The sequence below is a fragment of the Radiobacillus sp. PE A8.2 genome, from assembly GCF_045635475.1.
In the GTDB taxonomy this organism is placed as follows: Bacteria; Bacillota; Bacilli; order Bacillales; family Amphibacillaceae; genus JBJGXI01.
In genome coordinates this window covers 1-57,671 of record NZ_JBJGXI010000034.1, presented here as the reverse complement: position 1 = coordinate 57,671, position 57,671 = coordinate 1, and the positions used below count along the sequence as shown (strand labels likewise).

Annotated in this window: 54 protein-coding genes and 1 pseudogene (1 of these 55 running past the window's edge); 52 read left to right on the top strand and 3 right to left on the bottom strand. The window is 37.0% G+C overall.

Going from position 1 to position 57,671, the window contains the following annotated elements:
* The 39 genes and pseudogenes from dpaA to glnA form a co-directional block, all read left to right on the top strand.
* Positions 1 to 645 carry the 3' portion of a dipicolinic acid synthetase subunit A gene (gene dpaA, locus ACI6MV_RS17040; protein ID WP_407271528.1) on the top strand. The gene continues 237 nt to the left of window position 1, outside the view, so only the last 645 of its 882 coding nucleotides appear in the window; the start codon falls outside the window, past its left edge; it ends in the stop codon at positions 643 to 645.
* A gap of 25 nt (positions 646 to 670) precedes the next feature.
* Positions 671 to 1,258 carry a dipicolinate synthase subunit B gene (locus tag ACI6MV_RS17035; protein WP_407271527.1) on the top strand — a complete coding sequence of 196 codons (588 nt, stop codon included), beginning with the start codon at positions 671 to 673 and terminating at the stop codon, positions 1,256 to 1,258.
* Positions 1,259 to 1,362: 104 nt separating this feature from the next.
* Entirely contained in the window at positions 1,363 to 2,409 is a 1,047-nt protein-coding gene (asd, locus tag ACI6MV_RS17030; protein ID WP_407271526.1) for an aspartate-semialdehyde dehydrogenase, read from the top strand.
* 15 nt (positions 2,410 to 2,424) lie between these two features.
* On the top strand, positions 2,425 to 3,642 hold the full coding sequence (gene dapG / locus ACI6MV_RS17025; RefSeq protein WP_407271525.1) for an aspartate kinase: 1,218 nt from the start codon (positions 2,425 to 2,427) through the stop codon (positions 3,640 to 3,642).
* 99 nt (positions 3,643 to 3,741) lie between these two features.
* Positions 3,742 to 4,611, top strand: a complete 870-nt coding sequence (gene dapA / locus ACI6MV_RS17020; RefSeq protein WP_407271524.1) for a 4-hydroxy-tetrahydrodipicolinate synthase — start codon at positions 3,742 to 3,744, stop codon at positions 4,609 to 4,611.
* A 144-nt stretch (positions 4,612 to 4,755) separates the two neighbouring features.
* On the top strand, positions 4,756 to 5,481 hold the full coding sequence (locus ACI6MV_RS17015; RefSeq protein ID WP_407271523.1) for a ClpP family protease: 726 nt from the start codon (positions 4,756 to 4,758) through the stop codon (positions 5,479 to 5,481).
* Positions 5,478 to 5,687 carry a YlzJ-like family protein gene (locus tag ACI6MV_RS17010; RefSeq protein WP_407271522.1) on the top strand — a complete coding sequence of 70 codons (210 nt, stop codon included), beginning with the start codon at positions 5,478 to 5,480 and terminating at the stop codon, positions 5,685 to 5,687. The genes ACI6MV_RS17015 and ACI6MV_RS17010 overlap by 4 nt, the downstream gene beginning before the upstream one ends.
* Positions 5,688 to 5,945: 258 nt before the next feature.
* Positions 5,946 to 8,246 (top strand): FtsK/SpoIIIE family DNA translocase, encoded by a 2,301-nt coding sequence (locus ACI6MV_RS17005; RefSeq protein ID WP_407271521.1) that lies wholly within the window; start codon positions 5,946 to 5,948, stop codon positions 8,244 to 8,246.
* A 214-nt stretch (positions 8,247 to 8,460) separates the two neighbouring features.
* Positions 8,461 to 9,186 carry a GntR family transcriptional regulator gene (locus tag ACI6MV_RS17000; protein ID WP_407271520.1) on the top strand — a complete coding sequence of 242 codons (726 nt, stop codon included), beginning with the start codon at positions 8,461 to 8,463 and terminating at the stop codon, positions 9,184 to 9,186.
* Positions 9,187 to 9,291: 105 nt separating this feature from the next.
* A complete protein-coding gene (locus tag ACI6MV_RS16995; protein ID WP_407271519.1) occupies positions 9,292 to 10,416 on the top strand; it encodes a BMP family lipoprotein in 1,125 nt (374 codons plus the stop codon).
* Positions 10,417 to 10,610: 194 nt separating this feature from the next.
* The gene (locus tag ACI6MV_RS16990) at positions 10,611 to 12,143 is read left to right on the top strand and encodes an ABC transporter ATP-binding protein (RefSeq protein WP_407271518.1); all 1,533 of its coding nucleotides are present in this window, start codon (positions 10,611 to 10,613) and stop codon (positions 12,141 to 12,143) included.
* Positions 12,143 to 13,186, top strand: a complete 1,044-nt coding sequence (locus ACI6MV_RS16985) for an ABC transporter permease (RefSeq protein WP_407271517.1) — start codon at positions 12,143 to 12,145, stop codon at positions 13,184 to 13,186. Before ACI6MV_RS16990 ends, ACI6MV_RS16985 begins: the two co-directional genes overlap by 1 nt.
* Complete coding sequence (locus ACI6MV_RS16980; protein ID WP_407271516.1) at positions 13,187 to 14,149, top strand: ABC transporter permease; 963 nt, start codon at positions 13,187 to 13,189, stop codon at positions 14,147 to 14,149.
* A 780-nt stretch (positions 14,150 to 14,929) separates the two neighbouring features.
* Complete coding sequence (gene yfmF, locus ACI6MV_RS16975) at positions 14,930 to 16,219, top strand: EF-P 5-aminopentanol modification-associated protein YfmF (protein ID WP_407271515.1); 1,290 nt, start codon at positions 14,930 to 14,932, stop codon at positions 16,217 to 16,219.
* Positions 16,212 to 17,495, top strand: coding sequence for an EF-P 5-aminopentanol modification-associated protein YfmH (yfmH, locus tag ACI6MV_RS16970; RefSeq protein WP_407271514.1), 1,284 nt, complete (start codon positions 16,212 to 16,214; stop codon positions 17,493 to 17,495). Before yfmF ends, yfmH begins: the two co-directional genes overlap by 8 nt.
* A gap of 9 nt (positions 17,496 to 17,504) precedes the next feature.
* Positions 17,505 to 18,221 carry an elongation factor P 5-aminopentanone reductase gene (gene ymfI / locus ACI6MV_RS16965; RefSeq protein ID WP_407271513.1) on the top strand — a complete coding sequence of 239 codons (717 nt, stop codon included), beginning with the start codon at positions 17,505 to 17,507 and terminating at the stop codon, positions 18,219 to 18,221.
* Between the two features lie 112 nt (positions 18,222 to 18,333).
* Positions 18,334 to 18,594, top strand: a complete 261-nt coding sequence (locus ACI6MV_RS16960; protein WP_407271512.1) for a DUF3243 domain-containing protein — start codon at positions 18,334 to 18,336, stop codon at positions 18,592 to 18,594.
* Between the two features lie 201 nt (positions 18,595 to 18,795).
* Positions 18,796 to 19,581: a DUF3388 domain-containing protein gene (locus ACI6MV_RS16955; protein ID WP_407271511.1), complete on the top strand. Its 786-nt coding sequence runs from the start codon at positions 18,796 to 18,798 to the stop codon at positions 19,579 to 19,581.
* A gap of 12 nt (positions 19,582 to 19,593) precedes the next feature.
* Positions 19,594 to 20,529 carry a helix-turn-helix domain-containing protein gene (locus tag ACI6MV_RS16950; RefSeq protein WP_407271510.1) on the top strand — a complete coding sequence of 312 codons (936 nt, stop codon included), beginning with the start codon at positions 19,594 to 19,596 and terminating at the stop codon, positions 20,527 to 20,529.
* 74 nt (positions 20,530 to 20,603) lie between these two features.
* Positions 20,604 to 21,182, top strand: a complete 579-nt coding sequence (pgsA, locus tag ACI6MV_RS16945) for a CDP-diacylglycerol--glycerol-3-phosphate 3-phosphatidyltransferase (RefSeq protein ID WP_407271509.1) — start codon at positions 20,604 to 20,606, stop codon at positions 21,180 to 21,182.
* The gene (locus tag ACI6MV_RS16940; RefSeq protein ID WP_407271508.1) at positions 21,182 to 22,429 is read left to right on the top strand and encodes a competence/damage-inducible protein A; all 1,248 of its coding nucleotides are present in this window, start codon (positions 21,182 to 21,184) and stop codon (positions 22,427 to 22,429) included. Before pgsA ends, ACI6MV_RS16940 begins: the two co-directional genes overlap by 1 nt.
* Positions 22,430 to 22,630: 201 nt before the next feature.
* Positions 22,631 to 23,722: a recombinase RecA gene (gene recA / locus ACI6MV_RS16935; protein ID WP_407271507.1), complete on the top strand. Its 1,092-nt coding sequence runs from the start codon at positions 22,631 to 22,633 to the stop codon at positions 23,720 to 23,722.
* 270 nt (positions 23,723 to 23,992) lie between these two features.
* Complete coding sequence (gene rny, locus ACI6MV_RS16930; RefSeq protein ID WP_407271506.1) at positions 23,993 to 25,555, top strand: ribonuclease Y; 1,563 nt, start codon at positions 23,993 to 23,995, stop codon at positions 25,553 to 25,555.
* A gap of 567 nt (positions 25,556 to 26,122) precedes the next feature.
* Positions 26,123 to 26,920, top strand: coding sequence for a TIGR00282 family metallophosphoesterase (locus ACI6MV_RS16925; RefSeq protein WP_407271505.1), 798 nt, complete (start codon positions 26,123 to 26,125; stop codon positions 26,918 to 26,920).
* 107 nt (positions 26,921 to 27,027) lie between these two features.
* Positions 27,028 to 27,288, top strand: coding sequence for a stage V sporulation protein S (locus ACI6MV_RS16920; protein ID WP_404452695.1), 261 nt, complete (start codon positions 27,028 to 27,030; stop codon positions 27,286 to 27,288).
* A 307-nt stretch (positions 27,289 to 27,595) separates the two neighbouring features.
* Positions 27,596 to 29,155, top strand: a complete 1,560-nt coding sequence (gene miaB / locus ACI6MV_RS16915) for a tRNA (N6-isopentenyl adenosine(37)-C2)-methylthiotransferase MiaB (RefSeq protein ID WP_407271504.1) — start codon at positions 27,596 to 27,598, stop codon at positions 29,153 to 29,155.
* A gap of 1 nt (position 29,156) precedes the next feature.
* On the top strand, positions 29,157 to 29,582 hold the full coding sequence (locus ACI6MV_RS16910; RefSeq protein ID WP_407271503.1) for a YlbF/YmcA family competence regulator: 426 nt from the start codon (positions 29,157 to 29,159) through the stop codon (positions 29,580 to 29,582).
* Positions 29,583 to 30,053: 471 nt separating this feature from the next.
* Entirely contained in the window at positions 30,054 to 30,617 is a 564-nt protein-coding gene (gene cotE / locus ACI6MV_RS16905) for an outer spore coat protein CotE (RefSeq protein WP_407271502.1), read from the top strand.
* Positions 30,618 to 31,135: 518 nt separating this feature from the next.
* Positions 31,136 to 33,730: a DNA mismatch repair protein MutS gene (gene mutS / locus ACI6MV_RS16900; RefSeq protein WP_407271501.1), complete on the top strand. Its 2,595-nt coding sequence runs from the start codon at positions 31,136 to 31,138 to the stop codon at positions 33,728 to 33,730.
* Positions 33,727 to 35,586, top strand: a complete 1,860-nt coding sequence (mutL, locus tag ACI6MV_RS16895; RefSeq protein WP_407271500.1) for a DNA mismatch repair endonuclease MutL — start codon at positions 33,727 to 33,729, stop codon at positions 35,584 to 35,586. Before mutS ends, mutL begins: the two co-directional genes overlap by 4 nt.
* Before the next feature lie 228 nt (positions 35,587 to 35,814).
* Positions 35,815 to 36,267: a Dps family protein gene (locus ACI6MV_RS16890; protein WP_407271499.1), complete on the top strand. Its 453-nt coding sequence runs from the start codon at positions 35,815 to 35,817 to the stop codon at positions 36,265 to 36,267.
* Between the two features lie 158 nt (positions 36,268 to 36,425).
* Positions 36,426 to 37,361, top strand: coding sequence for a tRNA (adenosine(37)-N6)-dimethylallyltransferase MiaA (gene miaA, locus ACI6MV_RS16885; protein WP_407271498.1), 936 nt, complete (start codon positions 36,426 to 36,428; stop codon positions 37,359 to 37,361).
* 37 nt (positions 37,362 to 37,398) lie between these two features.
* Complete coding sequence (gene hfq, locus ACI6MV_RS16880; protein ID WP_407271497.1) at positions 37,399 to 37,623, top strand: RNA chaperone Hfq; 225 nt, start codon at positions 37,399 to 37,401, stop codon at positions 37,621 to 37,623.
* A 171-nt stretch (positions 37,624 to 37,794) separates the two neighbouring features.
* Positions 37,795 to 37,950, top strand: a pseudogene (locus ACI6MV_RS16875) (HNH endonuclease); the annotation flags it as partial.
* A gap of 106 nt (positions 37,951 to 38,056) precedes the next feature.
* Positions 38,057 to 38,971, top strand: a complete 915-nt coding sequence (gene spoVK / locus ACI6MV_RS16870; protein ID WP_407271496.1) for a stage V sporulation protein K — start codon at positions 38,057 to 38,059, stop codon at positions 38,969 to 38,971.
* 160 nt (positions 38,972 to 39,131) lie between these two features.
* Entirely contained in the window at positions 39,132 to 40,364 is a 1,233-nt protein-coding gene (gene hflX, locus ACI6MV_RS16865) for a GTPase HflX (protein ID WP_407271495.1), read from the top strand.
* A 15-nt stretch (positions 40,365 to 40,379) separates the two neighbouring features.
* Entirely contained in the window at positions 40,380 to 41,621 is a 1,242-nt protein-coding gene (locus ACI6MV_RS16860; protein WP_407271529.1) for a methionine gamma-lyase family protein, read from the top strand.
* A gap of 145 nt (positions 41,622 to 41,766) precedes the next feature.
* Positions 41,767 to 42,162 carry a MerR family transcriptional regulator gene (locus tag ACI6MV_RS16855; protein WP_407271494.1) on the top strand — a complete coding sequence of 132 codons (396 nt, stop codon included), beginning with the start codon at positions 41,767 to 41,769 and terminating at the stop codon, positions 42,160 to 42,162.
* A gap of 25 nt (positions 42,163 to 42,187) precedes the next feature.
* Complete coding sequence (glnA, locus tag ACI6MV_RS16850; protein WP_407271493.1) at positions 42,188 to 43,519, top strand: type I glutamate--ammonia ligase; 1,332 nt, start codon at positions 42,188 to 42,190, stop codon at positions 43,517 to 43,519.
* A 166-nt stretch (positions 43,520 to 43,685) separates the two neighbouring features.
* Here glnA and lexA read toward each other — a convergent pair whose 3' ends face one another.
* Positions 43,686 to 44,309 carry a transcriptional repressor LexA gene (lexA, locus tag ACI6MV_RS16845; protein WP_407271492.1) on the bottom strand — a complete coding sequence of 208 codons (624 nt, stop codon included), beginning with the start codon at positions 44,307 to 44,309 and terminating at the stop codon, positions 43,686 to 43,688.
* A gap of 284 nt (positions 44,310 to 44,593) precedes the next feature.
* On the opposite strand from lexA, the gene ACI6MV_RS16840 reads away from it, so the two are divergent.
* From ACI6MV_RS16840 to ACI6MV_RS16805, 8 genes are all read left to right on the top strand, one after another.
* Positions 44,594 to 45,259: a YneB family resolvase-like protein gene (locus ACI6MV_RS16840; protein WP_407271491.1), complete on the top strand. Its 666-nt coding sequence runs from the start codon at positions 44,594 to 44,596 to the stop codon at positions 45,257 to 45,259.
* Between the two features lie 796 nt (positions 45,260 to 46,055).
* Positions 46,056 to 46,292: a DUF896 domain-containing protein gene (locus tag ACI6MV_RS16835; RefSeq protein ID WP_407271490.1), complete on the top strand. Its 237-nt coding sequence runs from the start codon at positions 46,056 to 46,058 to the stop codon at positions 46,290 to 46,292.
* A gap of 134 nt (positions 46,293 to 46,426) precedes the next feature.
* Positions 46,427 to 48,427: a transketolase gene (gene tkt, locus ACI6MV_RS16830; RefSeq protein WP_407271489.1), complete on the top strand. Its 2,001-nt coding sequence runs from the start codon at positions 46,427 to 46,429 to the stop codon at positions 48,425 to 48,427.
* Positions 48,428 to 48,598: 171 nt separating this feature from the next.
* A complete protein-coding gene (gene sirA, locus ACI6MV_RS16825) occupies positions 48,599 to 49,021 on the top strand; it encodes a sporulation inhibitor of replication protein SirA (RefSeq protein WP_407271488.1) in 423 nt (140 codons plus the stop codon).
* Positions 49,022 to 49,096: 75 nt separating this feature from the next.
* Positions 49,097 to 49,315, top strand: coding sequence for a YneF family protein (locus ACI6MV_RS16820; RefSeq protein WP_407271487.1), 219 nt, complete (start codon positions 49,097 to 49,099; stop codon positions 49,313 to 49,315).
* Between the two features lie 87 nt (positions 49,316 to 49,402).
* The gene (locus tag ACI6MV_RS16815) at positions 49,403 to 50,107 is read left to right on the top strand and encodes a cytochrome c biogenesis CcdA family protein (RefSeq protein ID WP_407271486.1); all 705 of its coding nucleotides are present in this window, start codon (positions 49,403 to 49,405) and stop codon (positions 50,105 to 50,107) included.
* Positions 50,108 to 50,125: 18 nt separating this feature from the next.
* Complete coding sequence (locus ACI6MV_RS16810; protein ID WP_407271485.1) at positions 50,126 to 50,551, top strand: Na(+)/H(+) antiporter subunit B; 426 nt, start codon at positions 50,126 to 50,128, stop codon at positions 50,549 to 50,551.
* Between the two features lie 38 nt (positions 50,552 to 50,589).
* Complete coding sequence (locus ACI6MV_RS16805; protein ID WP_407271484.1) at positions 50,590 to 51,069, top strand: CcdC family protein; 480 nt, start codon at positions 50,590 to 50,592, stop codon at positions 51,067 to 51,069.
* A gap of 141 nt (positions 51,070 to 51,210) precedes the next feature.
* Here ACI6MV_RS16805 and ACI6MV_RS16800 read toward each other — a convergent pair whose 3' ends face one another.
* Positions 51,211 to 51,639 carry a DUF2621 family protein gene (locus tag ACI6MV_RS16800; RefSeq protein ID WP_407271483.1) on the bottom strand — a complete coding sequence of 143 codons (429 nt, stop codon included), beginning with the start codon at positions 51,637 to 51,639 and terminating at the stop codon, positions 51,211 to 51,213.
* Positions 51,640 to 51,942: 303 nt separating this feature from the next.
* Between ACI6MV_RS16800 and ACI6MV_RS16795 the strand changes: the two genes are divergently transcribed.
* The gene (locus tag ACI6MV_RS16795) at positions 51,943 to 53,040 is read left to right on the top strand and encodes an ATP-binding protein (protein ID WP_407271482.1); all 1,098 of its coding nucleotides are present in this window, start codon (positions 51,943 to 51,945) and stop codon (positions 53,038 to 53,040) included.
* Between the two features lie 39 nt (positions 53,041 to 53,079).
* Here ACI6MV_RS16795 and ACI6MV_RS16790 read toward each other — a convergent pair whose 3' ends face one another.
* Positions 53,080 to 53,217, bottom strand: coding sequence for a small acid-soluble spore protein P (locus tag ACI6MV_RS16790; RefSeq protein WP_407271481.1), 138 nt, complete (start codon positions 53,215 to 53,217; stop codon positions 53,080 to 53,082).
* A gap of 103 nt (positions 53,218 to 53,320) precedes the next feature.
* Here ACI6MV_RS16790 and ACI6MV_RS16785 point away from each other — a divergent pair, with 103 nt between their 5' ends.
* From ACI6MV_RS16785 to ACI6MV_RS16770, 4 genes are all read left to right on the top strand, one after another.
* The gene (locus tag ACI6MV_RS16785) at positions 53,321 to 53,563 is read left to right on the top strand and encodes a hypothetical protein (RefSeq protein WP_407271480.1); all 243 of its coding nucleotides are present in this window, start codon (positions 53,321 to 53,323) and stop codon (positions 53,561 to 53,563) included.
* Positions 53,564 to 53,964: 401 nt separating this feature from the next.
* Complete coding sequence (gene acnA / locus ACI6MV_RS16780) at positions 53,965 to 56,667, top strand: aconitate hydratase AcnA (protein ID WP_407271479.1); 2,703 nt, start codon at positions 53,965 to 53,967, stop codon at positions 56,665 to 56,667.
* Positions 56,668 to 56,785: 118 nt separating this feature from the next.
* A complete protein-coding gene (locus ACI6MV_RS16775) occupies positions 56,786 to 57,373 on the top strand; it encodes a TlpA family protein disulfide reductase (protein WP_407271478.1) in 588 nt (195 codons plus the stop codon).
* A 61-nt stretch (positions 57,374 to 57,434) separates the two neighbouring features.
* Positions 57,435 to 57,581 (top strand): FbpB family small basic protein, encoded by a 147-nt coding sequence (locus ACI6MV_RS16770; protein ID WP_407271477.1) that lies wholly within the window; start codon positions 57,435 to 57,437, stop codon positions 57,579 to 57,581.
* Positions 57,582 to 57,671: the final 90 nt, after the last annotated feature.

Sequence of the window (57,671 nt, the reverse complement as noted above, 5' to 3'; positions counted from 1 at the left end):
TCAGACACAAATATTCAAATAACCGTAGAATGGCTCAAGCAACTTCCGAAACATTGTTTAATATTTAGTGGCATTACCAATGATTTTCTTACAAACAGTGTGAAAGAAGCAGGGTTAAGGTTATTTCCATTAATGGATCGAAATGATGTGGCCATTTACAATTCTATTCCAACGGTTGAAGGAACAATTATGATTGCTATTGAGCACACTGATTTTACCATTCATTCTTCTAATATTATCGTATTAGGATTAGGTCGTGTAGGAATGAGCACAGCTAGTAAATTCGCTGGATTAGGTGCGAAGGTGTTTGTAGGCTCAAGAAGCAATGAAGATCTTGCAAGAGCCAAGGAAATGGGGTTAACACCGTTCCACATTAGTGAATTACCATCCTATACACCGAACTGTGACATTTTAATTAATACGGTACCGGCTTTAGTAGTAACAGATGAGACGATTAAGCCTATGAAATCGCATGCTCTAATTATTGATTTAGCATCAAAGCCTGGTGGTACTGATTTTGACTATGCAAAAAAAAGAGGCATAACCGCGTTACATTCACTAGGGTTACCAGGAATTGTTGCGCCAAAAACCGCTGGAGAAATTTTAGGAAATGTGATTGCGCAAATTCTAAAAGAACAACAATAAAGATTTATAGGGGAGTGTTTTTAGTATGACTTTAAAAGGAAAAAGAATAGGGTTTGGAATTACTGGCTCACACTGTACGTACGAAGCGGTTTTCCCCGAGATTGAAAAGTTAGTGGAAATGGGTGCAGATGTCGTTCCAGTAGTTTCTTATACCGTCCAAAATACGGATACTAAATTCGGGGATGCAAAGGATCATTTAGAACGAATCAAACAAATAACTGGAAGAGAATTAATAACCACGATTCCAGAAGCAGAACCAATGGGGCCGCAAATACCTGTAGATTGTATGGTTATTGCGCCGTTAACCGGTAACAGCATGAGCCGGTTAGCAAATGCAATCTCGGATACTCCTGTACTAATGGCTACAAAAGCTACAATTAGAAATGGATGTCCGGTTGTATTAGCCATTTCAACAAATGATGCTTTAGGTTTAAATGGGGTAAATTTAATGCGCCTAATGTCAACTAAATTAATGTATTTTGTTCCGTATGGCCAAGATGATCCAATTAAAAAGCCTAATTCTTTAGTAGCTGATATGACGTTAATACCAGAAACAATTGAGCATGCTTTACAATTCAAGCAAATTCAGCCTGTTTTAATTGAAAGAAAATAGCTAATAGTCGCTTTCCTAACCTTACTTCCTTAAAATATGTTAAAATAATATTCGACTAACTATTTTTCAATTAACTAGTAAGGATAGGAGAGGGGATTTACGATATGGTAAATGAACAAGGATATAATGTGGCAGTAGTCGGTGCAACTGGTGCTGTCGGACAAAAAATGTTAGAAACATTAGACAAGAAAAATTTTCCAATAAAAGAATTGACGTTATTGTCATCCAGCCGATCTGCTGGAAAAAAAATAAATTTTAAAGGTGAAGAATATACCGTTAAAGAAGCGACTCCAGAAAGCTTTACTGGAATTCAAATCGCATTATTTTCTGCTGGAGGATCTGTCTCTAAAAAACTAGCTCATGAAGCAGTATCAAGAGGTGCAGTTGTTGTTGATAATACGAGTGCATTCCGCATGGATCAAGATGTGCCTTTAGTTGTACCAGAAGTAAATGAAGAAGATATTAAAAATCACAAAGGCATTATTGCAAACCCTAACTGTTCTACAATTCAGATGGTAGCTGCATTAAAGCCGCTACAGGATACTTTTGGTATTACTCGTGTACTTGTATCTACCTATCAAGCGGTTTCTGGAGCTGGAAATGAAGCAGTGGAAGAATTAAAGCAACAGTCCCAAGCAATCTTAAATGGCGATGAACCTAATACAGAGCTTTTACCTGTAAAAGGGGATAAAAAGCATTATCCAATCGCATTTAATGCATTACCACAAATCGATGTATTCCAAGAAAATGGTTATACTTTCGAAGAAATGAAAATGATTAATGAAACAAAGAAAATTATGCATGCGCCACAACTTCCTGTTGCTGCAACGTGTGTACGTTTACCTTTCTTTACTGCTCATGCAGAGAGTGTTTACGTTGAAGTAGATAAAGAAGGAGTAGAAGTAACAGATTTACACCGAATCTTAATGGATGCACCTGGTATTGAATTACAGGATGATCCTGCTACACAAACGTATCCTACACCCCTATCAGCTTCAGGTAAAAGTGAAGTGTTTGTTGGAAGAATAAGAAAAGACCTTGATAATCCCAAAGGGTTCCACCTATGGGTTGTATCAGATAACTTGCTAAAAGGTGCAGCATGGAATTCCGTTCAAATAGCAGAAAGTCTTGTAAAAAATAATTGGCTGTAAACTAGAGGTGTCATGATGAAAATTTTGGTTCAAAAGTTTGGTGGTACTTCTGTCCGTGATTCTGAATCCAGACAGTTTGCCATCAGCCATGTCAAAGAAGCAATTTCTGAAGGGTATAAGGTTGTTGTAGTCGTGTCTGCCATGGGGCGGAATCCTGATCCTTATGCAACAGACTCGTTACTTGAACTAGTAAACCACCCAAATAGCTCTATAAGTAAACGCGAGTATGATTTGCTATTATCTTGTGGCGAAACAATTTCATCTGTTGTTTTCACGAATGAACTTAAACAGCAAAATATTTCAGCTATGTCTTTAACTGGCGCTCAAGCAGGCTTTATTACGAGTAGCGATTTCACAGAAGCAAAAATCAAATCGATGAAAGTAGATCGTGTGCTAGAGGAATTAGAGTCGTGTGACGCTATTGTTGTAGCTGGGTTTCAAGGGCAGACGGAAACAGGTGACATAACGACGCTAGGTAGAGGTGGCAGTGATACTTCTGCGTCTGCACTTGGAGCAGCACTTCAAGCAGAATATATTGATATATTTACAGACGTGGAAGGTATCATGACTGCTGACCCAAGATTAGTCAAAGATGCAAGAACCATGCAAGTCGTTACTTACACAGAAATTTGTAATTTAGCCTATCAAGGTGCAAAAGTAATTCATCCAAGAGCAGTAGAAATAGCGATGCAAGCAAAAGTGCCAATTCGGGTAAGGTCAACAAATTCAAAAGAGATTGGGACATTAGTAACTTCTTTAAATAATGATTCGATTGAAACGGCAATTTCAGATCGACTTATTACTGGAATAGCCCATATGGCTGGTGTAACACAAATTAAGGTCTTGGCACATGAAAAACCATATCAGTTACATTCAGCAGTTTTTAAAGTGATGGCTGAAGCTGGAATTTCGGTAGATTTTATAAATATATCTCCAACAGGAGTTGTCTACACAATTCCAGAACCTTTTACGGATAAAGCAGTCCGTTTACTCCAAGAGCTCGGATATGAACCAGAAATTACGAAAGATTGTGCAAAAGTGTCCTTAGTTGGTGCAGGAATGACAGGAGTCCCGGGAGTAACTGCTAAAATTGTGCAGACACTAACCGATGCTGGTATTTTTATTTTGCAATCTGCTGATAGTCATACTACGATTTGGGTATTAATTCATCATCGCGACCTTATCCCTGCCGTTAATGCATTACACAAAGCTTTTGAACTTGATCGCGTGTAAGCCCCCCTGTGTTATGGGTAAATCTCACCCATAAACTTACAGGGTTTACGAGCTTGAGTGGCGGATAAAGTAGGATAGAGATGAAAGGAGACCTGAAAAATGAATTTCGGCAGCGTGCTTACTGCAATGGTTACTCCGTTTAACGAAGAGGGAAAAATAGATTTTCCTAAAACAACTGCATTGATTGAGCATCTAATTGCAAACGGTTCAGATGGTTTAGTTGTTGCTGGTACAACCGGTGAATCCCCGACATTGAGTTCTCAAGAGAAGTTGGCGTTATTTGATCATGTTGTCCGAATTGTGGACCATCGGGTACCTGTGATCGCTGGTACTGGTAACAATAACACAGCAGCTTCGATCAGCCTGACAAAAGAGGCGGAGAGCTTAGGTGTAGATGGCATTTTACTTGTAACGCCATATTACAATAAACCAAATCAAAGTGGATTGTACGAACACTTTGCAACTATCGCAAAATCAACCATGCTTCCTATAATGTTATATAATATTCCAGGAAGATCGGTTATTTCATTACATGTTGATACGATTATAAAATTATCACAAATACCGAATGTTGTTTCAATTAAAGATTCAAGTGGAAATCTTGACTTGATTACGACTATTATTGATAAAACAAGTGAAGAGTTTACAGTATATAGTGGCGATGATAGTTTAGGTTTACCAATAATGGCTGTAGGTGGAACTGGCATTGTATCTGTAGCTTCTCATATAGTTGGCAATGAAATAAAAATGATGTTGACCTCCTATCAACAAGGCAATGTAGAAGAATCCGGGCGAATACATCGTAATTTGCTACCTCTTATGAAAGGTTTATTCATTGCACCTTCCCCCGCACCTGTAAAGGCCGTTTTAAACTTTAAGGGAATCGAAGTAGGAAGTGTAAGATTGCCTCTCGTTCCGTTAAATGATTTAGAATTGGAACAATTAAAGCAATTATGTGAGAAAATATAATTATGTTTTTGTCTGAAACGATAATCCTTTCTTTGAAAAGGGTTATCGTTATTTTTTATTTGATAATATGTTCCATTAAATTAGGTATGTATCAAAACTACCTGTTCATACTAATAATAAGCTAAGAAAGGAGCGTTTATTAATATGAATAAAGAACCAGAAAAACAAGATGACAATCAGGACCAGTCAAATCAGTCCTCATTAGTACAGAAAATACAGGCTCTAGGACAATCTTCTGTTGCACAAGCACCTGATTCGAATATACACGTCTTGCCTATTATCGGACAGATTGAGGGACACATACAATTACCGCCACAAAATAAGACAACCAAGTACGAACATCTCATTCCACAAATCGTGGCAATTGAGCAAAACCCTAAAATTGAGGGTCTAGTTATATTATTAAACACCGTTGGAGGAGATGTAGAAGCTGGTTTAGCTTTATCTGAAATGCTCGCATCATTATCAAAACCAACTGTATCCATTGTATTAGGAGGCGGACATTCCATAGGTGTACCAATTGCTGTATCAGCAGATTATTCATTTATCGTACCGACCGCAACGATGACAATTCATCCGATCCGTCTGACTGGATTAGTTATTGGCGTTCCGCAAACATTCGAATACTTAGATAAGATGCAGGAGCGTGTCATTCAATTTGTTACAAATCATTCGAATATAGAAGAAGAAAAATTCAAAGATTTAATGTTTGCAAAAGGTAACTTAACAAGAGATATCGGAACAAACGTGATTGGCAAAGATGCAGTTGAATCTGGACTGATCGATGCTGTCGGCGGTGTCAAAGATGCGATGGTAAAGCTAAATGAATTAATTGAAAGTTCTCGTCAAGAAGGGAATATGATCCAATGATCCTATATACACCTTTAAGTGAACACGATATATTTCCAACAGAGTCTACGCATTATGATAAATGTGAAACCATTGCTCATAATGGCAAAATGCTGCAAGTGGAACGCTTGGAAAATGGTACGTATAAGGTAATGAAGTTATTATCAACAGATCCACAAGACTTTTTAGATAATCGTTATTGCCCTGGAGAAATAATTTCAGGTTAAATTCCATTTTTATATTCTCGTCCACCTATCGTTTTCAAATAGATCAATCCAACTATATGCGGACAGTTATGAAACATAATTAGAAAATTGACTCTATTCAAATAATAAAAGATAGCATCAATAACAGAAGTCTATGTGATATAATAGAGGTAATGTGGCAAACAATGCCACTACTACCAAGAACTTAAACCCTTGTCAGGTAGCTGACAGGGGTTTGTCTAATACTAGAACCTTAGACGTTCTTTAGAGGTGAAAAACATGGCAAAAAAGAGAAATACTAGAAAAAGTCAACCTAAGTTAAAACAACAAATAAAATATGAGCTAATAGGAATCTTGTTTCTATTTCTAGCGGTTTTTGGAAGTGGAGCGAGCTCCATTAGTGAAGGGGCAATTCCAGGTATAATAGAGAATCTGTTCCGATTCTTTTTTGGAATCTGGTTTCCAGTAGGCTCTGTATTTTTGTCATGGATTGGTATTTATTTAATTATTAAGCGTCAAATACCTTACTTATTTAACAAACGAATCGTTGGCTTTTATATTATCTTCTTAGCAATTCTATTAATCACACATATTCAGACATATGAAGTTTTATTAGCAGACTCGTTTCAAACATCTATATTAAGGGAAACTGCAAGTCACATTATGGCATATGTCCAGAATACAGAGTCTTCTGCAAATTTAGGTGGAGGGATTATCGGTGCCTTATTATTAACATTCAGTTATTTTTTGTTTTCCGTTAAAGGTGCACAAATCCTCGCATTTTTCTCTTTGCTTATCGGTGCGATTTTTATTACGGAAATCTCGATTGGAGATTTGCTTGTCAAACTATGGGGTAGTTCTCAAAATCATTGGAAAGCACAGAAAAAGCGATGGAAGAAATATCGTTCTGATAAAAAAAAGAGAACTGTCTCTTCTAACATCAAAACAGATCCTCTCGATGTTACCGATGAACATACGATCGATATCGGAGAAGAGGTGCAAGAAAATAAAGATTTCCCTGATATCGCATATTCTATCGACAACGTACCGAAACAAGAACCGAAAGAGAAAGAAGATACTAAAGAAGAACAAACTAGTAACGATGAAGTGGATCATGATATTGCGGCATCACTTCCGATGGCAGAAACGGAAAACTATGAATATCAACTACCTCCGATAGAGCTCTTAGCAGAACCTAAGCACAATGCACAGCATCAAGAACGTGGCCAAATCCAAGCTGTTGTGCGTAAACTAGAGAGAACGTTTCATAGTTTTGGTGTGAAAGCTAAAGTAACAAAAGTGCATGTTGGTCCTGCAGTTACAAAATATGAGGTTTATCCTGACATTGGCGTGAAAGTGAGTAAAATCGTTAACTTACATGACGATCTTGCTCTCGCTCTTGCCGCCAAAGATATTAGGATTGAAGCACCTATTCCAGGCAAATCTGCAATCGGTATTGAAGTTCCGAACCAAGAAGTCGCTATGGTATCGCTAAGAGAGGTGCTGGAGACAAAGAAATTGATTCAGGGTTCAAAGTTATCATTTGCACTAGGCAGAGATATATCGGGGGAATCGGTAACTGCAGAACTAAACAAAATGCCGCACTTGTTAGTAGCAGGTGCGACGGGTAGTGGTAAAAGTGTATGTATTAATGGCATAATTACTAGTATTCTTATGCGTGCCAAACCGCATGAAGTTAAAATGATGATGATCGACCCTAAAAAAGTAGAATTAAACGTCTACAATGGCATCCCACATCTTTTAGCTCCAGTTGTGACAGATCCTAAAAAAGCATCTAGAGCATTAAAGAAAGTAGTATCAGAGATGGAACGACGCTATGATTTGTTTTCTGATACGGGTACAAGAAATATTGAAGCGTACAATGAATATATTAAAAAATCTAATTTGGCGGAAAATGATAATCAACCACAGCTACCATATATTGTCGTGCTTGTAGATGAGCTTGCTGATTTAATGATGGTTGCTTCTAACGATGTGGAAGATGCAATTACTAGGCTTGCACAGATGGCTCGTGCCGCTGGAATCCACTTGATTATTGCTACGCAACGACCATCAGTAGATGTTATTACTGGTGTTATAAAAGCGAACATTCCATCAAGAATAGCTTTCAGTGTCTCTTCACAGACCGATTCACGCACCATTCTGGATTCAGGCGGTGCTGAAAAGCTATTAGGGCAAGGGGATATGTTATTCATTCCAGTCGGTTCTTCCAAACCTACTAGAATTCAAGGTGCATTTCTATCCGATGAAGAGGTCGAACGTATAGTAGATTTTTGTATTGATCAACAAAAGGCCCAATATCAAGAGGAAATGATTCCTGATGAAGAAACAGAGGTAACGAATGACGTCGATGATGATTTGTTTGATGATGCAGTTCAACTAATTACTGAGATCCAAAGTGCAAGCGTGTCAATGCTTCAGCGAAGGTTTAGAATCGGCTATACAAGAGCAGCTCGTTTAATAGATGCTATGGAGGCAAGGGGTATAGTAGGTCCTTATGAGGGTAGCAAACCACGTACAGTATTAATAAGTGAAACAACTGAAGAAAAATCTTCATAAAGTATAAAGTTGATGGAATACTACAAGAAAGGACCCCTTGTTTGTGAAGCAAACAGGGTTTTTATACGGTATCAATATCTAACAGATCAAAATTTGTAATGATTTTTGACAAAATTCGTCATATTTCTGTTTATTTTTAAAATCATTAATGATATATTCTTAATAATGTTATTTGGTAAGGTCTCTAAAGTGAGGATAACATTAGGGGGTACATATGTCTTTGAAAACAGATTCTCGTCCTTTATATTTACAAGTTATTGATCGTATAAAACGAGACATAGATGAGGGGATGTATAAAGAAAAACAACAGCTTCCATCTGAGTTTGAGTTATCTAAAAGCCTAGGCGTTTCAAGGGCAACGTTACGTGAAGCTCTTCGACAATTAGAAGAGGAGAGTGTCGTCTCAAGAAGGCATGGTGTTGGGACATTTGTAAATTCAAAACCGATTGTTTCTTCGGGAATTGAACAACTAAGCAGTATTACAGATATGATCATCCGTTCTGGTAGAACACCTGGGTCCCAATACTTGTCGACAGAATTAATTGAGCCGACCGAAGAAGATAGAAAGAGATTTGCACCTAAACCAATAGAGACTTTAGCAAAGATTGAGAGACTACGAACAGCAGATGGACAACCAGCTGTTTTTTGTGTGGACAAGATTGATCATCGATTAATTCCACTCGAACAGGTGCATGAACAGGATTCCATCTTCAAATTATTAGAAGAGCATGGTAAGAAGCGTGTAGGATACGCTGTTACTTACATAGAACCTATAGGTTATCATGAGGTGGTTTCCCCGTTGTTGCACTGTGAACCTGACCAAGCATTATTGTTGCTAAAGCAAATGCACTTTACGGAAGATGACGAGCCTGTATTATATTCAGCCAATTATTTTCGGGCAGATGTTTTCAGTTTTTATGTATTGAGAACAAGGTCTTAATTCTAATTTTAAACCTTTTGGGAGGTGGTGCCACACTAATTGTTAGAAGTTAATTAGTTGGTTCATCTAGAATTACAAATATAATTATTTAATGGGGGTACTATTTTGAAGAAAAATCGTTTGTTTTTATTGTTAGCATTACTACTGTCTGTTGGATTAATTTTGGCAGCTTGTGGTACTAATGGAGAAGATGAAGAAGAAGAGACAGATACTACAAATGACGGTGCTGCTAATGAAGGTACAAATGAAGAAGCTGACACTGATTTTACAGTTGGTATGGTAACAGATGTCGGTGGTGTTGATGATAAATCATTCAACCAATCTGCTTGGGAAGGTATTAAACAATTTGGTGAAGAAAATGGACTAGTTGAAGGTGAAAGCTATGCATATGCACAATCTTCTGGTGATGCCGATTATTTACCTAACTTGAACCGTCTAACAAAAGATGGATATGATTTAATTTTCTCAATTGGGTTCATGTTAGCGGAATCAACAGGAAAGATTGCAGAGCAAAACCCAGATACAAACTATTCTATCGTTGACGAAGTAGTAGAAGCTGATAACGTTGCGAGTATTAAATTTAAAGAACAACAAGGTTCATTCCTAGTAGGTGTTGCTGCTGCCTTGAAATCCGAGTCAGGAAAAGTTGGTTTCATAGGTGGAGCACAAAGTGAGTTAATTAAGCGTTTTGAAGCAGGATTCCGTGCTGGTGTAGCTTCTGTAGATTCAGCGATCGAAGTACAAGTTCAATATGCTGATTCATTCCAAGATGCTACAAAAGGGAAAGCAATTGCAGCAAACATGTACAATAGTGGTGTTGATGTTATTTATCACGCTTCTGGTGCTACAGGTAATGGTGTGTTTGCACAAGCGAAAGATATTAAAAACAGTGATCCAGATGCATATGTTTGGGTTATCGGTGTTGACCGTGATCAACACGATGAAGGTCAAATTGAGGATATGAACGTTACATTAACTTCTATGTTGAAACGTGTTGACGTTGCGGTTCAAGATATTGCAAAACGTGCGATGAATGGTGAATTCCCTGGCGGGGAAACCATTGAGTATGGTTTAGAAGATAATGGTATCGATGTAGCAAAAACAAACGAAGAAGCTTACACGGATGAAATAAATACTGCTGTAGAAGATTGGAAACAAAAGATATTAGATGGCGAAGTAGAAGTTCCAACTACAGATGATGAGTTACAAACATTCTTAGATTCACTTTAAAAATTATCAGAGAAAAGGCTAGAAATATCTAGCCTTTTCTCCATGATAGGAAAGTCATTAAAGGAAAGGTTCTTCAGGATCTTTTCCTTTGGTGATTTTTGTAAGAACAATTTATATGAGGGAATAATAAGTGTTTTAATAAGAATTTGCTTATACTAAGAAGAAGTAGCAATGTAAGTAGAAGGAGTTGAAATATGTTGGATAATTATGTAGTAGAAATGCTCGATATACGCAAAGAGTTTCCAGGTATCGTTGCTAACGATAATATTACTCTACAAGTAAAACAAGGAGAAATTCATGCACTTCTTGGAGAAAATGGCGCGGGGAAATCAACCCTTATGAATGTATTATTTGGCCTATATCAGCCTGAACGAGGAGAAATTCGTGTGAAAGGTGAAAAGGTACATATAACTGATCCTAACGTAGCGAACGATCTGGGGATTGGTATGGTACACCAACACTTCATGTTAATCGATACTTTTACTGTTACACAAAATATCATATTGGGTAGTGAACCCGGCCGATATGGAAAGATCGATATGAAGCAAGCAGAACAAAAAGTACTTGAGCTTTCTGAGCAGTACGGGTTGAAAGTAGATCCAAGAGCTAAGATTCGAGATATTTCAGTCGGTATGCAACAACGAGTTGAGATTTTAAAAACATTATATCGAGGTGCCGAGGTTCTTATTTTAGATGAACCAACAGCTGTGCTAACTCCACAAGAAATTAAGGAACTAATTGTAATTTTAAAAGCATTAGTTAAAGAAGGTATTTCAATAATTTTAATTACACATAAATTAAAAGAAATTATGGAAGTATGTGACCGATGCACAATTATTAGGAAAGGTGTTGGTATTGAAACAGTTAATGTTAAGGATACTAACGTCGATCAATTAGCAGAACTAATGGTTGGGAGAGAAATCAGCTTTACGACTGAGAAAACACCTGCAAATCCAAAACAAATCGTTCTATCCATAAAAGGACTAAGGGTCAAGGATGCTCGAGGTGTAAACATGGTGAAAGATCTCAATCTTAATGTCCAAGCAGGAGAAATCGTGGGCATAGCTGGTGTAGATGGAAATGGCCAAACTGAATTTATTGAAGCCATTACTGGCTTAAGAAAAACAGAGGCAGGTCAAGTAAGCTTGAATGAGAAAGATATTACAGGCTTGACTCCGAGAAAAGTAACCGAGTCAGGGGTGTCTCACATCCCACAAGATAGACATAAATTCGGATTAGTACTCGATTTCCCAATCGGTGAAAATATGGTCTTACAAACCTACTACCAAAAACCGTATGCTAAAAAAGGTGTGTTATCTTTCAAAAATATATACGCGCATGCAAAGAAATTAATAGACGAATATGACGTGCGTACTCCTAGTGAATTCACATTAGCTCGAGCATTATCAGGAGGAAATCAACAGAAGGCGATTATTGCTCGCGAAGTAGATCGTTCACCTGATTTGATCATTGCCGTGCAACCAACTCGTGGTCTTGATGTAGGTGCGATTGAATTCATTCATAAAAAATTAATTGAAGAACGAGATAAAGGACGAGCTGTATTACTTGTTTCTTTTGAATTAGATGAGGTTATGAATGTGAGTGACCGAATCGCGGTAATGTTCGATGGAAGCATTGTTGCAAATGTGAAGCCTGAAGAGACCGATGAACAAGAACTCGGGTTACTCATGGCAGGTAGTAGTAGAGAGAAAGCGGGTGAACATTAATGTTTTCTAATCGTTATTTTAATATTATGGTTCCGATCATTTCCGTATTTCTCGGACTACTAGCAGGTGCAATTATTATGCTAGCCTTCCAGTATAATCCTATAAAAGGGTATATAGCATTATGGAATGGATCATTTGGTGATATTTATTATTTCGGGGAAACAATTAGACAGGTTACTCCTTACATTTTGACAGGGCTATCGGTTGCCTTTGCTTTTCGAACGGGACTATTTAATATTGGTGCAGAGGGGCAAGTTATTGTTGGCTGGCTCGCATCGGTATGGATTGGTACTGCTTTTGATATGCCTATGATTATTCATTTGCCATTATCACTTCTTGTAGCTGCACTTGCCGGTGCGTTCTGGGGTTTTATTCCAGGATTATTAAAGGCAAAATTAGGAGTGCATGAAGTAATCATTACGATTATGATGAATTACATCGCCTTGCACTCCTCAAATGCAATCATTAGAAATGTATTAACAGACTCGAAAGACCGTACCGAAAATATTGCTGGGTCCGCATCACTTGCGTCCGATTCATTGTCAGAAGCTTTCGGGTTTTCACGTTTGCATTTTGGTATTTTTGTTGCACTTCTCATAGCGATCTTCATGTGGTTTTTATTAGAGAAAACAACGACTGGTTATGAATTGCGTGCGGTTGGATTTAACAAATATGCATCCGAATATGCAGGGATGAATGTTGGAAAAAATATCATATCTGCTATGGTAATATCTGGTGGATTCGCTGGTTTAGCTGGAGCAATGGAAGGACTCGGTACTTTCGGGTATATGCCTACACATGCGGCGTTTACAAATTTAGGCTTTGATGGGATCGCGGTTGCACTACTCGGCGCAAATAATGCGTTTGGAGTTGTAATTTCGGCTTTATTATTTGGTGCTCTAAAAACGGGGTCATTAAATATGCCAAGAGCTGGTGTACCTTCTGAATTGGTTGAAATTGTGATCGCTCTTATTATCTTCTTCGTAGCTGCTAGCTATATGATTCGTTGGATTTTATTACGTTTTAAAAAGGAGGGGAAATAGATGTCAGCACTTGTTGATGTTTTACAGTCTATTATTCCAATCGCACTGTTCTATTCAGCCCCTTTAATCTTCACAGCTCTTGGTGGTGTGTTTAGTGAACGTTCTGGTGTTGTTAACATCGGATTAGAAGGTTTAATGGTAATGGGAGCTTTCGTAGGTATTGTTTTTAATTTAACGTTTGCAGACGTATTTGGAGATGCAACACCGTGGATTTCAATTATTGTAGCAATGCTTGTGTCCAGTCTCTTTTCGCTGATTCACGCTGTTGCTTCTGTATCCTTACGAGCAGATCAAGTCGTTAGTGGTGTAGCAATTAACTTTTTAGCTGTTGGACTAGGCGTATTCTTAACAAAGCAATGGTATGGTAAAGGACAAACAGATATGGTGTCTGAGCCAATTTTCTCTACAAATATTCCTTTGCTTTCTGATATACCTGTGCTTGGACCTATTTTCTTTCAAGGTGTTCACTATACATCTTATATTGCGATTTTAACGGCATTTATTGCTTGGTTTGTCTTATATAAAACGTCCTTTGGGTTAAGGCTGAGGGCAGTTGGGGAACATCCTATGGCTGCTGATACTAACGGTATAAATGTGTATAGAATGCGTTATATTGCAGTATTACTTTCTGGTGCTTTAGGTGGGATCGGTGGATCTGTTTTTGCGCTTACGATCGCCTTTAACTTTTCTGCATCGACAATTGTAGGTCAAGGGTTTATGTCATTGGCGGCCGTCATTTTTGGTAAGTGGCATCCGTTAGGTGCAATGGGTGCTGCATTATTTTTTGGATTTGCACAAAGCTTAAGTGTAATAAGCGGCAATATTCCTTTATTAGAAAATGTACCTTCCATTTATTTGACAATTGCGCCATATGTTCTAACAATCCTTGCACTAGCTGGATTTATCGGCCGTGCTGAAGCGCCGAAGGCAAATGGTCAGCCTTATATTAAAGGAAGTCGTTAAGAGTTTTTCTTAAAGTTTGTTGAATTCATGATTGAATCAAAATGCGTCGTAGTAGTGATTGCTAATCGGACGCTGCGGAAAAATACGCCCTTTCCGCGGGGAACGCTCTACTCCTCCTCGATCGCAAAGAGCGCTCTCTGCGGGGTCTTCAGACTGTTCCTTTCCCGCTGGAGTGGCGTATTTTTCCACAGCTAAGGGTGGTTTTCTGTTAAACACCTTTAATGAAGCGTAGTCCCTACACCTTGACTCCTGCGGGACTAGCGGCGTAAGTGAGACCCCGGAGCGCGAAGGGAGGCCACTGAAAAAGTCTTTGTCTGTTAAAAATGAAGTTTTTTCAAAAACACTATCCCAAAATCTTGCTACTTTTCTATAGAAAAGTGGAGAAACCAGTTCGATTTACTTCTGATTTTTAGGCGGAAAGTGGGGATGGATTTTTTTTGGTATTCACTCTTTTCAAAATTTATCGGACTTTTTCAGTGGCCTAGCGCGAAGGCGCGAGGAGGCTCACTAGCCCCCCCGCGGAAAGCAAAGTGTAGGGACGGAGCGGTGCACATGTAGGATCAGTGAGCACCTTTACACTACGACGCATACTAGCTATTTTGCGAAATATCAACTACTTTAAGAAAACAGCTTTTCTTAAAAATACATGAAAAAGAAACTCGGGATTTGTTTCCGGGTTTCTTTTTCGTTAAAATAAAGAGAAGCATTATTTTCCAATTGGATAGATATAGTTAGGTAATGAAATGCTATACATATATTAATATTAGGGAGGAAAGACACATGCAAATGGTAAAAGAACAAAAAATTACGTCAAAAGGCTTTCAGTTGCACGTTGTTCCGACGAAAAAGTTTAAAACAATTCATGTTGTTGCTCGTTTCAAATCATCCTTATCACGAGACACGATAACAAAGAGAGCGTTAATTCCATACATTCTTCAACAAGGCACAAAGAACTATCCTACTGCCCGCGAGCTGCAAACTGCTCTTGATCAATTATATGGAGCAATTTTTAATATAGATGCAGCTAAAAAAGGGGATAATCACATTTTAACCTTTCGAATGGAAATCGCCAACCAGGCATTCCTAACGTCACACGAACCGATTTTAGATAAAGCTCTTGATTTATTGCATGAAATTATTTTTAATCCAAAAACGTCCAATGGGGCTTTTGATGAGTCAATCTTAAAAAGAGAGAAACAAACATTAAAGCATAAGATGGATTCCATTATTGATGATAAAATGAGCTTTGCAAATATGAGATTAATCGATGAGATGTGTACAGATGAGGCGTATAGCCTACATGTTCACGGCTATCCAGATGATTTAGAAGCAATTACATCTCAACAGTTGTATAGCTATTATCAGGAATTGTTACATCAAGACCAGATGGATGTTTATATCGTTGGTGATTTAGATGGATTAGATGTCGAGAACATGATGGAATCATGTTTTTCAAGAGAAGTTTCAGACAACGAGCAAACAGTTGAAGTATCGATTAAACCTGCGATTAAGAATGTAAATGAGGTAGTTGAGCGACAACAGTTGCAACAAGCAAAACTACACATCGGCTATCGAACTAATATTACTTACACTGATGAAGCATATCCAGGGTTACAGGTGTTTAATGGCATATTTGGTGGTTTCCCAAGCTCAAAGTTATTCATGAATGTTCGTGAAAAACATAGCTTAGCGTACTATGCCGCTTCTAGAATTGAGAGTCACAAAGGTTTGCTATTTGTGTTTAGTGGAATCGCTCCGGATAAGTTCAATGATGCCAAGGAAATCATTCTAGAACAAATGGACCGAATGAAACAAGGGGATTTCTCTGAAGAACAGGTGGAAGAAGCGAAACAAATAATTGTTAATCAGCTAAAGGAAACGTTAGATCATCCATTTGGAATAGTTGAGTTATTGTATCATCAAGTCTTAGCTGGAAGTAATAGCAGCCCAGATGATTTAATTGAGAAGGTTAAACAAGTGACGAAAGACGATTTGCTTCAAATTGGTAAGAAAATTGAATTAGATACGATTTATTTCCTAACCAGTCAAGGAGGTACCGAAAATGAATAATACCTACTATGAGCAATTAAAAGAAACAATTCACTCAGAAAAACTAGCGAATGGGTTGCATGTTTTTCTGCTTCCAAAACCAGAAATGGCTAAAACCTTTGGCATTTTTTCAACAAATTATGGATCGATTGATCAAACTTTTGTACCAATCGGTGAATCTGAACCAGTAACTGTTCCGGATGGTATTGCCCACTTTCTTGAGCACAAATTGTTTGAAAAGGAAGACAGAGATGTGTTTCAAGATTTCACAAAACGTGGCGCTTCTGCCAATGCATTTACTTCATTCACGAAGACTGCATATTTGTTCTCAGCAACAAGTAACATAGATGAAAATGTTTCAACATTGATCGATTTTGTTCAAGATCCTTATTTTTCAGATCAATCGGTTGAAAAAGAAAAGGGCATCATTGCCCAAGAAATTCGTATGTACGATGATCAACCAGATTGGCGCTCTTTCTTTGGGACGATTCAAAGTTTATACCATCATCATCCTGTTCAAATTGATATAGCTGGTTCTGTAGAATCGATAGAAAAGATCACGAAGGAAGACCTGTACACGTGTTATCATACTTTCTATCACCCATCTAATATGACATTATTCGTTGCAGGGAATTTTGAACCAGAAAACATGATGAAGCTAATTAAAGAAAATCAAGCTGAAAAGAGTTTTGCTGAATTAAATGAAATAGACCGTTCTTTTCCTGAAGAGCCAAATGATGTGGCAAAGAAAAAGCATGTTATTCATATGCCTGTTTCCGTGCCTAAATGCATGGTTGGTCTAAAAGAAAGTGCTACTTATGTTGATAATGTTTCCTTTTTAAAAGCAGAATTACTTTCAAGCATGTTACTTGATTATTACTTTTCAAAAAGCGGCGAATATTATCAGGAATTGTATGAAAAAGACCTTATAGACAATAGCTTCAGCTTCGAAGCGAATTTGGAAAAGAATTTTGGTTTTTCAATTATCGGCGGAAATACAACTGAACCAGATGCCTTAGCAAAAAAATTGACTAGTATGTTAAATAATTTCAAAGAGGTAACGTTGAATCATGACGATTTTGAGCGCATGAAGCGAAAAAAAATTGGCCAGTTTCTACGCGCGTTAAATTCTCTTGAATTTGTATCAAATCAATTTATTCATTATAATTTGCTTGGTATTGACTTGTTCGAAGTACTTCCAGTAATCGAAGCATTAACTGTTGAGGAAGCTAATCAATTCTTGAAAAACTGGGTTGAAGATGACCGTATTGCAGTATGCCAAATCTTACCGGAGTAGAAATTATTTATGAAAAAAAACTGTTTAATTATTGGAGCTAGTGGAGATATTGGGGTTAAAATTGCAGAACGACTAGCCAATGACGGGTATACGTTGTTATTGCATTATCATCAAAATAATCGTCAATTAGAAGCGTTAGTAAGCCTATTACCAGAAGAAACAGTATTACAGATCGTACAAGGTGATCTTAGTACTACTGATGGTATTAATAAATTTTTAACTTCTATCCATTTTGATATCGATACAATTGTATTTGCAAGTGGTCGAAGTATCTATGGCTTGTTTCATGAAACTGACCTAGACGAGATGGATCGTATGCTCACCATCCATGTGAAAGCTTTATGGATGATTTCAAAACATTTTTTACCGAAGATGATTACGAAAAAGGACGGGCAAATCATCGTTATATCATCGATTTGGGGTGAGGATGGAGCAAGCTGTGAGGTTGTTTATTCAACTGTGAAAGGTGCACAGATTAGTTTTGTAAAATCGCTTGCAAAGGAAGTAGCCTCGAGTGGAATATCGGTTAATGGAATCAGCCCAGGGTTTATTGAAACAAAAATGAACGATGGCTTCACGTTAGAAGAAAAACAAGTGATTATAGATCAAATACCTGTCAATAGAGCTGGTCGTCCAGAAGATATCGCTCATGCAGTAGCATTCTTATTAGATGATCGCTCAAGTTATATTCAAGGGGAAATACTACGCATATCAGGTGCGTGGTAAGTGTCATACAACTATGACCTGATGTATTTTTGAAATTGATTAAATTTATGTATAAACTTGCCTCTTCCTTCAAAAGATAAGCTTGTAAGTTGAATGAAGGAGGATTTAAATTATGTCAGTTCTTGATAATTTCGAATCTTGGAAAGACTTTCTTGGTGATCGCTTGCATCAGGCGGAAGGGCAAGGAATGAGCCAACAAGCAGTTTCAGATTTGGCATATGAAATCGGTGGGTATTTATCTAAACAGGTAGATGCTAAAAATGACCAAGAAGCAGTATTACGTGATTTGTGGAATGCTGCAAATAAAGATGAGCAGCACGCTATGGCCAATATTATGGTGAAGCTAGTGCACAATGAAGGTACTGCTCAATAAACGTATTTCAAATCTATACGGTTCACGTCTGAAACCCTTGCTTCGCATTTTGACGCAAGGGTTTTGGTCTATTTTTACAATTATTATTTAAAAATTTCAATTATCTATGCTTATCGGCAATTAACTTCTTTAATATTCGATGAAAATCATTTATGATGAGAGTATCATGCATTTGTTTAGTAAGCATAAAGGAGTTCTATCATGGAAAAAACCGAATGGTATCTTGAATATGAGATTCAACATAATCGACCAGGTTTACTTGGAGATATTTCCTCCTTGTTAGGTATGCTATCGATAAATATTATAACAATTAACGGAGTCGAAAATTTTCGTCGTGGTATGTTACTCGTGTCACATAAAGATGCCCAAATTACTAGGCTTAAATCGATATTAAATACGATGGACACGATTAATGTTACAAAACTTAGGAAACCTAAACTAAGAGATCGTTTAGCGGTTAGACATGGTAGGTATATACATAGTGATGTGGATGATAAGAAAACATTTCGATTTGTTCGCAATGAACTCGGACTTTTAGTTGATTTTATGGCAGAATTATATAAGAAGGATGGCCACAAATTAATAGGGGTTCGCGGTATGCCTAGAGTAGGTAAAACAGAGTCTATAGTAGCAGCTAGTGTGTGTGCGAACAAGCGTTGGTTATTTGTCTCAAGCACACTCTTAAAACAAACAGTAAGAAATCAACTTATTCAAGATGAATACAGCGATAACAATATATTTATTATTGATGGTGTAGTATCTACTCGACGTGCTAGCGAAAAACATTGGGAATTAATACGAGAAATTATGAGATTACCTGCCACAAAGGTAGTGGAGCATCCAGATATTTTTGTTGAGCAAACTGGATATAAGTTAGACGATTTCGACTATATTATTGAACTTCGTAACAATGAAGAGGAAGAAATAAGATACGATCCAATTAATAAAGCTAAGTTTGAGCAAGATGATGGTTTTTTTGGTATTTGATTTTTATAATGGATGGTGTTAAACATGGAATTAGGCGCAAAGCTTAAGGAAGCAAGAGAAGCAAAGGATCTCACATTGAACGACATTCAACAAGAAACTAAAATTCAAGTCAGATACTTACAAGCAATTGAACAAAACAATTTCAGCATTATGCCTGGAAGCTTTTATGTGCGTGCTTTTATTAAAGAATATGCTACTTTGGTTGGTTTAGATCCAGATCAATTAATTGAAGAGCATAATTCAGAACTACCTGCTACTAGCACGGATACGAATGTTAACTATACACGTGTGCAGCGTAGTCGTAAGGACACAACATCAACAAAAAGTCCGAAAGTTTTTTCGTACTTACCGACAATTATTGTCGCGTTACTTATTGTCGGTATCGTTTTTCTAGTCTGGTTTTTAAACAGGGAAATCCCAGATGATTCAAATCCATCACCTGATACAGAGCAGGAAAATACAAGTGGAGACGAAGTTGTGCTTCCGCCGGGCCAAGATACAGAAGCTGATGAAGATGAAGAAAATCCACAAGGGGAAGAAGAAAATCAAGACGAAGCACCAGTGGATGAAGAACCGGAAACACCAGAACCTACTTTAACAGTAGAAAGTCAAGGAACAGAGGGTGGAAATCCACTAACCACTTACCAGTTCGTGAATACAAGCGATGAAGTGATTGTAGTTTTCGAATCAGAATCAAATCACTGGCTTGAGGTGAAAAATGGAGAAGGTAATAGCTTATATGAAGCTATGTTTCAACCTACAGAATCGCCACTAGAAGTTGATATGAGTGGTGAACAACAGCTCTATTTCCGTTTTGGAGAACCGGGTAATCCTGGTGATCCAGGAGCGTTAAAAATTACCATCAATGGTGTGGTTTTAGAATTACCTGAAGGTTATGATCCTGTAGCAGTTCAAAGAGTTCGTGTTAATATTGAAAATCAAGAGTAGATGTTGTTAACAGCCCTTTCCATCTAAGGATGGGAAGGGTTAAATTTCGCTAATTAAAGGAGTAGAATCATACAATGAATATTCCCAATCGGATTACGATTTCACGTATTTTATTAATTCCTATTTTTATTCTTCTGTTAAGTGTACCTTTTGACTGGGGGAGCTGGCAGGTTGGAGAAGCTACACTGCCAATTGTTGATTTTGTCGCTGCTATGTTATTTATTGTTGCCTCTGCAACAGATTGGCTTGATGGCTATTACGCAAGAAAATATAATCTAGTTACTAATCTGGGTAAATTTTTAGATCCAATGGCTGACAAATTACTTGTTTCTGCAGCATTTATCTTACTTATAGAAATGAATTTGGCGCCTGCATGGATAGTTATTATTATTATTAGTCGTGAGTTTGCAGTAACGGGATTAAGATTAGTCGCTGCAGGAGATGGAGTTGTACTAGCTGCAGGTCAAATGGGAAAATTAAAAACGTGGATTCAAATTGTTTCTATTTCAGCATTATTATTACATAATGTTCCATTTTCTTATTTTGATATCCCGTTTGCAAGCTTATCCTTATATGCTGCATTACTTATAACCGTTGTATCAGGAGTGGATTATTTTGTTAAAAATTGGCACGTAATGAGGGATTCAAAATAATGAGTAATTACAAAGCGGAAATTATAGCAGTCGGAACAGAGCTACTTTTAGGCCAAATTACGAACACGAATGCACAATGGCTTTCAGAACGCTTAGCTGAACAAGGACTAAATGTTTACTATCACGGGGTTGTTGGTGATAACTTTGAAAGAGTAAAAACAACATTCCTACAAGCAAATGACCGTTCAGATATTGTAATTGTAACTGGAGGATTAGGTCCTACCGATGATGATTTGACCCGTGAAGCTTTTCAAGCAGTAGCTAACTTATCTGTCTATGAAGATAAATCTACCATGGACAAAATCATATCTTACTACAATAAATCAAAAAAACAGATGACACCGAACAATCGGAAGCAATCATTAGTTTTCGAAGGTGCGACAGTCTTATCCAATAGTGCTGGAATGGCACCAGGGATGATTGTTGAATACAACCAAGTAATTTGGGTTTTTATGCCTGGTGTACCAAAAGAAATGAAAGCAATCACTACTGAACATGTGATGCCTTTTCTTAAAGAAAAATTACAATTGTCTACAGTAATTGAATCTCGTATGCTTCGTTTTATTGGTATTGGTGAATCTCAGCTTGAGCATGACTTAAAGCAATTAATACTTGATCAAAAAAATCCAACGATTGCTCCACTTGCATCTGAAGGTGAAGTGGCGATTCGAATAACGGCTAAAGCAGATTCAAGTAGCACAGCTAAAGATTTAATTGATAGCACAGAAAAGAAAATCCTGGAAATAGCAGGCGACCATTTTTATGGTCATGATCAAGATACAATTCAAACTAAAGTGTTTAATAGATTAAAGGAAACACAACAAACAATAGCTGCAGCTGAGAGCCTAACTGGCGGACGATTCACAGATGAACTTATCTCAATCCCAGGGGCCTCTGAAGTATGCATGGGTGGCGTTGTATGCTACTCAAAACATGTTAAACAGACATTGCTACGCGTTTCCAAGCAGACATTAGATACACATGGGACAGTCAGTCAAGCATGTGCAACTGAATTAGCTCAAAATGTCCAGCACCTGTTAGGAGCTGATATTGGAATTAGCTTTACAGGTGTTGCAGGTCCTTCAGTTGAAGAAGGCAAACCTGTCGGTAAGGTATTTATTAGTATATATAATAAATCTGGTAACTTATTAACGAAAGAATGCCATTTTCAAGGAAATCGGGATGCAATTAGAAACCGTGCAGTTAAAAAGGGATTCGAATTACTGTATCAGCAATTAAATCAATAAAAGTAAATTTTATAATTTCAAACCTGAATTTTGTAAAACTAAACTTTCACAATCATTAAAAATTAAATTTCACCTAGAACAAAACATAATTTTCACAGTGAATAAATGTTCGAAAATAAGGGAACATTTATTCGCTTTTTACTTGTTAAATCTCAAAAAACAAGTTATGATAATACTAGTTTACTATAAGGAGGAAACAAAGTGAGTGATCGCAAACAAGCGTTAGATATGGCTTTAAAACAAATAGAGAAGCAATTTGGTAAAGGATCTATTATGAAACTAGGAGAAAGAGCAGAGCAAAAGGTGGCTACGGTGCCAAGTGGTTCTTTAGCATTAGATGTTGCATTAGGAGTAGGTGGCTACCCTAGAGGACGTGTAGTAGAAATATATGGTCCGGAATCATCAGGTAAAACAACCGTTTCCTTGCATGCGATTGCAGAAGCACAAAGACAAGGTGGCCAAGCAGCATTTATCGATGCTGAGCACGCATTAGATCCTGTATATGCAAGAAATCTTGGTGTTAATGTTGATGAGCTACTATTATCTCAACCAGACACAGGTGAACAGGCTTTAGAAATTGCAGAAGCCCTAGTTCGTAGTGGTGCGGTTGATATGGTCGTAATCGATTCAGTTGCAGCATTAGTACCAAAAGCTGAGATTGAAGGGGAAATGGGTGACTCCCATGTTGGATTGCAAGCGCGTCTAATGTCACAGGCGTTGAGAAAACTTTCAGGTGCTATTAACAAATCAAGAACAACGGCTATTTTCATCAACCAAATTCGTGAAAAGGTTGGAGTTATGTTTGGTAATCCTGAAACAACACCTGGTGGACGTGCGCTTAAGTTCTATGCTTCGGTTAGACTAGAGGTCCGTCGTGCGGAAACATTGAAACAAGGAAATGACTTTGTAGGTAATAAAACAAAAATAAAAGTAGTTAAAAATAAAGTTGCGCCTCCGTTTAGAACTGCTGAAGTGGATATTATGTACGGTGAAGGTATTTCAAGAGAAGGTGAACTCTTAGACATCGGTTCGGATTTAGACATTGTTCTAAAAAGTGGTGCTTGGTATTCTTACAATGAAGAAAGACTTGGTCAAGGTCGTGAAAATGCCAAACAATTTTTAAAAGAAAATACATCGATTGCAGATGAGGTTCATCAGGCTATTCGAACACATTATAATTTAGATGAAGTAATAGAGCCTGAAGAAGATAAAGATAACTCTAAATCTACTACTAAATCTAATTCTAAAGCTAAAGCGAAAGAAAGCCAAGAAGCACTAGATATTGAATCTTAATACCGATACTCTAAACCCCTTACAGGTAGAACTGTAAGGGGTTTAGAGTTTAATATGGACTAAATGCGAGAAATCAAAAATAAGTCGCTATAATAACTTGTTAGGGAATAACATACGTTTCCTTGACATTATTTACCCTCAGGATTAAAATTAACTATGTATAATTTTCATATTTATTATACAATATTCGTTAATTAAATAATTATTGAAACACTGTACATGCCGAATACACATTTTTTGTACAAGTTTATAGCAAGAGGAGGTGAAACCATGGATTTAAGTATTACCATCATCTTCATTTTGCTATTCCTACTTCTCGGTATTTTTGTTGGGTATCTGATACGTAAGTCTATTGCTGAGGCGAAAATTTCCAGTGCGGAACAATTGGCTAAGCAAATAGTCGAAGAGGGTTACCGTAATGCAGAAGCTGCTAAAAAAGAAGCGCTTCTCGAAGCTAAAGATGAAAACCATAAACTTCGTCAGCAGGTTGAACAGGAACTTAGAGAAAGACGATCCGAAACACAAAAACATGAAAATCGTCTTATGCAAAAAGAAGAGAACCTAAACCGAAAAGACGAAACGCTGGATAAGCGTGAGCTCATGTTAGAGAAGAAAGATAGTTCGCTAGCAGAAAAACAACAACAAATTGCAGAAATGGAAAGCAAAGTGGAAAGCTTGTTAAGCGAGCAGCAAACAGAGCTAGAACGCATTTCCGGATACACTTCTGACCAAGCAAAACAGATCATATTAGAGCGGATTGAAAATGAAGTAACGCATGAAGCGGCAATTATGATTAAAGAAACAGAAAATCGTGCGAAAGAAGAAGCGGACAAAAAAGCAAAGGGGATCTTATCCTTGGCTTTACAGCGTTGTGCAGCAGATCATGTAGCTGAAACTACTGTATCTGTCGTTAATCTACCGAATGACGAAATGAAAGGTCGAATCATTGGTCGTGAAGGGCGTAATATTCGTACGCTAGAAACCCTGACTGGTATTGACTTAATCATAGATGACACGCCGGAAGCAGTAATTCTATCTGGTTTTGATCCGATACGAAGAGAAACTGCACGGATTGCGTTAGAAAAACTCGTTCAAGACGGACGAATTCACCCTGCACGTATCGAAGAAATGGTAGAAAAATCGAGACGTGAAGTGGATGAATACATTCGTGAAGTAGGGGAACAAACAACGTTTGAGGTCGGTGTACATGGTCTGCATCCAGACCTTATTAAAATCTTAGGTCGACTTAAATATCGTACGAGCTATGGTCAAAACGTGTTGAAGCATTCAACGGAAGTGGCGTATCTGTCTGGATTATTAGCTGCAGAGCTAGGAGAAGATCAAACGCTAGCTAAGAGAGCAGGATTGCTTCACGACATTGGTAAAGCCATTGACCACGAAGTAGAAGGAAGTCATGTGGAAATTGGTAAAGAATTAGCTACAAAGTATAAAGAACATCCGGTTGTTATTAATTCAATCGCTTCTCACCACGGTGATGAAGAACCAACCTCCATAATTGCTGTACTAGTCGCAGCAGCTGATGCATTGTCAGCCGCAAGACCTGGAGCAAGAAGTGAGACGTTGGAGAATTATATTAAGCGACTAGAAAAGCTGGAAGAGATTTCTGAGTCCTACGCAGGAGTAGAGAAATCATTTGCAATTCAAGCTGGTCGTGAAGTGAGAATTATGGTAAAACCAGATGAAATTGATGATCTTGAATCGTTACGGATTGCAAGAGAAATACGAAAAAGAATTGAAAATGAACTGGATTACCCAGGTCATATAAAGGTTACAGTAATTCGCGAAACGAGAGCAGTTGAATATGCAAAATAAAAAAAGCGACCTCCTGGTCGCTTTTTTATTTTGCTCTTTTCGTAGAGTTTGTTGCTTTTTATGTCATAATTGAAGTGGGAACCGTCGTAACGTAGTGCTCGTGATTTCCGCTCCAGGCAGTCGCTTTCCGCGGGCACGGCTTCAGCTAACTCAGAAGCAAATGTTTTCGGTGGGACGAGTAATCGCAGTCCCAAAGTGCGCTTCTCTAGTGGATCTTCAGCTCGCGCTGTCCCGCAGGAGCTAAGCGACGAGGAGGCTCACTAGCCCCCCTAAGGTGCGCGAAGTGGATTTCCGGAGCGGTGCAAGCACTCTCCAAGTAACGACGTATATTAGCTTTTTTCAGCAAAACAACAATCTTTTAGTAAACAGACTTGAAAATAGATAACTAAGCATATAAATTTTCTACCAGTATCTAGCTCCGAGCATTAGCGGACTTGCGAAGAATCACTCACTTCAAACGTTGCTAACCGATCCGCTGCGCTTTTTGGTTTGTAGATGTTTCTTTGACTTTATGAATTGATTATGCAACACTGAACGTAATTTAAATGAATAGGTAGGTTAACAGAAATGAGAATATTGTTTATTGGCGACATTGTCGGTTCACCAGGTAGAGACATGGTTCAACAATTTTTACCTAATTTAAGACAAAAATTTCAACAGCATGTCACTATAGTAAATGGAGAAAATGCTGCTTCAGGTAAAGGGATTACTGAAAAAATTTATAAACAGTTTTTAGAACTAGGTGTTCAAGCAGTTACAATGGGTAATCATACGTGGGATAAAAAGGAGATCTTTGATTTCATTGATGAAGCTAAATTTATGGTGCGTCCAGCTAATTTCCCAGAAGGTACACCGGGTAAAGGCTTAACATTTGTTAAATCAAATGGTCTAGAGCTTGCTATTATTAATTTGCAAGGACGAACATTTCTACCACCTTTAGATGATCCTTTTCGCGTGGCAGACCATTTAATAGATGAGGCAAAAAAACGTACAAACTTAATATTTGTAGATTTTCATGCAGAAGCAACAAGTGAAAAACAAGCGATGGGTTGGTATTTAGATGGTAGAGTGACTGCTGTCGTTGGAACACATACACACACGCAAACTGCAGATGAACGCATCCTTCCTAAAGGAACGGCGTACATAACAGATGTAGGGATGACAGGACCTTATGATAGTATTTTAGGCACAGATAAAGAGGCTGTCCTAAAAAAATTCATGAGTAGTCTACCAGTACGTTTTGAGGTTGATAAACAAGGAAGGACACAACTAAATGCTGTATTAATTGATATTGACAACAATTCTGGTACCGCTAAACGTATTCAACGTCTTATAATTAATGATGACCACCCATTTCACGCTTGATTATTTGAAATTTTCGAACAATTGATTCATAATAAAAGGGAATAACTATCATATACAAGAATATAGTAAAAGTGGAACTACTTTAGTAAACTAAGGAGGTACTAGGAATGGATGTATTAAAAGTCTCAGCTAAATCAAGTCCGAATTCAGTAGCAGGAGCACTTGCGAATGTGCTAAGAGAACGTGGCTCAGCGGAAATGCAGGCGATTGGTGCTGGTGCTTTAAACCAGGCCGTCAAAGCAGTAGCCATCGCACGAGGATTTGTTGCCCCAAGTGGAGTGGATCTAATTTGTATTCCGGCTTTTACAGATATTATGATAGACAATGAAGAGCGTACTGCAATTAAACTTATCGTAGAACCGCGTTAATGATTTATTTACCTGTTTGCTTAAGGCGAACAGGTTTTTTTAATAGAGTCATATTGAAATTGTTATCATTCTAGTAGCGAAACAACTTCACGATATCGACAAAAATTTGTACATTTACATACGAAGCCTTTGTTTTTATAGTCTCTTCTTGGTATAATATTAAAATTGGAGAGAAGATTTATATTTAAATAGATGTTAACTTGTTGAGGATAATTTCTCCAACAATTTATGAATGTTTAAGAATCAGGAAATGTAACGACAGATATAGAAAGTAAGATACAACAATCCATATAGAAGGAGACTCGTTATGAATGAGCAACAACGGAAAGAAATGGATCAAATTAAAAAAAGTGAAGATTCAGCAGATAATCTTGACCGCCTAAAGAACCTCGGTTCCGACGAATTAATTGGAAAGTATTTTCAATCAACATACGAGCCACCCAATTTAAAAAAGGCTAAAAAGCGGAGAAGAGAAGAGGTGCAAGTTCATTATGACCATTCTATACCTCCTGAAATGCAACAAATCGGAAAGGGAAAGAAATTCTTAATAAGAACTTATGGTTGTCAAATGAATGAGCACGATACCGAAGTAATGGCCGGACTCTTATCAGAAATGGGTTATGAGACCACAAACGACACGAAGGAAGCGGATGTTATTTTACTAAACACATGTGCAATTCGTGAAAATGCGGAAAACAAAGTATTTGGAGAGATTGGTCATTTAAAACCGTTGAAATTAGAAAATCCTGATGTCATCGTAGGAATTTGTGGATGTATGTCTCAGGAAGAATCAGTTGTTAACCGTATACTTAAGAAGCACCCATTCATTGATATGATCTTTGGAACACACAATATTCACCGGTTACCGAACCTGTTAAAAGAAGCAATGTTTAATAAGGAAATGGTCGTTGAAGTTTGGTCTAAAGAGGGAGATATCATTGAAAATCTTCCTAAGGTTCGTAAAGGGAAAATTAAGGGCTGGGTAAATATTATGTACGGCTGCGATAAATTCTGTACGTATTGCATCGTTCCTTATACACGAGGAAAAGAACGCAGTAGAAGACCAGAGGATATTATCCAGGAAGTACGTCAACTAGCAGCACAAGGTTATAAAGAAATCACATTACTCGGTCAAAATGTGAATGCTTATGGTAAAGATTTGGGCATTGAATATGGTTTAGGCGAATTAATGAACGAGATTCATAAAATTGATATTCCTAGAGTCCGTTTTACGACATCACACCCAAGAGATTTTGATGATCGATTAATTGAAGTACTTGCTCAGGGTGGTAATTTACTTGATCATATTCACTTACCGGTACAATCTGGAAGCTCAGAAGTATTGCGAGTAATGGCGCGCAGGTATACAAGAGAAGATTATTTGAACCTCGTTGCTAAAATTAAAAAGGCAATTCCAAACGCTACATTAACGACTGACATTATCGTAGGATTTCCAAATGAAACTGATGAGCAGTTTGAAGAAACACTTACGCTAATGGAAGAGGTTGGTTTTGAAAGTGCCTACACATTCATTTACTCACCTAGAGAAGGTACACCAGCTGCCAAATGGGAGGATAACATCCCGATGGAAGTAAAAAAAGAAAGATTACAACGATTGAATGCATTGGTAAACAAGCAATCAGCAGAAGCAATGAAAAACTATCAAGGACAAACAGTTAAAGTACTCGTTGAAGGCGAGAGTAAAAATAACCCTGACGTACTTGCTGGATATACAGAAAAAAGTAAGCTCGTAAACTTTGTAGGTCCTAAGTCAATAATAGGTAAAATTGTTGAAGTGAAAATAACGAATACAAAAACATGGACATTAGACGGCGAATTGATAAAAGAACCAGTAGAGGTGAATTAAATTGGCAACATATACACGTACTCAAGTAATAGATGAAGCGAAAAATTTAGCGAAAATGATGGCAAGTACCGATGAAATAGATCGTTTTAAACAATTAGAAGCAAAATTAAATGAAAATAAAAAAGTACAAGATTTGATTAAACGAATTAAAGCTTTACAAAAGCAAGCAGTAAATTTTCAAGCCTACGGTAAACAGGAAGCGTTAAAAAAAGTAGAAACAGAAATTGACCGTTTACAAGCTGAAATTGATAGTATTCCCATCGTACAAGAGTTTAAAGATTCACAAGTAACAATCAATGATATTTTGCAACTTGTTTCTACAACAATTGCTCGAGAAGTTACCAATGAAGTAATCCGCTCTACCGATGGCGATATCTTATCTGGAGAAACAGGATCTAAAGTGAAGAATAGTACTTCATCTTGTTAAAAGATTTTATAAAGACCTGCTAGGTACTTACCTAGTAGGTTTTTTTTAGTATGATTGCGCTTATGTAGTTGTCGGTCACCAGGACCTTTATCTGTGTCAAAACGGGCATTATTAAAATTGTGCCCCATCAACGCTTTTATTAAAGGATAGCTGTTACTACTGTGGCCTGTTAATAAATTCTCTCCTGACCCGAAATCATCAAAACTTTAATTTTAAGCCGATATATGTGCTTGTGTGTCAAATCATTGCTTTCGGAATCGCTAGAAATTGTGGTGTCCGAAAGTACAGGCTAGCCAAGTGATTATTAAAAGATATTTTCTGCAAATGTCGTACACTTTGTTAGGCTACTGCATAGGATGAATTAGAACCTAACCGGGTCGTGCCTCACGCAAATTTAATTGGGGCATTATGCACTTTAGGTGAATGGCCTGCATAAAATGACTATGAAAAAAAGAGGAGGTTTTAGTTCTTATGTCTTTTCTTGATCAAGAATATCGAGAAATTATTACAAAAGCTGTCATTGGTAAAGGGCGAAAGTTCACGCAGGATACAAATACAATTACACCATCACATAAACCAACTAGTATTCTAGGCTGCTGGGTTATAAACCACTTATACAATGCTAAAATCAAAGCTGATGATGTTGTTGAAGTAAATGGAAGCTATGATGTGAACGTGTGGTACTCCTATAACGATAATACAAAAACAGAAGTCGTTACGGAACGAGTAATCTATTGTGATCATATTAAACTGTCCGTTAAAGATGACCACACACTAGGTGATGAACTTGAGGTATTTGCAAAAGTTATTCAACAACCAAATTGTTTAGAATGCAAAATCGCAAGTCATGACTCAAAAATCATGGTTGAAGTCGAGCGTGAATTCCTAGTAGAAGTAATTGGTGAAACGAAGGTTACTGTAAAAGTTGATCCAAACGGTACTGTAGTAGATGACGATGATTGGGATTTCGAATTAAATGATGACGAATTCGAAGATGTAGATCCAGATTTTCTAGCAGAATTTGAAGAAGAATAATAGCCATCTATTTTTAAAACGGGAGAGAAATCTCTCGTTTTTTGTTTTTCTACATGATTCTTTTACATAAAGTTTGTTGTTTTAAACTTCATATATGAAGTAAACTCCGTCGTAGTTTGGCGAGTGTTTGACCCGCTCCGGAAATGCCCTTCGCTTTCCGCGGGGGGCTAGTGAGCCTCCTCGCGCCTTCGCGCTGCGGGGTCTCACTTACGCCGCTAGTCCCGCAGGAGTCGAAGGGCATTTCCTCCGCTGTTAACTGGATTGCTCCTTACGTCGGGTGCCTGGAGCGGAAATCACGAGCACTACGTTACGACGGAGTTTAGCATATATTGCGCAATATCAACCTTAAATTTTTTACGTATATTTCATTCCAATCTATATGCAAATGAAAAATAATCATATAAAATAATGCGAATTGGTAAATATACGTACCTACAATTGAAACAGAAGAGAACAATTATAGAAGCTTAGTATGCTATAATAAACCTAGAAAACTTGTACGTTTTGGGGGAGCAAACATGGCAAATCACACACCAATGATGCAGCAATATTTAAAAATAAAGGCACAATATAAAGATTGTTTTCTATTTTTTCGACTTGGAGATTTTTACGAGATGTTTTTTGATGATGCGCTTTCTGCATCAAGAGAATTAGAGATTACACTTACGAGTAGAGAAGGTGGCGGAAGCGAGCGTATTCCAATGTGCGGTGTACCGTATCATTCTGCGCCAAACTACATTAAGACACTTGTAGAAAAGGGCTTTAAAGTGGCAATATGTGAGCAGGTTGAAGACCCTAAAGTAGCTAAGGGTGTCGTTAAACGGGAAGTTGTCCAGTTAATTACGCCGGGGACGATCATGGAAGGTGAGATGCTCCAGGAAAGAGAAAACAACTACCTGGCGAGTATTTCAAATGACTCCGACAGTTTTATCATTACATATACAGATTTATCTGTAGGTGAAAATAGTATAGCTATTATTAAAAATGGATGGAATGCGGTCATAAGTGAATTATTCCAGCGGCCAGTCAAGGAAATCGTCATCAGTTCTAACCTTTCCGAAAATTACCAAACAGAATTGCAAGCGCGATTACAAGTAACTTTATCTTATCAAGATGAAACAATCATTGAAAATGCTTATGTGAAACTGGCAGATAACCTTGAAACGCCGGAGCTGAAACAGGCGTTTGGAAGAATGTTAAATTACATTCAACGTACACAAAAACGTTCTTTAGATCATTTAAAGCCAGCACAAATTATTGCATTAAATCAGTTTATGAATTTAGATATGTATTCGAAACGAAATCTTGAATTAACCGAAACGATCTTAAGAAAAGGTAAACATGGCAGCTTATTGTGGGTACTTGACCACACGATTACAGCAATGGGGGCTAGAATGTTAAAAAAATGGTTGGAACGGCCATTATTGAATCAGAGTTTAATTGATGATCGATTTGATATTGTTGAAGGTTTCTTGGAGCAATTTTTTGAACGAGAAAAATTACGGGAAGCTTTGAAATCTATTTATGACCTGGAACGACTTGCAGGGAGAGTTGCTTTTGGCAATGTGCATGCTCGTGACTTACATCAACTCAAACAGTCATTAAATAGAGTTCCTGAGATTAAAAATGTCTTATCTAGCTTTTCGCACCAAAAAATAACAAGCCTAAGTGATGCAATTGATGGTTTAGATGATCTCCACCAAATGCTACAGGATAGCTTAATTGAGGATCCACCGCCGACTATTAAAGAAGGTGGAATTATTAAAGATGGCTATCATGCACAACTAGATGATTATCGTTATGCTTCAAAAAACGGTAAACAATGGATTGCTGAATTAGAAAAACAAGAAAAAATAAATACTAATATTAAATCATTGAAAATTGGTTATAATCGAGTGTTTGGTTACTATATTGAGGTTACGAAAGCAAACCTGCACTTACTACCTGACAACCGGTATGAACGAAAGCAAACACTGTCAAATGCAGAACGGTTTATTACACCAGAATTAAAGGAAAAAGAGTCGTTAATATTAGAAGCAGAAGAAAAAAGTGTTGATCTTGAGTATCAATTATTCATCGAGATAAGAGAGCAAGTTAAAGCATACATTCCAGCTTTACAAAAGCTAGCAGAAACGATAAGCAAGATTGATGTGCTACAAGGATTCGCTACTGCTAGTGAAATAAATCGTTATGTTCGTCCTCGTTTTAATATAAACAGGGATATCAATATTAAACAAGGCCGTCACCCGGTTATTGAGAAAGTAATGAAAAATGAATCGTTCGTTCCGAATAATGTAAGCATGCAATCCAATACGGATATGCTGCTAATTACAGGACCAAATATGTCAGGGAAAAGTACGTATATGCGTCAATTGGCACTCACAGCAATCATGGCCCAAATCGGCTGTTTTGTTCCGAGTGAAGCAGCAGACATCCCAATATTTGACCAAATATTTACTAGAATTGGCGCAGCCGATGATCTTGTTTCGGGTCAAAGTACCTTTATGGTGGAAATGCTAGAAGCACAGCATGCTCTTACAAATGCTACAGAAAATAGTCTGATTTTGCTTGATGAAATCGGCCGTGGGACAAGCACATATGATGGCATGGCATTAGCACAAGCAATTATTGAATACGTGCATGATCATATTCATGCGAAAACATTATTTTCTACCCACTATCATGAATTAACTAGCTTGGAAGAAGCTCTACAAAAACTAAAGAACATTCATGTTAGGGCGGAAGAATACGAAGGAAATGTCGTGTTTTTACACCAAATTCAGGACGGGGCTGCTGACGAAAGTTACGGGATTCATGTTGCCAAGTTAGCACAACTTCCGGACAAACTTATTGACCGCGCCTCAGAAATCCTTAAACAGTTTGAAAATAATGAACAACCAAAACAAGTATCATCGGTAAAAAAGGACGAAGATGCACAATTAACGTTATTTGCAGAAGAATCTGTTCGATATGAAAAGAACAATAACAAGCAAAACAAATTACTGAAAGAGCTTCAAAACATAAACGTACTGGAAATGACACCATTAGATGCATTAAATGAATTGTATCGTCTGCATAAAAAAGCAACAGACAGTGGAGGAGGCAAATCATGAAAATCGTGCAAATGCCGGATGCACTTGCGAATAAAATAGCAGCAGGTGAAGTCGTAGAACGCCCTGCCTCTGTAGTCAAAGAACTAGTAGAAAACAGTATAGATGCTAACAGTACCTGGGTTAAAGTGGAAATAGAGGAAGCAGGCTTACAGTCAATCAAAATTAGTGACAATGGAGAGGGTATGGCTGAGGATGACTGTGAACGGGCATTTTTTCGTCATGCCACGAGCAAAATTAAAGATGAAAATGACCTTTTTCATGTTCGTACACTCGGTTTTCGTGGAGAGGCGTTAGCGAGTATTGCAGCTGTTAGTCGATTGTCGATCAAAACGTCTACAGGAGATGCGGCTGGAACTTCTTTGGAAATGGAAGGTGGTAAGTTCATTTCCAAATCAAAAAGTGATGCAAGAAGAGGAACGGAGATTACTGTAAATGAATTATTTTTTAATACACCAGCACGATTAAAATATATGAAAACAATTCATACAGAGCTCGGCCATATTACTGATTTAATGAACCGATTAGCTTTTTCTCATCCTAACATCCATTTTGAGCTGAGCCACAATGGTAAACAGTTGTTTCAAACTTCTGGACGAGGCGATCTAGTTCAAATTATTGCACAAGTGTATGGCTTTCAGGTAGCCAAGCAAATGATTCCTGTTTCCTATAAAACGTTAGATTTTTCGATTTCTGGCTATATTGCGAAACCCGAGGTTACAAGATCATCACGAAATTACATTTCAACAATTATAAATGGCCGGTTTATCAAATCTATCCCATTAAGTAAATCGATATCGCAAGGCTATCATACTTTATTACCGATCGGACGCAATCCGTTAGTTGTGTTAACGATTGAGATGGATCCAATACTTGTGGATGTAAATGTCCATCCAGCCAAATTAGAGGTTCGCTTTAGCAAGGACAAAGAATTGTACCAGGCTGTGGAAACTATGATTCGTGAAGCATTTCAGAAGCAAACACTTATTCCGTCAGGGACAAAACCGAAGCACCAAAAACTGGAGAGTGTACAGGACAGCTTTGAATTGTACCCGGCCAAACAAGAAAGAACAAACGATCAACGCTTATTAGAAAAGACGGTTACAGAAACAATGACTTCACCATCCTTTAATGCTTATACGATACCAGCTTTCGAAAATCATCAAGCAGAAGGGAAAGAAAAGCTCAATCAGACTGATGATGGTCAAGCATTTCATGAAAAAGTTGAAGAACAGTTGCCAACAGCCTCGCCTGCGCAACCAGAACAATCGGATACTAGAGTTCCTGCCATGTATCCGATTGGACAACTACACGGTACGTATATTATGGCGCAAAACGAAAATGGATTATATATAATTGATCAACATGCAGCTCAAGAACGTATCAAATATGAGTTTTTTAAAGAAAAAATTGGAGAAGTAGCAAATGAAGTGCAAGAACTATTGCTGCCGATAACCTTTGATTTTTCTAAACAAGAGGCATTAATGATTGAACAATACCAAACGGAACTAGAAAAGATCGGCATCTTTTTTGAGGCGTTTGGTCAACAAAGCTATGTGATTCGCTCTCATCCGCAATGGTTTCCGGACGGATTCGAAGAGGAAGTAATCCAAGAAATAGTCGATACAATTATGGCTGATGAGAAAATTAATGTTCATAAACTAAGAGAAGATGCGGCTATACTGATGTCTTGTAAACGATCAATCAAGGCGAACCATTACTTAAACAATGATGATATGTTTCAATTGTTAGAGGATTTACGTGCAGCATCAGAGCCTTTTACATGCCCGCATGGTAGACCGATTATCATTCATTTTAGCACCTATGAAATGGAAAAGATGTTTAAGCGAGTAATGTAACACGATTAAAGCCTAATTCTTTCGCTATGAATGAATTAGGCTTTTTAACATATATGCGCGACAATGTCGAGTACCAGTACCTAGCCCTCTATATATGGAGAAAATTCACTTACAGGATTTGTATTAAGCTAGCTGGCTAACCAAGGCGCTTACTTGCACTTTTAAAATGTATAAAATCCTTAATCCTACAACATAATAACGATGAAGAAGAGGAAGGGTAGGATGTATATGCCAGAAAATCAAAAACTTATTAATTTCTTAAATCAGGAATTGTCTAATTTTGCTGTTCTCTATATAAAGCTTCACCGCTACCATTGGTTTGTGCAAGGTAGACACTTTTTCAAACTTCATGAAGTATTTGAAGACCTATATAATGAGGCCTCTGAAGACTTAGATGAAATCGCTGAGAGAATTTTAGCCATTGGTGGAAAGCCATTGGCAACAATGCATAAATATTTAAAAGAAACAACGTTACATGAGGCACAAGCAGACGATAATGAAAATGAAATTATCAAACAGCTTTGTGAAGATTATAAAACGGTAATCAAAGAGATAAAAGAGACCGGTGGATCGCTTGCTGATGAGGTTAATGACCAACCTACAGCAGATTTGTTGAATGAGATTCATGGGAGATTAGAAAAGCATGTATGGATGCTTCAAGCATACGTAGCTTATGAATAAGTGAGTAAAGAGGCTGTTTTAGTTTTATAAAACACAGCCTCTTGTTTCGTAAAATAATATTGTTGTTAAGCATCATTGCACTTGTTTACTATTTGCTTTCATGTATAATGAATGATTAAAGGATAGCAAATAATCAATAATAATATTGGGGCATGTAAATGAAAAACACAGTTGTCGCGGTAGTCGGACCAACTGCAGTTGGTAAAACAAGTCTAAGCATTGAAATTGCAAAACGGTTTAACGGTGAAGTAATAAGTGGAGATTCAATGCAAATTTATAAACAGATGGACATAGGCACAGCAAAGGTAACCAAACAAGAAATGGGTGATGTGCCACATCGCATGATTGATATTAAGCAAGCAGATGAATCTTTTTCGGTAGCAGAGTTTCAAACGAGCGTTAGAACATCTATTAGTGATATTATCGGTGAAAATCGACTGCCAATTATCGCTGGTGGAACAGGGTTATACATACAAGCAGCTTTATTTGAATATAATTTTGCTGAAGAGGCAAGGGATGCTTCTTATCAGAAAATAATTGAGCAAAGAATTAATGAATATGGAATCGACTTCGTTTATAAACAATTACAAAAAGCAGATCCGGAACAAGCGCAACGGATTCATCCAAATAATATCAGACGTGTGATTCGGGCATTAGAGGTCTATGAACGAACAGGAAAAACCATGTCAGAACATCACGAGCAACAGCAACCTAATTCTCCTTATAAACCAATATTAATTGGGCTTGAAATGGAACGAGAACTCCTTTACAAACGAATTAACAATCGGGTTGACGTTATGATGGAGGAGGGTCTACTCGAAGAAGTACATTCCTTTTATGAACGTGGATTAGAACATAGTCAGTCTATGAAAGCGATCGGATATAAGGAATTCATTCCATACTTCAAGGGAGAACAGAGTTTACAAGAATCAGTCGAATTGTTAAAACGCAACTCAAGAAGGTTTGCAAAACGACAGTTTACCTGGTTCAAAAATAAAATGGATGTCACATGGTACAAAATATCACCTGAACAAAAAGATGAAAAGTTTGCAATAATTTTAGAAAATCTTGCAGGAAAGCTAACAGAAAAATAGAATTACATAATACAGACAGAAAAGAGGAGGAAGAAACATGTCTCAATCGGTAAATATCCAAGATCAATTTCTTAACCAGCTTCGCAAAGACCGTATTCAAGTAACTGTATTTTTAACGAATGGCTTTCAACTACGTGGAATGGTAAAAGCTTTCGATAACTTTACAGTACTGTTTGATACAGATGGCAAGCAACAATTGATTTTCAAACACGCGATCTCTACTTTCGCACCGAGTAAGAATATTACGTTGGAAAAAGAGTAATAGTACACATGGGCGCTTAACATTAGCGCCCATATTTTTTTGTTGCAAAGGAAATTATAAAATATACTAAATGTGGATAACATTAAGCATTAGCCACGGCCAGCTCCGAGCGCCAGCGACTAGCGAGACTTCCCTCGCCTCATGACACGATAAGTCAACATCGGTCCTTAAATCCATGCGCTTTATACGAATAAAGACATCGCTGTCCGCTTAACAACGGTGCAGGATCTAAGGACAGACCAGAAGCTAGCCAGGTTTATAAAATGGATTCGGAAACAACCACCTAAAAAGATAACGAAAGTAAGAAAATCCAAAAATCGCAAATAAATGACCAATAAGAAAATACAGTTTTTGAAATTGTTCCTTTTTTCCTAGGCATATGTCACAAACTAGCCCTTAAAAGCGTATAATATCGTGAATAAGGGGTGGTGTTGTGGAATCTCAAGTTTCTTTAAATAAAAATGGGCAAATTAATATCGTACTACATGAGCGAGAAAAGCTATTTTTCGAAAACAATGAAACAGTTAATAGTAACGATCCATTTAAGCGTATTGATCAGGAATTCTCCTATTTTATCGGGATGAACCGCCTTAAAGAAACAATTAAAGAAATTTATGCAAATATACAAATTAACCAGAAACGTGAGCAAGCTGGACTTAAAACACAAAAACAAGTACTCCATATGCTGTTTAAAGGGAATCCGGGAACGGGGAAAACAACTGTTGCCCGAAAACTGGCTAAAGCATTTTATGAGATGAATGTACTATCAAAGGGTCATTTTATTGAAGCAGAACGTGCTGATCTTGTCGGTGAATACATCGGACATACTGCACAAAAAACGAAAGCACTAATTGATAAAGCGATGGGTGGTTTATTGTTCGTTGATGAAGCTTATTCATTAGCTAGAGGCGGAGAAAAGGATTTTGGGAAAGAAGCGATTGATACCCTAGTGAAACACATGGAAGATAACCAAAATCAGTTTATTCTTATTCTAGCAGGCTATCCTAATGAAATGGAGCAATTTTTAACGCTTAATCCTGGTTTAGCATCGCGCTTTCCAATTGTATTGGATTTTGAGGACTATACCGTTGACCAACTGCTTCAAATTGCAAGACAAATGGCAATCGAAAGAGAATATCAATTAACGAAAGAAGCAGAGTGGAAGTTAAGAGACCACTTAATGAAGCAAAAGCAACAATATTTTTATCATAACTTTTCCAACGCACGATTCATTAGGAACATTATTGAAAAATCTATTCGCAAACATGCGGTACGCTTAATTAGAAAAAATAGTTACACTACCGAAGAGTTAATGTTAATTACGAAACATGACTTAACATTAGAATAACCTGTAGGTAGCACCCTGTATGAAGCACAGTGCAAGGGTGCTCTTATTTTTCCATTGTGTTGATCATTTTGATATGATGGAATAGGAATAAAACACGGGTATTTCATTAAGCTATTAGGAAAATGACGATGACACTATTCATCATGGAAAGAGGGTATATATGCAAGAGAAAGTACTTATTGTCGCCGTACATCATAAGAATCAAGATGACGAAAGGTTCCATTTTTCACTTGATGAACTTGAATCGTTAACAGCAACTGCAAAAGGTAAAGTAGTTAAAATTGTTACGCAAAAGCGAGAACGAATTCATCCTGCATTATATTTAGGTGACGGGAAGATAAATGAAATTGCTACATACATTGAGGAACTAGAAATTGACTTGGTTATCTCGAACGATAATTTGTCACCGAGTCAATTAAGAAATCTAGCAGATAGATTAGGCGTACGAGTGATTGATCGCAGTCAACTTATTTTAGATATCTTTGCAGGACGAGCACATACGAAAGAAGGAAAGCTGCAAATAGAACTTGCTCAATTACAGTATGTACTTCCTCGTTTATACGGTCAGGGTAGCTCATTATCTAGACTCGGTGGTGGTATAGGTACAAGAGGACCTGGTGAAACGAAGCTTGAGTCAGACCGTCGTCATATTAGACGTCGCATCGATGACATTAAAGCAAAGCTAGATGCAGTTGTTAATCAGCGTAATCAATATAGAAAACGCAGAAAAGAGAATCATGCGTTTCAAATTGCGATAGTAGGCTATACAAATGCCGGTAAATCAACACTTTTTAACAGGCTAACCCAAAGTAGCTCATTAGAAGAGAATCAATTGTTTGCCACACTTGATCCAATGACACGCAGAATCCAGTTACCATCGGGTTTAGACACATTACTAACCGATACAGTTGGATTTATTCAGGATTTACCAACAACTTTAATCGCATCATTCCGATCAACACTTGAAGAAGTTAGAGAAGCCGATTTCATTTTACACGTAGTAGATGCGTCACATCCAGACTTAGAGCAGCATCAGCAAACAGTGCTCAATTTATTGAGCGAGCTCGATGCCGACCATATCCCAATTCTAACTGCCTATAATAAAAAGGATTTAATCGATGATTCGTTTATCCCATCAGCAAAGCCTTCTATTTTAATCAGTGCTTACGACAAGACTGATTTACTTCGATTATTAGAGGAGATGGAAACAGTTATTACAGAAGAGTGGGAATCGTATCGTACTTTTGTCCCTGCAGATAGTGGAAAATTGTTACAACAACTTAGTCAAAATACAATTATTCATGACCGTTTTTTTGATGAACCACTTGAGGGTTACATTGTACAAGGTCATATTGATCCAGAACATCCATTAAAGTATATGTTAAAGGAGTAATTAGTAAAAGTGAGCATTCATCAACTAGCAGACCAAGTAGAAAATGACATAACTGAGCAAGTAAAAATAGTGCAGAAGATAGTAGAGGTAAATCAAAGAAAGGTGTTAGAGGCATTCCGCAATAATCAAGTCAGTGATAGCCATTTTAATCCAACGACCGGTTATGGATATGATGATTTTGGAAGAGACGTGTTAGAAGCAGTTTACGCGGATGTCTTTGGTGGGGAAGATGCGCTCGTTCGACCGCAAATTGTCTCTGGAACACATGCTATTACAATAGCTTTGTTCGGTTTACTTAGACCGAATAATGAACTTCTTTATATTACAGGTAAACCATATGATACGTTGGAAGAGGTAGTCGGAACGCGAGGGAATAACAACGGGTCTTTACGTGATTTTAATATCGGTTACGACGCTGTCGATTTGACAGAAGATGGCACGGTTAACTGGGGAGAAGTACAAAGGAAGATAACCTATAAAACAAAAGTAATCGGTATACAGCGCTCAAAAGGATACGCTGACAGACCTTCCTTTACGATAGAGGAAATTTCTGAAATGGTTCATTTCGTTAAAGAAATTAATCCAAATATTATTGTGTTTGTAGATAACTGTTATGGTGAATTTGTAGAAACAAAAGAGCCGTTATATGTTGGCGCAGATTTAATTGCGGGATCTTTAATTAAAAATCCTGGTGGCGGTATTGTGCGCACCGGTGGGTATCTTGTTGGAACTAAACAATTAATTGAGCAATGTGCTTACCGTTTAACGTCACCTGGCCTTGGTAAAGAAACCGGTGCAAGTATCGGTATGTTACAAGAGATGTTTCAAGGGCTATTTCTTGCTCCGCATACTGTTGGTGAAGCGCTAAAAGGTGCAATATTTTCTTCGCGATTTCTTGCATCATTGGGCTTTCACACAACACCAGCTTACGATCAAATGCGAACCGACCTGATTCAATCCGTTACATTTAAAACAAAAGAGCAAATGATTTCTTTTTGCCAAGCGATTCAACGAGTATCTCCTGTAAACGCTCATGTAACACCATACCCTTCCCCAATGCCAGGGTATGATAATGATGTGATCATGGCTGCAGGTACTTTTATACAAGGCGCAAGTTTAGAGTTAACTGCTGATGGACCAATTCGTCCTCCTTATACCGCTTATGTACAAGGTGGCCTCACGTATGCCCATGTAAAAATTGCAATTATAGAAGCGGTTATTGCTTTACAGGAAAAAGGATATTTACCGAAAAGCTAGATTTCCATCATTTGGTGGTAAATGTTAATAATCTATTAATTTTTTGAATATTTCGATGTAAAGAAAGCTAACACGTATTGACAATTATATTTGCAAATGTATAATAAAAGTATGGAAAAGCTAAGTAAAGAAAGGGGTGGATAATATGAACGATACAGATAGACGTTCTATGCCCTTATTTTCCATAGGAATTGTTAAATCATTAACAGATTTAACAGCTAGACAGATTCGCTATTACGAAGAACATAAGTTGATTCATCCGGCGCGTACGAATGGCAATCAAAGATTATTCTCCTTCAATGATGTTGATCGCTTATTAGAAATTAAAGAGCTCATCGATAAAGGGATAAATCTAGCAGGTATTAAGCAAGTGCTAAATATCAAAGATTTGCCTATTACAAAGGCGTTGGATGAAGGACAAGAAGCCCCAGAATTATCAGATAAAGAGCTAAGACGTATACTCCAGAAAGAGCTATTAAGCTCAGGGCGACTTGGAAAAACTTCGTTGCGACAGGGAGAATTATCAAGATTCTTCCATTAATCAAAAAATATAGGAGGAGAGACACATGGGATTTACTAGAGAAGAGATTAAAAAGAAAATTGAAGAGGAAAACGTGAAATTTATACGTTTGCAGTTTACTGATTTATTAGGTACTATTAAGAACGTTGAAATTCCTCTAAGTCAACTAGATAAAGCATTTGATAATGAAATGGCATTCGATGGATCATCAATTGAAGGATTCGTTCGTATAGAGGAATCTGACATGAAATTATATCCAGATCTTAATACTTTCTTAGTATTCCCTTGGACTTCAGAAAAGGGTAAGGTTGCTAGATTCATTTGTGATATCTATAAACCAGATGGTACTCCGTTTGAAGGTTGTCCTCGTTACAACTTAAAGCGTAATCTTAAAAAGATGGAAGATTTAGGGTTTAGTGCATTTAACCTTGGTACAGAGCCAGAATTTTTCCTTTTCAAACTTGATGAAAAAGGAGAACCTACACTTGAATTAAACGACAAAGGTGGATATTTTGACCTTGCTCCAACAGATCTTGGTGAAAACTGCCGTCGTGATATCGTATTAGAATTAGAAGAAATGGGATTTGAAGTAGAAGCTTCTCACCACGAAGTTGCTCCTGGTCAGCACGAAATAGATTTCAAATATGCAGATGCTGTTAAACATGCGGATGATATCCAAACGTTCAAACTAGTAGTTAAAACAATTGCTAGAAAACACGGTTTACACGCTACATTTATGCCTAAGCCATTGTTTGGTGTTAACGGTTCTGGTATGCACTGTAACATGTCTTTATTCAAAGAAGGAAAAAATACATTCTTAGATGAAAACGGACCTTTACAGTTAAGTGAAACAGCTTATCAGTTTATCGCTGGTATCATCAAGCACGCGTTAAGCTTCACTGCGGTTACTAACCCAACTATTAACTCGTACAAGCGTCTTGTACCAGGTTACGAAGCACCTTGTTATGTTGCTTGGTCAGGAACGAACAGAAGTCCTTTAATCCGTGTACCTGCTTCAAGAGGTATGAGTACTCGTATTGAGGTTCGTAGTGTAGACCCTGCGGCTAATCCGTATCTTGCAATGGCTGTATTGCTAGCTGCTGGTCTTGATGGAATCGAAAATCAATTAGAAGCTCCAAAAGCTGTTGATCGTAACATTTATGTTATGGATAAAGTAGAAAGAGAAGCAAATGGAGTTCAGGATCTTCCTGCAACTTTATATGATGCAGTTCAACAACTTAAATCTAATGACATTATTGTAGATGCATTAGGAGAGCATATTTTTGAACACTTTGTTGAAGCTAAAGAGATCGAGTGGGATATGTTCAGAACGCAAGTTCACCCATGGGAAAGAGATCAATACTTACAACAGTATTAATTCCATTAAAACCTCGGCACATGTGCCGAGGTTTTTGTTGTAGTTGTCTATGAAATACTTTCTGCCATGGTACCAGCCGTGGGTAAGTAATGTACACAGCTGTTTAATTTTATAATATTTAAGACAACAAAAAACTGTCGCACTTTTCTAATGCGACAGTTTTTTCTTATTCTATATGTCTATATAATCCAACAACTTTACCAAGAATCGAAACATTATCATATATTAAAGGGGCCATTGTTGCGTTTTCGGGTTGAAGCCTAATATGGTCCTTTTCTTTAAAGAATCGCTTAACAGTAGCTTCTTCCTCATCTGTCATAGCTACAACGATCTCACCGTTTTGCGCTGTTTGTTGTTGTTTTACAATTACCATATCACCATCTAAAATACCAGCCTCTATCATACTATCACCTTCAATAATAAGCACATATATATTTTCATTTGGATTTGCTATTGTACTAGGTAATGGCACGTATTCTTCGATATTTTCTACCGCAGTAATTGGTAGGCCTGCAGTTACTTTTCCAATTACCGGAGCAAATGTTGCTTCTCCTTTAGGAATAGAATCGGTACCTTCTAAATTCAACACCTCTATTGCTCTCGGTTTAGTCGGATCACGACGAATATACCCTTTTTTTTCTAATCTTGATAGATGTCCATGAACGGTAGAACTAGATGCTAGACCTACGGCTTCGCCGATTTCTCTAACTGATGGTGGATATCCTTTATCTACAACTTGTTCTTTAATGTATTCCAATATTGCTTGTTGTCTATTTGATAGTTTTGTCATGAAATGAACACCTCGCACATATGATTTATTAACGTTATTATACCATGCTTACCAAGTTTATACAAACATTCGTTCGAGTAAAACTGTTGACAAGAACCTACGTTCGATTATAATATAGTATATAGACGAACAGAAGTTCTCATTTAAAAGGAGGAGATTAAATTGTTTCATAAACTATCAAAAGTTGATTATTTCTATGTAATTGCATTTATTTTCACACTAGGATTTATGTACTTCTCTATTGGTTAAAAATTCTATATTCATCCAGAAAAGAGGAAACGACAATGAACGCTATTATATATAGTAGAGTTAGTACAACAAAAGAAGAACAAGTGACGTCTCTCTCTCGTCAAAAGCAGGAATTACTATCATTAGCTAAAAGTTATCAAATGGAAGTTGTTGAAGTTATCGAAGAACAGGCTAGTGGCTATGAGATAGAGCGTGATGGGATTTTTCGAATGCTTGATATATTTGCATTAGGAGATGCAGATTGCCTGCTTATCCAAGATGAGACCCGTTTAGGAAGAGGAAATGCCAAGATTGCGTTATTACATCAGTTAGATAAACTTAATATTTCGATTTATACACATATAAATCAAGGTGAGTTACAAATTTCTGAAGCCGATTCCATGGTATTGCAAATTGTCAGTATTGTAGAAGAATACCAACGTAAAATTCACAACGCGAAGATTAAACGTGGGATGCAAAAAGCGATTCAACGTGGATTTGATCCAACCAAAAACTTATCACATCAAAATCAAGGCTCAGGAAGAGAGCGGATTGAGTTTCCAATTAAAGAAGTTATTCGCTTACGAGGAAACAAATTAACTTTTGCAGAAATTGCTGCTACATTAAATGGATTAGGTTATCATGTTTCAAAAGCTACTGTTCATAGAAGGTATAAAGAGTACAAAATGCTTGAATCAAAGGAAAACATTAAGATAGAATAAAAAGACAAGCTATTTACAATATGTAAAATGCTTGTCTTTTTAATTTATTATAAAGTATGTTTTCTTAAAAGTATTGTTACGTACTACAGCTAGGATCCGACGTAGTATAGCAGCAGCAAAAATTGCGATAAGACCTAGGAGACAAGATTGTTTTAGCTATTGGCGGACACCAGAGATCTTATCTGTGACAAAAAGGGTATCATTTCGATTGTACGGCCACTAGCGCGCTTATTTGACTAAAAAGCCCTCAATGCAAGCAGTTTTAAGCAAATAAGGTCTCTCCTGTCCGCCAAATAGTCAAATTTGATATTTCACGCAAAATAAGCACCCAGGTGTCCGTTTTGATCTTGTGCGGCTTCACCTGCGTATCACATCGAGACTGAAAGGGAGTATTTTCCCGCGGCTTAGTATAGTTTTTCAATTGTTGAATTTACTAACAAGATGGTGATTTGGGCTGGCAGTCGGTCCTCGACCGCATTTTCGTTATATGGCGTAATTCGGGGAAGTTAATTCAATGTCCCACGTGAGCAGCACGGGCTGAAGATCCACTAAGAAGTGTACTTGGGGACTGCGATTACTCGCCCCACCAAAACATTTGCTTCTGAGTTAGCTGAAGCCGTGCCTGTTTAAAGAAAAACGCTTTAAATTAGCTAAAGGCGACTGCCTGGAGCGGAAATCACGAGCACTACGTTACGTCGCTTTTTAGTTCAACTATGAAGTTTTTACAAACAACAATCTTTTACGAAATGAGCTATTTTATAAAAGAATGTTAGAGCAAACGATAAGGAGAGTTTGTATGATATCAAAAGCTAAATTAAATAGAATTAATGAATTAGCAAAGAAATCCAAGGGTAGCGGTTTGAATGACAAAGAAAAAGAGGAACAACAAGAGCTGCGTAAAGAATATTTAAAAAATGTTAGAGGTTCGTTTAAAAATCATCTAAAAAACATGAAAGTTGTTGATCCCACCGGAGCAGATGTTACCCCGCAAAAATTAAAGGATTATCAAGACAGAGAAAAATACAACCATTAATATTTTATTTTTTTCGAATAATTGTCATAATTAATAAATAAGCTATAGGTTGTCACTTGTTAATTTAGTCAATTCATTATACGATGATAGATGTACGTACATTTGAAAGTTTAATTGAGAAAGGGGATAAAAAAATGTCTAATGATGTAAAACAATTATCTATTAACACCATCAGAACATTGGCAATAGATGCAATTGAAAAAGCAAATTCAGGGCATCCAGGTCTTCCAATGGGAGCTGCACCAATGGCTTATACGCTATGGACAGAATTTATGGACCAGAATCCGAAAGATTCGAAATGGTTTAACCGAGATCGGTTCGTATTGTCAGCAGGACATGGATCTATGCTACTTTACGGAATGCTTCATCTATCGGGCTATAATGTTACGATTGATGATCTAAAAGGATTTAGACAATGGGATTCAAAGACACCAGGACATCCAGAAGTTCATCACACAGATGGTGTTGAAGCTACAACTGGCCCATTAGGACAAGGGATTGCGATGTCTGTTGGTATGGCAATGGCTGAAAAACATTTATCCGCTAAGTTTAATAGAGAAAAGTATAATGTTGTAGACCACTTTACATATGCAATTGTAAGTGATGGCGATCTAATGGAAGGTATCTCACATGAAACTGCTTCACTTGCTGGTCACCTTGGTCTAGGGAAATTAATCGCACTATATGATTCTAATGATATTTCTTTAGACGGCGAGTTAAATAAATCATTTTCTGAAGATGTAGAAGGCAGATTTAAAGCATACGGCTGGCAAGTAATTCGAGTAGAAGATGGCAATGATACAGATGAGATAGCAAAAGCACTACAACAAGCAAAAGCTAATACAGAACAACCTACATTAATCGAAGTTAAAACGGTTATTGGTTTTGGTTCACCTAATAAATCTGGTTCATCAGCTTCACACGGCGCTCCATTAGGTGCAGATGAAATAAAGTTAACTAAAGAATTTTATGAGTGGACACATGATGATTTTCATGTGCCAGAAGAAGTTTATAGCGATTTCAAAGAAAAAATTCAAGATCGTGGACAGAAAACTCAAGCAGAATGGGATGAACTTTTTAACGAATATAAACAAGCGTATCCTGAACTAGCAACTGAATTGCTTCAAGCTATGAATAATGAATTACCTGAAGGCTGGGATAAAGAGCTTCCTGAATACGAAGCAGGTAAAGATACATTAGCGACTCGTGCTTCTTCTGGTGAAGTATTAAATAGTATTGCTAAGGCAGTTCCGAACTTTTTCGGTGGAAGTGCAGATCTTGCTGGCTCGAACAAAACAACCATAAAAGATGGTGGCGATTTCTCAAAAGAAAACCCTGCCGGAAGAAACATTTGGTTTGGTGTTCGTGAATTTGCGATGGCTGCAGCTGTGAATGGTATGGCTCTTCACGGCGGACTAAAAGTTTTTGCAAGTACATTCTTTGTATTTAGTGATTATCTTCGTGCAGCAGTTCGTTTATCAGCAATCATGGACTTACCAGTTACTTATGTACTAACTCATGATTCTATAGCTGTCGGAGAAGACGGGCCAACACATGAGCCTGTCGAACAATTAGCATCCTTAAGAGCGATGCCAAATCTTTCCGTAATACGTCCTGCAGATGGAAACGAAGCACAGGCTGCGTGGAGATTATCGCTTGAATCAAATAAGTTACCAACCGTTCTTGTTTTAACAAGACAAAACCTACCAACATTAGCAGGTACGGCTGAAAATGCCTATCAAGGTGTTAAAAAAGGTGGATATGTGGTAAGTCCTGCAACGAAAGAAACTCCTGACGCCTTGTTAATTGCAACTGGTTCTGAGGTTCAGCTAGCTGTTAAAGCACAAGAACAGCTTAAAGAGAAGAACCTTGATGTTAGTGTTGTTAGCATTCCATCATGGGATCGTTTCGCGAAACAAGACCAAGCATATAAAGATAAAGTACTACCACCAACGGTTAAAAAACGTCTTGGTATAGAAATGGGATCATCATTCGGCTGGGAACGCTTTGTCGGAGATGAAGGAAAAATCTTAGCAATCGACACATTTGGTGCTTCTGCTGATGGCGATAAAGTTATGGCTGAATATGGTTTTACTGTTGAAAATGTAGTAAAACAAGTAAAATCACTTTTCTAAAAAAATATGAATCACAGTTTAGCCCTTGGCAGGCATCGGTGTTTTGCCTGGGGCTAATTCCTTGTTTTCTTTATGCGTGAACTGACAAAACTTGAGGGTTTATTTACTAGATTGTGACAAGTTTTTCATGCATATTTGTGTATAATATTCTTCAAAATAGGAGGAATATATATGCATAAATACGCTATGTTTTGGATCAAGGAAGAATTCTGCTATCAATACTATTATAAATCTGATGTGCTTCATCGCTTTTTAAATCAATGTTTAACTAATAGATCTATTGTATTAGATACGCAGTTTAACTACGTTACGCAACCAATTTCATTTACACAACTTTTGAAGCACATAAAAAATTTTCACCTTCACATTAAAATAGATCAAGATGGTAACACGATGACATTAAAAAAACATGGACAATCTCTTTGTATACATATAGAAGAACGTTACTTAATGATTGATTGCAATACGGTTCAGGAAGCTGATAATTTATTGTTTCAACCATTGATTTCATTTCACCGTAACTTTTTTATTATCGAAAAAGGTACAATAAATAATGGATGGATTGCTCCTGCTAAAAAAGAAATGATTCTTTAAGATTCGACAACTATTGTATTATTTTGTTGGATTTACTATACTGTATTAGAGAAGATTGAAGGAGGAAGGCTTTACATGGCGATTTGGCTTGGTGTGCTTATTGCAGTTATTACTTTAATTGCAGGTGTAGCGCTTGGATTTTTTATTGCAAGAAAATATATGATGAATTATTTAAAGAAGAACCCACCAATTAACGAGCAAATGCTTCGAACAATGATGATGCAAATGGGACAAAAACCATCACAGAAGAAGATTAATCAAATGATGCGTGCAATGAATAATCAAACGAAATAAATTACGCATTTTCATACATAAATCCCTTGCACAGAGACGTGCCAAGGGATTTATGTGTATCACTTATATATAGTAGGGGGATCTATTTTGGCTGAAATAAATATGTTTATCGCATTTGGTGCTGGTTTTTTATCGTTTGTCTCCCCTTGTGTTTTACCACTTTTTCCAGCTTTTCTTTCTTATATTACAGGCATGAGTGTTAATGATATAAAAGAAGAAAAGGCAATGTTAAACTATAAAAGTGTTTTACATACAATCTTTTTTTTAATCGGTTTTTCAAGCATTTTTATTTTGTTAGGGTATTCCACTTCCTTCTTAGGAAATTTTTTGTTTGAATGGCAAGATTTAATTAGACAAGTCGGAGCTATCTTAATTATCTTTTTTGGTCTTGTTATCGTTGGGATCTTTAACTTTAAGTTTTTAATGAAAGATCATAAAATTACTTTTAAGCACAGACCATCAGGTTATTTTGGGTCGATTTTGATAGGGATGGCTTTTTCTATGGGATGGACGCCATGTCAAGGACCTATTTTATCTGCGGTACTTGCTTTAGTAGCTAACAATCCTGACACAGGTGTGGTTATGATGATCGCCTATTCATTAGGTTTTTCTATTCCTTTTCTAATTTTAAGTTTCTTTGTTGGGAAAATGAATTGGATAAGAAGACACGCACCACTTCTTGTACAGGTTGGAGGATACATGATGATTCTGATGGGTATAGCTCTATTCTTTGATTGGATGACAAAACTTACGTCTTTTCTAGCAATATGGACTGGGTTTACAGGCTTTTAAAAGGGAGGGGTGCGAGATATGCTAAAGAGTAATGACTTAATTTTGAGAACTACGACAATTTTTATAGCATTTATTTTATTTGGCTTTTCCATCTATTTATTTTTAGCTGGTCATAGCGCTCCTGGTGGTGGATTTATTGGTGGATTAATGACTGCAGCTGCCATCGTGTTAATGTATATGGCCTATGGATATGAAGCAGTAAATAAAATTCTACCAATTAATTATCGTTATGTAACTCCAATAGGATTGCTGATTGCTGTCTTAACTGGTATGGGTTCCTTTATATTTGATCAACCGTTTCTCAGTCATACTTTTGGGTATTTTCATATACCTATCTTTGGCGAAATAGAGTTGGCTACTGCTATGCTGTTTGACCTTGGAGTATATTTAACAGTAATTGGTGTTACGATGACGATTATCTTATCAATCGCCAATGATCGCTAGTTAGATTAATCATAACAATATTTGAGAGAGCTGATATAATGTTTTGGGCAATTATTAGTACCATTTTCGCTGCATTCATGGCTGTAACTATGCTATTCGTTCGATTGCGTGCTTCAAAAAGACCTGCCAGTGTTGCTAAGATTATATTGCCCCCATTGTTTATGAGTACAGGGGCATTCATGTTTTTATTTCCAATCTTCCAAATTCATTGGAAGCAAGGGCTAGAAGCTTTATTGGTAGGAGCAATATTTTCCTTGTTATTAATCAAAACATCCAATTTTGTTATAAAAGGAAACGATATATATTTAGTACCTTCAAAGGCGTTTATTTATATACTACTTTCTTTATTAGTGGTTAGAATTTGCATTAAACTTGTTGTAAGCCAGTCCGTACCATTAGGCGAGACGGGTGGAATGTTCTTTTTACTCGCATTCGGAATGATTTTGCCATGGAGAATAGCTATGCTTGTAAAATATAAAAACCTAGAAAAAGTAACAAAAACACAGAGCGCCGTTTAGAGATGTATGAATGCGGGAGAATTCTCAAGTAACTAACGAACAGTCGGTCATATACAAAACTGACTCGAAGGTTACCCGTTTCCATTTAGTTTTCTAATAAATAAAAAACAATCTATACAAAAATAGATTGTTTTTTTACGTTTATTGTTCGAATAATGGTAAATAAGGTGTCACGTCGATATTTTCTTCTTCGAGCTTCTTTTTTAAAAATTTATGATCACGTTTTGGAGTAGCAAGGATATATCCTTCAATTAGTAAGTCTTTCGTAATCTTATTACTTTTTTTGGTGAGTGCTAATTCACCAATTTTTGCAGCTATTTTTTGTCTAGCTACATCTCTAAATATATCTGGTACAGGAGAGACTAATTCTTCCAACAAATGTTTTTCTGTAGCCTTCCACATATGTTTCGTTTCACTTACATAATATTCTTCCCAGTCTATCATCGATTTACCGTCTTCCTTTGGCATTCTCTTTAAAAATTTTCGAAACATAAAAAATCCGCCAATTGCGAGTAAACTTATTAAAATAAATGTCCAGGCAACAATAAAGACCGAGAAACTGACTGACATAAAAACCACCATGCTTTCATTTGTTTACGTTTATTATATGATTACTAGTCCACAAGTTTTAATTTCAATTTTTTTATAGTAATATTACTAATAATTGCATACTTTTGTCATTAATTCATAGTTTTTTAATATATATGTATTAAAATAGCAATTCTCATAGACTATTGTTCTTGTTTTAATGCAAATATTTAACGTCATTATAAAAGGATGATCAGAAAAGCGCAAGCATATTAAACAAGTTAAATCTACACTGTCCAACATGGCTTACATTGAAATTCCTGTAAAAAGGAGGAGGAAGGCGTATTGAGTACGAACAGTAAAAATAAATTTGTTCAAAACCGAACAAATCAGGAGCGCGCCATTTCTGATTTCACTAAACTGCCGTCAAATATATTGAAATGGATTGATGAAAACGGGTTTGATATTGTTTCAATAGTCGATCTCAGAGGTACAATTACATATATTTCTAAAGCCGTTGAAAAGATATTAGGTTATAAAACTGAACAACTTATAGGTGAAAGAGCAAGTGATTTTCTTCCTCCAAAACAAAAAGACAATTTTTCAATTAGTTGGCTTAGAAAGAACAACCCCAAGAATATAAATATTAACATTCGTAACAGTTACGGAAAATACTTGTGGTGTGAAGCTGTTATATCTCGAATTCGCGACCATCATTCGCGAAGATATCAATACGTCTTGCTTATCAAAGATAGTACAGATAAGAAAGAAGCAGAAGAGATTATGATTCGCTCAGAGAAAATGTCAATTGCAGGACAGCTTGCAGCAGGTATTGCTCATGAAATAAGAAATCCATTAACCTCTTTAAAGGGATTCCTACAATTGCTTGAGGCAGATGATGTTCAACATAAACAATATTTCAAAATAATGATTGATGAAATTAACAAAATAGATACTATCACTTCAGAATTATTATTTATTTCTAAACCAATGACCAATGATAAAAATCATGTACTTGTTTCGAGTATGATTGATGATGTAACTACTTTACTCCGATCACAAGCAAACATGCAAAATATATCAATTGAATTAGTGCATCATACAGATGTCGTAATTTATTGTGATCGTTCTCAAATTAAACAAGTACTTATTAACTTAATAAAAAATGCTATTGAAGAAATGACTGCCGGTGGAACTATTAAAGTGGTTTTAAAATGTAGGAATAATATGTGTGAAATAGAAATTATTGATGAAGGTCCCGGAATTGCGCAACACATGATACATAAAATAAAGGAACCTTTTTATACAACAAAAAAAGATGGTACTGGGTTAGGATTAATGATTTCTAACAAAATTGTCGAAAATCATCACGGTAAGCTTGAAATTGAATCAACAGAAGGTTTTGGTAGTGTTTTTCGGATTGTTTTACCTATAAAAGTCTAAAAAATGGTGTTGCCTCCATTTTAGGAGGCAACGATGGTGCTACATATCATGTGAAGCACCTTTTTTTTGTCTACTATGGTTTCTGTTCTTTACTTTTTTCGAGCCACTCAAAGGCTCATTTGGTTGGGGGTCGTGGTTATTTTTATGATTTTTAGTATCAGGTTGTTTTTGTGGCATAGAGTAAAACCTCCTTCATTTTCTATAATTCCGTATGACTCGTTCGTTTATGCATGAATGGAACAGATTATGATGTGAAAACTATAAGTGAAGGAGGGTTTTCATGTCTAATCTTTATAATAAGCAACAAGCCGATCAATTCAATTTGGAAGAAGTGCAAGAGAGCACAATAATTCCAGTTCATCAAATGAACTATCGGACAGAGCTGTCACATGTTAAAAATGAATTAAATCAAGCATATGAGCAAATAGAAGAAGCTCTAGCTGTTGCAAGTGATCAACAACTAAATCAATTACTCGACTATAAACATGTGTTAGATGAATTAAGACAGCAAGTAAATCTTTAGTCTAATTTTAAAAATAATACGTGTGTTTTAAAGTGGCTAGGACATGTCTAATGATACCAAACTCAAATGCGAATAATTAACTTCTTTAGCGTAGGAAATATACGCAGACTCCTGCGGGAGAAAAGGGCATCGGTGATCCGCCACAGCGCGTTAGCACGTGGAGGATCACCAGCCTCCCGCGGAAAGCGAAGTATAATTCTGGAGCATGGGTTAATTCGGATTTGATTTAAGTATGATTAATTTTGTTTCAGTCTTTTTTCTTCTATTTTTTTCAGCGAATTATTTTACTTATAAACCGATTTCATTTAAAATATATAGGTGCAGAATATAAAGAAAAGCTAGTCATCGGGGATGGAGAGATCGGTAACCGATACAAATTAATAAGGGGGTAACGTTTCTTTATGGCAAAAAATGATGCTTTTCAAGCGAAAAAACAATTTGAACTGAATGGAAAAACGTATAACTACTACGACCTTAAAACGTTAGAGGAAAAAGGGCTTGGTGACATTTCACGTCTTCCTTTCTCAATCCGAATCCTATTAGAATCACTTGTCAGACAATATGATGGACGAGTAATTAAGGACGAGCATATTGAAAGTCTTAGTAAATGGGGCAAAACGGAAGCGAAAGATGTTCCTTTTAAGCCGTCACGTGTAATTCTTCAAGATTTTACAGGAGTACCTGCGGTTGTTGACCTTGCATCTTTAAGAAAGGCAATGGTTGATATGGGAGGATCTCCAGACAAAATCAATCCTGAAGTACCAGTGGACTTAGTAATTGACCACTCTGTACAGGTTGATCGATATGGAACTGCGGATGCGTTAAATGCAAACATGGAGTTAGAGTTTGAACGTAACGCAGAACGCTATCAATTCTTAAATTGGGCACAAAAAGCATTTGATAATTATCGTGCCGTGCCACCTGCTACAGGTATTGTACACCAAGTTAACTTGGAGTACATAGCAAATGTCGTGCATGCAATTGAAAATGAAGCGGGCGAATATGACGCTTTTCCAGATACCTTAGTTGGTACAGATTCTCACACTACGATGATTAATGGTCTAGGAGTGCTTGGTTGGGGTGTAGGTGGAATCGAAGCAGAGGCTGGCATGTTAGGTCAACCTTCTTATTTCCCAGCTCCAGAGGTTATAGGTGTAAAGTTTACTGGTAGTTTTCCAAATGGAACTACAGCAACTGACCTTGCGCTTAAAGTGACACAAGTACTACGTGAGAAAAACGTTGTTGGTAAATTTGTCGAATATTTCGGACCAGGATTACAGGATATGCCACTTGCAGACCGTGCAACAATTTCCAATATGGCACCTGAATACGGGGCAACGTGTGGGTTCTTCCCAGTTGATACAGAAGCTCTAAATTATCTTCGTTTAACTGGACGAAGTGAAGAACAAATCGCTTTAGTTGAGGAATACTGTAAACGAAATAACTTGTGGTATTCTCCAGATCAACCAGACGCGGATTTCACTCAATTAGTTGAAATTAATTTATCTGAGTTAGAGCCGAACTTATCTGGTCCAAAGCGTCCGCAAGATTTAATTCCATTATCAGCAATGAAGGAATCATTTAATAAAGCAATTACTGCTCCTGCAGGTAACCAGGGCTTTGGTTTAGACAAAAAGGAATTTGATAAAGAAGTGAAGATTGACCACCCAAGTGGTAAATCATCAGTAATGAAAACCGGTGCGGTTGCTATTGCGGCAATCACTTCTTGTACAAACACATCTAACCCATATGTAATGTTAGGTGCAGGTCTACTTGCTAAGAAAGCAGTAGAAAAAGGGTTAGAAGTACCAGCCTATGTAAAAACATCATTAGCACCTGGTTCAAAAGTTGTAACCAGATACCTAGAAGATTCTGGTCTTATGACATACTTGAATGATCTTGGCTTTAATCTTGTTGGTTATGGTTGTACAACATGTATCGGTAACTCTGGGCCTTTGTCTGATGAGATTGAAGAAGCAATTGCGAATAATGATCTTACGGTATCATCTGTACTATCAGGTAACCGTAACTTTGAAGGTCGTATTCATCCATTAGTTAAAGCTAACTACTTAGCTTCACCACCATTAGTAGTTGCTTATGCACTAGCTGGTACTGTTGATGTTGACTTGAACAAAGAACCAATCGGTAAAGATAATGATGGTAATGATGTATTCTTTAAAGATATCTGGCCAACGATGGAAGAGATTCGCGATGAAGTGGCTAAAGTCGTAACACCAGAAATTTTCCGTAAAGAGTATGAGTCTGTATTTGATTCAAATGAAAAATGGAATGCAATTGAGACGACAGATGAACCATTGTATAAGTGGGACGATGAATCAACTTATATTGCAAACCCACCATTCTTCGAGGGATTATCTAAAGAAGCTGGAAAAGTGGAAGCATTGTCTGGTTTACGTGCAGTAGGTAAGTTTGGTGATTCTGTAACAACTGACCATATTTCACCAGCTGGTGCAATAGCTAAGGATATGCCTGCAGGTAAATACTTGCAAGAAAAAGGTGTTAGCCCACGTAATTTCAACTCATACGGTTCTCGTCGTGGTAACCATGAAGTAATGATGCGTGGTACGTTCGCTAACATTCGTATTAAAAACCAATTAGCGCCAGAAACAGAAGGTGGTTATACGACTTACTGGCCAACAGAAGAAGTTATGCCAATTTATGATGCTGCAATGAAGTATCAACAAGATAACACAGGCTTACTCGTTATGGCTGGTAAAGATTATGGTATGGGATCTTCTCGTGACTGGGCTGCAAAAGGAACTAACCTTTTAGGAATTAAAACGGTTATCGCTGAAAGTTTTGAACGTATTCATCGTTCAAACCTAGTAATGATGGGCGTATTACCTTTACAGTTCCAAAAAGGAGACAGTGCTAAATCACTTGGATTATCAGGAAGAGAAACGTTTGACGTTAGAATTGATGAAGACGTTAAGCCTCATGATTTAGTTATGGTAACTGCTACAGATGAAGACGGTAAAAAGAAGGAATTTGAAGTTGTAGCTAGATTCGATAGTGATGTAGAAATTGATTACTATCGTCATGGTGGTATTCTTCAAATGGTGCTTCGAAATAAATTGAAGTAATTATTAAACGAGCAGCTCAGGTACCTGAGCTGCTCGTTCCTTGATTTCGATTGTTTGGTATAAATAGGACAACTTTTATGTAAACTTATTAAAAGTGATTCCTTAAGGATGTGAATAAATGATAAAAAAGATAGTAGCTTCTGTCCTTTTAATAACATTAGTTGCTTTTGTTGTTTACAGTTTGACGGAACGGTTTGGTGATAATTCAGGTACTGATGAAACAGAGCTTGTTTCTTCACAAGAAGGAACAGCTATTACAGCTCCTAATAGTAATGATGTACTCGACAAAGGTACAAGAGCTCCCGATTTCACGCTTTCTACAATTGATGGAGAATCTGTATCATTATCGGATTATCGAGGTAAGGTAGTATTCTTGAACTTTTGGGCCACATGGTGTGGACCTTGTAAGATGGAAATGCCTGAAATGGAAGAATTCCATCAGGAAAATGATGGAAACGTTGAGATTCTTGCAGTAAATGCTACACAGTCAGAAATACAAGGGGTTGAAGAGGTTAGTAATTTCTTACAAGCAGCTAATGTAACTTTTACTAACGTATTAGATCCTGAAGCAACTGTGATTAAAGCATTCAATGTTGTTGGACTACCAACTACTTACATTATTGACAAAGATGGTGTTATACAAGAGATCATGAAAGGACCAATGACTTTAGAATATATGGAAAACACGTTCAATGAACTGAATTAATACTTATATTTTTCTGAAAAATGGTAATCCTTTAACTAATGAGTGAAAGGAGAGGATTACCATGTCATTACGGAAAAAGCCTAGCTTTGAAGAACTTGTAAATAAAAATAAAACAGAAATATTAACAGATGATTCTTTATTAGATGAAATTGATGAGAAAATTGAAAATCGCTGGCATGAAGCGATGAAAGCAAATAAGTTTGATTAGTGTAGAGATGGTTGTGACCATTTATTTTTTGTTATTTTTTTTGAAAATTATTGCGTAAAATAGCTAAACTCCGTCGTAACTTGGAAAGTA

What these genes read in the sequence shown, in the direction of transcription:
- pgsA (WP_407271509.1), top strand. Translation starts at nt 20,604, where the DNA reads ATGAATATTCCCAATCGGATTACGATTTCACGTATTTTATTAATTCCT.
- ACI6MV_RS17010 (WP_407271522.1), top strand. Translation starts at nt 5,478, where the DNA reads ATGATCCTATATACACCTTTAAGTGAACACGATATATTTCCAACAGAG.
- ACI6MV_RS17005 (WP_407271521.1), top strand. Translation starts at nt 5,946, where the DNA reads ATGGCAAAAAAGAGAAATACTAGAAAAAGTCAACCTAAGTTAAAACAA.
- asd (WP_407271526.1), top strand. Translation starts at nt 1,363, where the DNA reads ATGGTAAATGAACAAGGATATAATGTGGCAGTAGTCGGTGCAACTGGT.
- hfq (WP_407271497.1), top strand. Translation starts at nt 37,399, where the DNA reads ATGTCTCAATCGGTAAATATCCAAGATCAATTTCTTAACCAGCTTCGC.
- ACI6MV_RS17035 (WP_407271527.1), top strand. Translation starts at nt 671, where the DNA reads ATGACTTTAAAAGGAAAAAGAATAGGGTTTGGAATTACTGGCTCACAC.
- lexA (WP_407271492.1), bottom strand. Translation starts at nt 44,309, where the DNA reads ATGACAAAACTATCAAATAGACAACAAGCAATATTGGAATACATTAAA.
- ACI6MV_RS16805 (WP_407271484.1), top strand. Translation starts at nt 50,590, where the DNA reads ATGTTTTGGGCAATTATTAGTACCATTTTCGCTGCATTCATGGCTGTA.
- ACI6MV_RS16925 (WP_407271505.1), top strand. Translation starts at nt 26,123, where the DNA reads ATGAGAATATTGTTTATTGGCGACATTGTCGGTTCACCAGGTAGAGAC.
- miaA (WP_407271498.1), top strand. Translation starts at nt 36,426, where the DNA reads ATGAAAAACACAGTTGTCGCGGTAGTCGGACCAACTGCAGTTGGTAAA.
- ACI6MV_RS16985 (WP_407271517.1), top strand. Translation starts at nt 12,143, where the DNA reads ATGTTTTCTAATCGTTATTTTAATATTATGGTTCCGATCATTTCCGTA.
- yfmF (WP_407271515.1), top strand. Translation starts at nt 14,930, where the DNA reads ATGCAAATGGTAAAAGAACAAAAAATTACGTCAAAAGGCTTTCAGTTG.
- ACI6MV_RS16800 (WP_407271483.1), bottom strand. Translation starts at nt 51,639, where the DNA reads ATGTCAGTCAGTTTCTCGGTCTTTATTGTTGCCTGGACATTTATTTTA.
- ACI6MV_RS16820 (WP_407271487.1), top strand. Translation starts at nt 49,097, where the DNA reads ATGGCGATTTGGCTTGGTGTGCTTATTGCAGTTATTACTTTAATTGCA.
- tkt (WP_407271489.1), top strand. Translation starts at nt 46,427, where the DNA reads ATGTCTAATGATGTAAAACAATTATCTATTAACACCATCAGAACATTG.
- ACI6MV_RS16950 (WP_407271510.1), top strand. Translation starts at nt 19,594, where the DNA reads ATGGTGTTAAACATGGAATTAGGCGCAAAGCTTAAGGAAGCAAGAGAA.
- mutL (WP_407271500.1), top strand. Translation starts at nt 33,727, where the DNA reads ATGAAAATCGTGCAAATGCCGGATGCACTTGCGAATAAAATAGCAGCA.
- ACI6MV_RS16990 (WP_407271518.1), top strand. Translation starts at nt 10,611, where the DNA reads ATGTTGGATAATTATGTAGTAGAAATGCTCGATATACGCAAAGAGTTT.
- miaB (WP_407271504.1), top strand. Translation starts at nt 27,596, where the DNA reads ATGAATGAGCAACAACGGAAAGAAATGGATCAAATTAAAAAAAGTGAA.
- ACI6MV_RS16955 (WP_407271511.1), top strand. Translation starts at nt 18,796, where the DNA reads ATGGAAAAAACCGAATGGTATCTTGAATATGAGATTCAACATAATCGA.
- ACI6MV_RS16785 (WP_407271480.1), top strand. Translation starts at nt 53,321, where the DNA reads ATGTCTAATCTTTATAATAAGCAACAAGCCGATCAATTCAATTTGGAA.
- sirA (WP_407271488.1), top strand. Translation starts at nt 48,599, where the DNA reads ATGCATAAATACGCTATGTTTTGGATCAAGGAAGAATTCTGCTATCAA.
- dapG (WP_407271525.1), top strand. Translation starts at nt 2,425, where the DNA reads ATGAAAATTTTGGTTCAAAAGTTTGGTGGTACTTCTGTCCGTGATTCT.
- ACI6MV_RS16940 (WP_407271508.1), top strand. Translation starts at nt 21,182, where the DNA reads ATGAGTAATTACAAAGCGGAAATTATAGCAGTCGGAACAGAGCTACTT.
- ACI6MV_RS16775 (WP_407271478.1), top strand. Translation starts at nt 56,786, where the DNA reads ATGATAAAAAAGATAGTAGCTTCTGTCCTTTTAATAACATTAGTTGCT.
- hflX (WP_407271495.1), top strand. Translation starts at nt 39,132, where the DNA reads ATGCAAGAGAAAGTACTTATTGTCGCCGTACATCATAAGAATCAAGAT.
- ymfI (WP_407271513.1), top strand. Translation starts at nt 17,505, where the DNA reads ATGAAAAAAAACTGTTTAATTATTGGAGCTAGTGGAGATATTGGGGTT.
- ACI6MV_RS16920 (WP_404452695.1), top strand. Translation starts at nt 27,028, where the DNA reads ATGGATGTATTAAAAGTCTCAGCTAAATCAAGTCCGAATTCAGTAGCA.
- ACI6MV_RS16855 (WP_407271494.1), top strand. Translation starts at nt 41,767, where the DNA reads ATGAACGATACAGATAGACGTTCTATGCCCTTATTTTCCATAGGAATT.
- ACI6MV_RS16960 (WP_407271512.1), top strand. Translation starts at nt 18,334, where the DNA reads ATGTCAGTTCTTGATAATTTCGAATCTTGGAAAGACTTTCTTGGTGAT.
- ACI6MV_RS16790 (WP_407271481.1), bottom strand. Translation starts at nt 53,217, where the DNA reads ATGCCACAAAAACAACCTGATACTAAAAATCATAAAAATAACCACGAC.
- ACI6MV_RS16770 (WP_407271477.1), top strand. Translation starts at nt 57,435, where the DNA reads ATGTCATTACGGAAAAAGCCTAGCTTTGAAGAACTTGTAAATAAAAAT.
- mutS (WP_407271501.1), top strand. Translation starts at nt 31,136, where the DNA reads ATGGCAAATCACACACCAATGATGCAGCAATATTTAAAAATAAAGGCA.
- ACI6MV_RS16840 (WP_407271491.1), top strand. Translation starts at nt 44,594, where the DNA reads ATGAACGCTATTATATATAGTAGAGTTAGTACAACAAAAGAAGAACAA.
- cotE (WP_407271502.1), top strand. Translation starts at nt 30,054, where the DNA reads ATGTCTTTTCTTGATCAAGAATATCGAGAAATTATTACAAAAGCTGTC.
- acnA (WP_407271479.1), top strand. Translation starts at nt 53,965, where the DNA reads ATGGCAAAAAATGATGCTTTTCAAGCGAAAAAACAATTTGAACTGAAT.
- ACI6MV_RS17000 (WP_407271520.1), top strand. Translation starts at nt 8,461, where the DNA reads ATGTCTTTGAAAACAGATTCTCGTCCTTTATATTTACAAGTTATTGAT.
- glnA (WP_407271493.1), top strand. Translation starts at nt 42,188, where the DNA reads ATGGGATTTACTAGAGAAGAGATTAAAAAGAAAATTGAAGAGGAAAAC.
- ACI6MV_RS16980 (WP_407271516.1), top strand. Translation starts at nt 13,187, where the DNA reads ATGTCAGCACTTGTTGATGTTTTACAGTCTATTATTCCAATCGCACTG.
- yfmH (WP_407271514.1), top strand. Translation starts at nt 16,212, where the DNA reads ATGAATAATACCTACTATGAGCAATTAAAAGAAACAATTCACTCAGAA.
- ACI6MV_RS17015 (WP_407271523.1), top strand. Translation starts at nt 4,756, where the DNA reads ATGAATAAAGAACCAGAAAAACAAGATGACAATCAGGACCAGTCAAAT.
- ACI6MV_RS16810 (WP_407271485.1), top strand. Translation starts at nt 50,126, where the DNA reads ATGCTAAAGAGTAATGACTTAATTTTGAGAACTACGACAATTTTTATA.
- ACI6MV_RS16890 (WP_407271499.1), top strand. Translation starts at nt 35,815, where the DNA reads ATGCCAGAAAATCAAAAACTTATTAATTTCTTAAATCAGGAATTGTCT.
- dapA (WP_407271524.1), top strand. Translation starts at nt 3,742, where the DNA reads ATGAATTTCGGCAGCGTGCTTACTGCAATGGTTACTCCGTTTAACGAA.
- rny (WP_407271506.1), top strand. Translation starts at nt 23,993, where the DNA reads ATGGATTTAAGTATTACCATCATCTTCATTTTGCTATTCCTACTTCTC.
- ACI6MV_RS16835 (WP_407271490.1), top strand. Translation starts at nt 46,056, where the DNA reads ATGATATCAAAAGCTAAATTAAATAGAATTAATGAATTAGCAAAGAAA.